A 57,671-nucleotide genomic window follows, 5' to 3' on the forward strand; every position below is an offset into this window, starting at 1 on the left:
GGAACTTTGATCGAAAATTCACCCCGGCCATCCGTAGCTGTCGACTGTCCTGTTTTATCAACAGTGACAGTAACTCCGGCCAGTACTTCGCCGGTAGCGGAAGCGATGACTTTCCCCTTAACCTCTTTGACCAGCTTGGGTTCCTGTTTGCTGGTAAAAACGATCAGGTCGTTATCGATCTTGCGGAAAGTGAAATCGGTTCCTGCCAGCATTCTGGTCAATATCTCAGAAACAGCTTTATTTTTTGCCTCTACGTCGACAAGCAGACCAGCCGGAAAAAAGTTACTGGAATAAACAAATTTGTAATCTGTTTTTTGTTCTATGACCTTCAGTACCCTGGCGATCGGCACCTGTTTCATATTGAGGGTCAGCATGGCATCCTGCGAATAGCCCGTTGCCGACACCTGCATACAGGTGATTAGGATAATCAGAAAAGCCAATTTCATAAGCAATGCAATTTTGGTTAGATAACGGACACAGGGAAGCATCCGGCTCTGTAGCCTTTTTTTCATACCTTTAAATAGTTTTAGTTTGATAAATGAGCCAGGCGATCTTAACCGGAACCCTGTCTCAGAAAAATTAGAACAGGGGAAATGTTCCACCATTTCCCCTTTCCTTTTGCCTTCTTTTTATTTTTTCATAATTGTTCTTTTATTTTTTTTATTTTATGATGATCTGATCTTTTCCGTCTGCCACATTTTCTGCATAATCAAAATGTCTTGATAATTGCAGGGCGTCCAATACCTGGTCAATGGTCTTCCTGTCGAAAATACCCGTGAACCTGTACTGCATGGCATCTTTATTTTCAAACCGGATACGCACATTATACCAACGTTCCAGACGGGTTGCCACTTCGTCGAAAGGAGTATTATCGAACACAAGCCTGTTTTCTGTCCAGGAAACTTCAACCACCGAACTATCCATTGGGGAATAGGTCAGTTTATCTATTTTATACTTTTCTTTTATTACCGTTGCTTTAACAGACCTGGCAGGCGGGGCCTGACCAGGGCTATCCTTTGTTCCACCTGGACTATCCTCCGCGGCCCCCGCAAGGACGATTTTTTCATTAGGATGCAGGATGATCGATCTGCCCGGATCGGCCTTTACGATCACCTCTACGGAACCTTTTAGCAGGGACGTCTCTGTCTGCTTGTCCGAGGGATAGGCTTTTATATTGAACACCGTACCTAATACTCTTACATCCATAGATAGGGTATGGATGATAAAAGGTTTTTGCGGAGCGTGGGTGACATCGAAAAAGGCTTCTCCCGACAAGATGATCTCCCGGGTGGAAATATTGAAATTTTTAGCCACCTGGATCGTACTTCCGGCATTCAGCATTACTTTGGTTCCATCCGGCAATTGGAAAGATTTACGCTCGCCGGCCTTACTATCCTGGGCATAAGAATAGGTTGCTGCTGAAATTTCGGAGGATCGTTTTTCGTTAAAAAAGGGCATTAAAAGGAATACAATAAGCGAGGCCGCAGCCATGAAGGAAGCCACCCATCCGATCCGGCCCATGCTGCGGAAAATCGGCCTCTTTTGATGGATTTGACCGCCCGTTGCGGGTTTGGCCGTATAATCCTGACTGCTATCGTTCTGAACGGTATCCAAAAACAGATGTTCCTTCATCTTATCGATAAAAGATTGCCTGTCTTCCATAAAATGGGAGAGATTATGGTTGCCGTTCAGCATTCCGTAAAGGTTCCTGGCCTCCTGCAGAACCGCAGTTCTTCCGGGGTTCTTATGAATCCAATCTTCCCAGAAATTATTGGCCTGCTCGTTATTACCCAGGCAATAATCCCTGAAAGAAGGGTCTTGTAAAAAATCTTCGACTTCGTAATTTTGAGGGTCCATCCTGGAGGCGTTTAAGGATAGAGTGGCGGGAGCCTGTTTTTTACTATGAAATCGGGAGATTTAAAGCAAAAAAAAGAACAAACAGGGCAATTCTGACCGCATCATAGACCAGGCTTACATTCTGGCTGGTGATTAATTCTGCCTTCAGTGCTTTTATTGCGGTATGAACGATATTATAGGCAGTCCTTTTGGTGATTCCGCATTGTTTGGCGATTTCGTCATAATCCAGGTCTTCGAAGAACCTGAGCCGGAGCAATTCCCTTTCCCTTTCAGTGAGGTTTTTAAAAGCGAGGGTAAGTTTGTCCTTGATCACCTTACCAGATTGTAACTGAATGAGATACTCCTCATAGCCCGGGTCAGCATCAGGAGCGTTCTGTTGAAGGTTTTTTGTTTTTGAAGCCCGAAGTATTACGGCCTTTCCTTCGGCAAAAAGTTCGTTCCGTAAACAGGTGAGTAAATAGGATCGGAAGTTCTCCACTGGTGGCAAGTCTTTACGCCTGTCCCATAAATGAAGCAATACCTGACTGATGCAATCATTCGTCAGACTACGGTCTCCTGTCAACCGGAGGCCATAGTTCATCAGGCTTAGATAGTATTTGTCATATATAATAAGCAGCGCATCCTGTCGGCCGTTTTGTAGTCGGGCCCAGATTTCATTATGGCTGGCATCGTCGAACATCAGAGAATTGAATATACTATAATTTCCGGAGTATACTATACTGGACTATGCTGCCCCGGTAAAAAAAACGTCAGGCTTTTAATCAATCGGCCCGTAGGCTTTTTACCGGATTGGACATGGCTGCCCTGATCCCCTGATAACCGATGGTCAATAAAGTGATACCCAATGTTCCCAATCCTGCGACAACAAAGATCCACCAGGACAAGCCTGTACGATAGGCGTAATTCTGCAGCCAGTTATGCATAAAATACCAGGCGATTGGGGAGGCAATGAGCAAAGACAAGATGATCAATTGAAGAAAATCGACGGTCAGCAGTCCCCAAAGATTAAAGACAGATGCCCCTAATACTTTTCGAATGCCAATTTCCTTCCTTCGTTGTTCGGCCAGGAAAGAAGCCATCCCGAATACGCCGAGGCAACTTATAAAGATGGCCAATACAGCGAAACATCCGGCCAGTTTACCTATCCGTTCTTCATTCGAAAATTTTGCCCCGTAGGCTTCATTGGCAAATTGAAAATTGACAAGTCCATCCGGAACAAGGGTTTTAATCGTTTTACCAATGGAGGACAACGCTTCAGTGGCACTTGTTGCCGGGTTAATTCTAATAAACATATTTCCACCACCACCCTGCAGAAAAAAAACGGCAGGGTTTACGGGTGTATAAGGCGATTCCATCACCATATCTTTCACTATTCCTACGATGTGGTAGCTTTTTTCTTTGCGCCATTCGGTTGCCCATTTAACAGTTTGACCAACCGGATTTTTAAACCCCATTAATTTTGCAGCCGCTTCATTGATTACGAACCCGGAGGAATCATTTGAAAATTCAGGAGAAAAATCCCTGCCGTCGATAAATTTCCAGCCGATGGTTTTACCATAGCCGGAGCTGATGGTGATCGTATTAAAGGTTGGATCGCTGGCGGATGCGTCTTTGCCAATCCAGTCAAATCCTTTATTCATCGACCATACCCCGGTCAAAGGGCTTCCCGACTCTGCCATTTCCTGTACTACACCCGTTTTCTTAAGTTCGTTCCGTAAAAGCGCAAAATTACCCTTGTATTCATTGGAAATAAGTTGAAGGGTCAGCAAGCTGTTCTGGTTATATCCGACAGGGCGATCCTTGGTAAACTGAAGCTGACGATATACGATCAGCGTGCCGATGATCAGGGCAATGGAAACCGTAAATTGAACGACTACCAGCCCTTTACGGGGCAGGGCGGCCAGTGAGCCGATCCGGAAATTACCTTTTAATACTTTTACGGGTTTGAATCCTGATAAATAAAGAGCCGGATAAGAACCTGCCAATAGTCCGGTAAGCAGAATGAAGGTCAACCCGGCCAACCAGAATAAAGGATTTGGGTAAGGAAGAGCGATGTTTTTACAGGCTACGGTATTGAACCAGGGTAGGGCCCTGTTTACCAGGGCTATCGAGATTATAAAGGCAAACACAGCCACTAATAGTGATTCACCGAAAAACTGGAAGATAAGTTGTTTTCGGCCTGACCCCATGGACTTCCGGATACCCACCTCCTTGGCCCGTTTTTGAGATCGGGCCGTACTAAGATTCATAAAGTTTATACAAGCCATTAACAATACCATTGCCCCGATGATGCCATAAAACCAAACAAATTTCAGTTCATCACTGGTCACATTTACTCCATTTTCAAATTTGGAGTAAAGATGCCATTTGGCCATAGGTTGGAGAAAAACGGATGGTTTTCTTTTTGCGGCTTTTACAGGGTCAATATGGGACAGATAAATATTTCTTATCCTTCCGGACTCTTTTTCAAAATCAGACCCCGGTGCAAGTTGTGCATAGACCTTCACAAATTGATTTCCCCAGTCATTTCCAGAAGCCTTTATCCAGTCGGCGGAAGAAACGTAAAGATCGAATGGAGCAAAAAAGGCGGCATCTTTGAAATCCGAGTTATCCGGCAGATCCGCATATATCCCGGTAACTTTAGCCTCCATATTCCGGTCGATTTTCACCACCTGCCCCATCGCGTTACCCCTGCCAAATAATTTGCCGGCAAGAGAGACAGAAAGCAGGATCGAATGAGGCTCTTTGAGCCCTGAACGGCTACCTGCCAGCATAGTTAGCGTTAAAAGATCCGGTCCGTCTTCCTGGATAAAACTGCCTTGCTGGTTAAATTTATGATTATCATACGTGAGCAGATGATCCTCGGTCTGTCTGGCCATTACAAGGTATTTAAAATCACGGCCGTACAGGGAACGGATCGCAGAAACCAGCGGCATGGGATGATAAATGCTCGTAATTTCCTCTCCATCCCTGATTTCCTGTCTGAATACCTGGGCGATCTTTTTGTAATTATTATGAACCTGGTTAAAAGTCAGTTCATCCACTATCCATAACCCAATCAGTATGGCTACGGTCATTCCTACGGCAAGACCTCCAATATTGATCACAGAAGCTATCCTGTTATGAATAAGATAACGCCAGGCAATTTTGATATAATTTTTTAGCATGAGGATCGTCTGTTAGTATGGGAAAAGGAACTTTCAGGTATTGGTAATCATGTCAACCTGACGAAATAACATGCCAACCCGTTAAAAATATGATTATCAATAAACTACCCCTAACAAGTCTTATCAGTTGTAACAAAACCGAACAGCAGCCGTCCGGTTACAGTCCGCCCGGAGAAACGATCATATGGCCACCCTGGCATGGTTTTTTGACCAGTTGAAGTATTGAATCAAAAATTTACCGATTATGCATGACCACGATGAATATTCTACGCCAGCCACTGTCAATGTTGGCCATAAAGAGCGAACCCTTTCTGCTGTCGCTGGATCTCTGTTATTATATTTTGTAATGAAAAAAAATAAAAAGGAAACCCTTCTGGCGCTGGCAGGCGGATACCTCGTCTATCGGGGGATATCCGGTCATTGCCCTGTCTACTCGTTAAGAGAACACAGGCTTTCAGCAAAGGGGCCTGATGGCAGTACAGGACATAATATCAATGTACGTGCACAAGTGGTTGTAAACAGACCGCGTAAGGAGGTCTATGCCTTTTGGCGAAAACTGGAGAATCTTAATTTGTTCATGGAACACGTCGAGAATATCCGTGAGATCGATGACAAAAAATCGACGTGGATGGTGAAAATACCCGGAGGCCTGGGTACCATCAATTGGGAAGCAGAGATTGTTAAAGAAGAGGAAGACAGAGAGTTATCCTGGATTTCCCAACCAGGAGCCTCTATTGAAAATGCCGGAAAGATCAATTTCTCCGATACGCCAGGTAATGCTACCCGTATCGACGCACTCATTTCCTACCGTGCTCCTATGGGGTCCTTTGGAGAAGGATTATCAAGGCTATTGACTCCTCTGTTCAGGCGAAGGATCGAAGCGGATATAACCAATTTCAAATATTATATGGAAAATGCCAGATGAGGAATGGGACGGGGATTAATTTCTACACATCTATTCTTTAAACCAGGACATAATTCTTTTTAAAAATTAATAGTATGTCATACGAAAAATATAAATCCGCCATTGACGCCTGCAACTATTGTGCGGCAATGTGCAATCAATGCGCTGTTGCCTGTTTGGAAGAACCGGGAGTTTTGGAACTAAAGGACTGCATCCGGCTTGATATGGAATGCGCAGCGATCTGCCGTTCTGCAGCGGAGGTCATGGCCTTAAACGGAGCCTATGCAGAAGACATTAGTGAGTTATGTTCCGATATTTGTAATGCTTGTGCCGAAGAGTGCGGGAAACATGCAAAGATGGGAATGGAACATTGCCGGGTTTGCGAAGAAGCCTGCCGGAAATGTGCAGAAGAATGTATGCCTTTGGAACAGGCAGTATAAGATTAATCGTGTTTTAAATTATGGCTTTACAGGAGTATAAAAAGAAAAGGTCATTTGCTGCAACGCCTGAACCTCAGGGAGGTAAGCCCTCGGCGCAAAGTTTGCAATTTGTGGTACAGAAACATGCTGCATCCCGCTTGCATTATGATTTTCGCCTGGAAATGGAAGGGGTCTTAAAAAGCTGGGCTGTACCAAAAGGGCCTTCCTTAAATCCTGGCGACAAACGGCTGGCGATGCAGGTAGAAGACCATCCGTTCGGATATAAGGATTTTGAGGGGATCATTCCTCCGGGAAATTACGGAGCGGGAACCGTTATGGTCTGGGATACGGGAACCTATGAACCCTTGGCTGCAACAAAGGGCACCAAAGCAGATCAGGACAGGGAATTACGTAAAGAGTTAAAGGCCGGCTCTCTCAAATTCCGGTTGAATGGGAAAAAACTGAAAGGTGAATTTGCCTTGGTGAAGATGAAGGGCCGGGGAGAAAACTCCTGGCTCCTTATCAAACACCGTGACAAATATTCCATGGAAGATCCTGTTATAGAAAAAGACAAATCGGTAATCTCGCGAAAGACCCTGGAAAAGATAGCTTCGGATCCATCCTCCAAACAATGGAAAAGCAACCGGGCTCAAAAACAGGATAAAACTTCAACGGCCGGAGTATCCAAAAAAAAAACTAAATCCCCTTCAATAAAATCCGGTCGAAAATCAAAATCAGTGCCCGCATCTGAAGCCGGCCGTAAATCCCCCATCCCAAAGAATCTCATTCCCATGCTCGCAACCCTGGTCGACAAACCCTTTGAGGAAGAGGGTTGGTTATATGAGATCAAATGGGATGGTTATCGGGCACTCTCCTACCTGAATAAAGGAGAGGTAGAGATCAGGTCACGGAATAATAAATCATTTAATGAAAAGTTCTATCCGGTATATAATGCCCTGAAACAATGGAAAGTCAACGCAGTCGTGGATGGAGAGATCGTAGTAATCGATGAAAAAGGGAAATCGCGTTTCGGAGATCTTCAAAATTGGAGAAGCGAAGCAGATGGCGAGCTCATTTGTTATCTCTTTGATATTCTCTGGTTGGAGGGTCGCGATTTAACAGCGCTCCCTCTTTCCGAACGGCGGGAAATACTTCGTCCTTTGGTTCCTGAAGAAGGCATTCTCCGTCTTAGCCAGAATTTTAAGGTCAGCGGGCCGGAATTTTTTGCAGCGGCAAAAAAAATGGGATTGGAAGGGATCATGGCCAAAAAGGAAGAAAGTTTATACACGCCGGGCATCCGAACCAGGGAATGGCTAAAAATAAAAACGGCTAACCGGCAGGAAGTCGTCATTGGCGGTTATACCTTGAATGAAGGAAGCAGTAAATTATTCAGTTCGTTATTGGTGGGTGTCTTTAATAAAGGAAGGCTGCAATATACGGGTAAGATCGGAACCGGTTTTAATGATAAAATGCAAAAAGAGATGATGCGGCAATTCAAGCCCCTGATCCAGAAAAAATACCCCTTTTCCTTTTTACCGGATGTCAACAAACCCTCCAGGTTCCGCCCTGATCCGCCCAAAGCGGAAGTCGTATGGTTAAAACCAAAATTACTTTGTGAAGTGTCGTTTCTTGAAATGACGGCTGATGGTGTTATGCGGCATCCTTCCTTTGAAGGGATGAGGGAAGACAAAACAGCCAGGGAAGTAGGGAGGGAAAAAGCACTTCCCGTTCAGGATGCGGTTAAATCACAAAAAGGTAAAAAAACGGACCTTATAAAAATTAAGGGTAGAAAAAACATCGTAAACATGGAAAAGATCCTTGTTCCTGCAGGCGCTAAAGAACGCAAAACCTTATTGAATCCCACTGACGAGTCGCAAGTCAGAACGGTCAATGGTCATGAACTGAGCTTCTCACACCTCAGCAAGATCTATTGGCCCAAAGAGAAATATACCAAACGGGATATGCTTAATTATTATTACCAGGTTGCGCCATATATGTTGCCTTATTTAAAAGACAGACCGCAATCATTGAACAGGTATCCGAACGGTATAAATGGGGAGAGTTTTTATCAGAAGGATGTCAAGGGTAAAGTACCGGACTGGATAAAAACTTTTCCATACCATTCCGAACAGGACAAACGGGATAAAGAATTCCTGGTCTGCACGGATGAGTCCAGCCTGCTTTATATCGCCTCCTTAGGGTGCATAGAAATAAACCCCTGGAGCAGCCGGATCCAGGCGCCGGACCAGCCGGACTGGTGCATCATCGATCTGGATCCAGATAAAAAAACGCCGTTTGACAAAGTGATCGAAGCAGCACAGGTTACCAGGAAAGTCCTGGATGCTGCTGGAATTCCGGCCTTTTGCAAAACCTCAGGATCGACTGGTCTGCATGTTTATTTTCCGTTGGGAGCCAAATATACCTATGAACAGTCAAAGGAATTTGCCAGGGTGGTCGTTAAGATCGTTCAGCAGGAAATACCATCGTTTACAACCATAGAGCGCACCATTTCCAAAAGGAAAGGGAAAATGTATCTTGATTTCCTGCAGAACCGCCCCCAGGCCACTATAGCTGCCCCCTATTCCATAAGACCCAAACCGGGAGCTACGGTATCTACACCACTGCATTGGGAAGAAGTAAAAAAAGGGCTGAAAATGATCGACTTCACGATAAAAAATATTCCTGCCCGTTTAAAATCAGAAGGTGATCTTTTTAAACCCGTGTCTGGGAAAGGTATCGATATGGCAAAGGCATTGAAGAAACTGGAAGCCATGATGCCTAAGGATAATACCTTATAACTTGTTGTGGCACCGTTCGCACAATTCGTTAGAACTATTATCGACAGAACTTATCTTTTCATTAGCATCATTCATTATACAGTGGGCATTGGGGCAATGGGTCAGCCCCATATTATGCCCTATTTCATGAAGGACAACAGTCCTTATCCTATGCTCAAATTTTATTCTGTCTTCTGTCCTTAATCTGTAATCACTCACTACAGCAGCCTTAATCAGTAATGATTATGCTTCCAGGTGTCCATTTTTTTAAAAGAAGGCAATTATCAATAAGAATATTTTGATGGGGGGTTCTTTCCATAACGAGTTGCGAACCCTTTTGTTTTTTCCATCTTAGGCTGCTGAAGATTTATACTATCTAATATTATGCGAGCATCAATATTAAATTTATTATAAAGATTGATAACAACGTCGATATTTGGTTGCTTATTTCCATTAATAATTTCAGATATTAATGATTTAGAAACGCTTAAGTTAGCAGACAAGTCTGATTGAGAGATGTGCTTCTGCTGCATAATATATAATAGTATATCTACAAACGATGGGTTCATAGGCATGGGATATTCTTTCATTTCCCACACCTCGACTGCGTTTGATAACTCAGCAAGATGATTATCTTCTGTTACGCTTAAGTTTGCAAAACCTTTTTGCAAATAGCTTTCAATCTCTGCCATTGCGGAGTAATACTGTTGCTTATTTTCAATTTTAATCATATCCTTAAAATTAAACGGTGTCTAATCGTCCTCTCCGATTCAATTCTGAATATTCATCATGGGTAAGAATCTTTCGAATATACAACGTCCTTCTGTTGAAGTGAATCATTGCCACTAACCTATAATTGTTACCTGCAATATCAAATACATACCGATCATTTCCGATAAAATCGCAAGTGTTCCATGTCTTTTTAAGCTCAGCGAAGCTTTTCCAATCACTATTTTTTGTTTTATCATACCATTGATTAAGTGCAGTTGCACTTAATGGATAACGATTTATAAACTCTCGCAAAATCGGCCTCGAAATAACCACCATACTTTACGGTTTTAAATTTTTGATGAATTGCCTTCATCGTCGCTCGTTTTTCAAGTGTTTATTTCCTACAACAAATATAAACAAAGTTTTCAAATGAAAAAATAATATTAAATCAAAAACAATGTTTTAAATATGAGTCGAATAAAAAAAGCGACAAGCAGGCTATATAAATTATTTATTATGAACAATTTATGTTTAATAAATATAACAAATATAATAAATTCACCGAACTGCTCAGATAGTTTTCCGCGGTCTATTTATTGGTATGGCCTAAACATTCCTGGATAAACTCTATCCTTATTCCGCACCGTTCAATACCGTGGAGGAGGTATGTCCGGAAACAATATTTGTCACCTTTTTGGGATACCCAGGCTGGCGGCAATATCTGCCATTTATTTCCTTAATAAGGTTCTTAATGAGAGTAAAGCGGCGCATTGGGTCGCCATCTTCTTCAATGATCGAGAATATGAAGTTATCGTGGCGTTTATCCTTGCTACCCATACTTCAATTATCCGGGCCATATTTTCGTCTATAAGGCTGTAATTATCTTGGGATCGCTCCTTCCGGTCCGCTTAGTCTTGGCCGGGTAATACTCTACCTTCCGCTCAAAGGTGACCCTTAATTCATCTGGGCTCAACATTTGAACAGGAATGAAATAACCAGGCTGATAAAATAATTTCAAACATCCTTGAACCATCCCTGAAACATCCCTGAGCGGGTAAAACTCATTTACAACCTGAACAGCAGCGCCAGGATGACCCGGTCTTCGTTCTTTACAAGGTCGGGTCTCCAATCCGGAGGAAGCGGTGTGGTAGTATAACCATTCGGGGAAGTTACTCCCCCCGCCCCTGCGAAATAAGGCACATTGGCATGGCGGTGAACATATTCCAAGCGTACCAGGAAGCTTTGGTTCGGTATCCAGTCCAGGTTGGTGGAACAGTCCCATGCTTTGAACGGATCACCCGGGTTTGCACTGAAAGGGAATTTGCCTTCTGTCTGGGTTGGGTTATTCGGATGGGGCAACGGACTGGCCTGGCCCGTAGGATACAAGACAAGATAACGACCGGGATTATTCATCAATCCTCCCCCGATAGTCCAGGCGAATTTGTTTTGTGCGAACCATGTTCGGTTATAGAACATGGCGCTCAAAAAATATTGTGCAGGCCCTTTCACCGGATCGCTCTTGAATCCGTTCACGCCACCGCCTGTCTCTAAACCAAGATCACCGGTGAGGGAAAAAGCCATCCGGCTGATACCTTTGGACTTCGGATTATTATAATAACGAACTAACATACTATTGTCCGAATGAAACCGCTTTCTTTGCGGCAGACCAGCTGCGTCGGATCCGTAGTAATTATTGGTGAGTATCTTGAAACTGCTGGTTGGGTTCCAGGTGACATTTGCTCCGACACCCGGCATCTTATTGAACCGGCCATAACTTTGCCATCCGTTTATGATCCAGGGTTCAATCTTAAGATATTTGGAGGGAAAGATCTGAATACGGACCCCGTTAAAGAACCAGGGAGTATTATCCGAAGTGAACGAAGCCTGGTATTCCCAGTTCTCCACCTGGTAATAGGAGTTCAGCCCGATATAAGACATAAACAAACCGGCGTCGACATTGATGCCGTACCATTTATTAAAATGATAACCGACATAGGCTTCACTCAGATATCGGTACACATTGGCTAACTGGTACTGCCCCCGGTATGGGCTCAGGTCATTTCTGGGCACGACAATGGACCTTGTTCCCATTTGCATCATAACCCTTGCCCTTGCATTCTCATACATAAAATCCCCGCCGAGGCTTATCTGGGAGACCTGTATCTCGTTATTCCGCGCGAGTGCTGTTGAGCCTACGACCGTATTATCATTAGGGTTATTAAAGGAATGCGTATAGTTCACATCCGCCATAATGGAGGGTATGAAATATTTACCATGAAAGATGGAGGAGTCCCTGCGATCGCTTCCATTTTGCCAGTTCGTTTCAATCCCATCGAAGGGTATTTTGGCGGTAGTAGAATCCTGTGCCCTGACCTGTGTTGCCATACCCAACAGACTAACGCCCGCGATCAGAAATTTTTTGATTTGCATAAAGAGTGATGTTGTGTGACTTAAAATAAGTGTGTGACTTTTAAAAGTTATTCGCCTTTACGGCTGCCACCGGAAATGCCAAAAGAATGCCGGTAAAAAATGGTTTGAAGGGGTTGAGTTGGGAACCAGAGCCAGCAGCTATTTCAGCAATACGGTCTTCTTCTTATCCCGTTTTTACTTCAGGACGAATCCTGCCGAAATGAAAATAGCCCATCCAAAATGGTAGCCTCCTTCCATTTTGACAGTTTTCTGCCAGCCGGATCAATGCTTCCGGGAAAAAATAAAAAAATACTTCAGAAAAATATTAAGGGCTTCTTTATGAACAATTGGAACTTATACGCTATAAAATCAGGCCGTACACAATTTTCCAAAGGAGGCTTTCTCCCGTTCCTCCCTATCAGGAATTGACAAATCCCGGCAATTATACATATATTATTTTTAATAATTTATTGTAAACCTTACCCCTGTTGAGTTCCCGCAAAATATGGCTTAATACTTGAGCGTTTACTCCTGATCAACCATTAGATCATATAAAAATAAAAAACGCTCTTAAAGTCCTCCGGATTCTGTTCGCCGCTCTCTTGATCACTATAGGTTCTCAGGTTACGGTATTTGTAGAAAGAAATGAAATCACCAACACTCCCTCGGGTCTTGCCTCGGGTCAGATTATAGGTGGATTTGCCATTTTGCTGGCTGTCATACTGATTCCCCTGGTTCATAAAAGAACTCGTTCGGTCGCGCATAAATAAGTGTCCATAAATAAGACAGCGCAAACGGTATAACAACCCATTTTAAAGGCAGCATTTCAGATTGTTGCCTTTTTTCTATTTTTGGAAGGTCAGCGATCAATTTTCAATGGAAAAAATAGTTACACTATAAAGCATGTACGAGACTTTAGTCAGAAGCTTAAGCAAATATGTAGACCTGAGTGAAAAAGAAACGGCGATCATTCAATCCTTATTTCTGCCAAGGAAGTATAGGAAACGGCAATATATCTTACAAGAAGGTGAAATAGCCCGTTATGAAACATTTATGGTAAAAGGCCTGGCCAGGGTATACGAAGTGGATGATAAGGGCCAGGAACATGTCGTACAATTTGGTTTAGAGGATTGGTGGATCGGCGATATGTATAGTTTTCTAACGGAAACACCTTCAAAATATACGATTGACTGTTTGGAGGATACGGAAGTGTTACAAATTACCAAACCCAACCTGGATATACTCTATGCCAATGTACCAAAGATGGAACGGCATTTCCGGATCATGATCCAGAAGGCCTTCATCTCTTCTGTGAACCGGGTTGGTTCAACCCTGGCTAAAAAAGCCGGTGAACGTTACCAGGAATTTATCCTGAAATATCCCGAGATCGAACAAAGAGTCGCCGATCACCAGATCGCTTCTTATCTGGGCATCACTCCTCAAAGCCTGAGCCGGATACGGTCTAAATAGTCCAGGTTACATTACCCTGGGGTAATGAAATTACTTATCCTACATTATTGGAGGACAGATCATCAGATTAGAAATTTGCAGTAATAAACTCAAATTTCAAACGCATCAGGATGAAAAAAATAATCTTTCAGACGAACGACCAATATGCTCCTTTAGTTTTGCGCTTATTGCTGGGACTGGTATTGTTTCCGCATGGGGCACAGAAACTCCTGGGTTGGTTTGGCGGTTTTGGCTTCAGCGGGACCATGGACTATTTCACGCAAACAAGGCATATGCCCTGGATTGTAGGCTTTTTAGTGATCCTCATTGAATTTTTCGGTCCATTGGCCCTGATCCTGGGATGGGCTACCCGGATCTGGAGTGCTGCCATAGCCATTGTAATGGCGGGTATCATCCTCTCCACCTTCCATGAATACTTTTTTATGGACTGGTTCGGCAATCATAAAATTGAAGGTGCTGAATTCTTTCTGCTAACGATCGGAATGGCCGGCTCCCTCATCATTTCCGGCTCCGGCCGGTATTCACTTGATGCAATACTATTTTCAACACGGACTAGCGTTTGAAGGTTTCAGGCAGAGGTATACAAAAAAATGACAGAGCTTCGTAGAAGCATCGTTCCTTGCTTCTCCTCGCCCGCAACTTTCGCTTCGCTCAGTTGTGTTCGAGCTATTCCAAATGCCGATAATGGCTCGGTTGAGAACCCTAACTAATGCCCGGCTTTTCATTGGATAATGAGAAAAATCAGTCATTTTTTTTTATATTCCTCTGCCAAACATTCAAATCCCGCATTTATAAACCGGCAATCCCTTCACCCCCGGATTCGCGATAAACAAACCACCGCTGTGCGGGTATCTTTCCAGTTCTTCCTCGGACAGATTCTCCCTGGCCGTGGTAATAACGAGTTGATCCAGGTCTTTACCAACAAAGGCACAGGAAGTAATATTGGGTGCAGGCAGTTTGATAATTCCCAGCAGTTCACCGGTTAGCGGATTCCAGCGATAAACACCAGAGCCCATAGAATTTCCGGTCCAGATCATCCCTTCCGCATCCATAGCCATCCCATCCGGCTTTCCATATTCTGCCGGAACCCTGATGGCTTCTTTTTCAAACCGGATATTACCTGTTTGTTCATCGAAATGAAACACCTCCACACTGCATCTGGCTGTATCGATAAAATACATTCTTTTATTATCAGGCGACCACGCGATACCGTTCGAAATACGGACATTATCCAGTTTCTTTTGCAAAACGGGGAGCGAATCCGGCTTTGGAATTTGCCCCTTCTCCCCTGCCGATACACAATAAAGGGAGCCATATTGGCGGTCTTCATTCATATCCATAGTGCCGATCCACAGGCGCCCCTTGCTGTCACAGGCTCCGTCATTACAACGATGACGAATAAGATCCTTGTCGATATCCATCAACCAATCCAGGTGTCCTGACTCCAGGTCGAACCTGGCCAGACCGCCTTTCATGCCTAATATCAATCCATTTCCCTCACCCTGCAGGACAGCCGAAACATGGACATCGAAGGTCCAGCTTTGGACATTTTTCCGATCGAACGAGTATTCGTACAAATAATAACTTTCGATATCCACCCAAAAAATGCTGTTCCTTTCTGCATGCCAGAGCGGGCCTTCTCCGAGAATATTTTTACAAGGGACTAATAATGATGCTGTCATTCTTTTAGTTTAAATTATTATCAGGCCAGTAGATGGCAATTTTCTTTTGTAAAAAGGCTACACTTCGGGCAAGCTGCTCCATTCCATCGACGCCATCCTCGATGCTGATCCATCCGTCAAAACCGACGCGTTTCAATTCGGTGAAAATTGCATCATAATCGTTTAGCCCTTTTCCGATCTCGCCATGACTTAAACGTTTGGCATAACCGGCAGCTCCGCCTTCCTCTTTACGCAGATCTTCGATCGTTCCTTCTTTCAGATACCGGTCGCTGGCATGCATGGTGACAACGCGGTGAGATACGCGGTACAATAATTCAAGTGGATCTTCTCCAGCGAGATAAGTATTGCTTGGATCGTAGTTTACGCCAAAATTTGGATGATTCACCTTATCCAGCAGCATACAAAATACATCCATCTTCTGTGCGAATTCGGGATACTCCCAGAAATCATCTTTATAATGATTTTCCAGGATAAGGGTAATATTCCTTTCCTGGGCATAAGGCAGACAGGCATAGATACATTCGGCCGCCAGGTCGGTACCCTGCTCTATAGACAGTTCCGGACGCCTTTGACCGGAAAGTACCCGGCAATAAGAACCTCCCAGGATATGGGTCATCTCGATCCAGCGCTTTTGTTTCTCAATTTCTTTTGCACGGAAACCGGGATCGGGGTGGGTAAAATCCGGAGAACAGCACATCATGGGGATTACCTTCCCATGTGCTTCCACTTCGCGTCGAAAACGGGGCCAGTTGTTTTCATCGGACATTTCGAGAAAACCGGCATACCATTCGAGACCTTCGATTTCCAGTTTGGAGGCGAGTTCGATCCATTCGGAGACCTTCATGGTCCCTTCTTTGCAAAGGGCGTGCATAAATGCTTTGGGGAAAGCGGCTAATCGGGGCATGAAATTATTTTTTTGTTTAGTAAGGATTAAAAATTGTACTGGAAATTAATACGACTGGCTATGGCTTTGCCGGAACCGGGATCGTAGAGGCATCCTTCGGCGGATTCCTCCCGATGAACGGATGCTGTTCCAGTTCCACTACCTGTCCGCTGATGGGCCCGCATTCGTCAGCAAGCCAATAAATAGCGGCAGCGGCGATTTCTTCAGGCTTAAGGATACGCCCGGCAGGAGCATAAACGGAAGGGATTTGTTTGTACCAATCATCAGCAAGGCCATGTTCCCGTTTGCGCAGCGTCTCCGTTTCCGTCAACACCCAGCCCGGGTTGATCTGGTTGACGCGTACACCTTCTTCCCGGTGAAGGGTATCTCCCAAATTACGGGTGAGGGTCATGAGCGCGCCTTTCGACACGCTGTAGGCCATGAGGTTCGGTTCGCCGCTATAGGCATTGACCGAACCGATATTCAGTACACATCCGCCGGCTTCGCGGAGATGAGGCAGTGCAGCCTTGATCAGCGAAAAGGGAGCGAGGGTGTTTACTTCCAGTACCTTGCGGAAAAAAGCAAGATCTGTTGTATGTAAATTAGAGGAGACCACCAGGGCCGCATTATTTACAACGGCATCCAGTTTGCCGAAGGTTTTTACAGCCAGATCGACCAGTCTCTGAGGTGCGCCTTCGTTCAGGATATCTTCGATATGCAATACGGCATTCTCAGTCCCGAGCGAGGCTACGACCTCTGCGCCCCAGCCCGGTTCCAACCCGTGAACGACGACCCGGGCCCCTTCTGCGACACAGCGGATGGCAATTGCCTTGCCGATACCGGTACAACTACCGGTAACGATGATGACCTTATTTTGTAAACGCATAAATTAATTATACAGGTTTAAGAATGCTTTTTACCACTTCGCCTTTATGCATTTTTTCAAAAGCCTCATGCCATTCAGTTACCGGCCAGACCCCGCCGATAATAGGCTTTACATCAAGCTGACCACTTGCCAGCAAAGCGATCACCCTCTCCCAAACTGGCCAGTTATGGCTGAAACTTCCCTGAAGGGTTACGTTTTTCTGAACGAGGGGATCCAGCGAGAAACCAAGTGGCTGAGGGCCCCATCCTACCTTGGTGATATGACCATTAGGTCGCACCAGTTGCATGGCGATCTTTAGCGTTGCGCTGGCTCCGGCCGCATCAATGATACAATCCGCGCCTAACCCGTCCCGTTCTTTGGACCAGGCCTCCGCATTGCCGATTATAGATTCACAGCCATAATGTTCTGCAATAGCCAGACGGTGTTTGTCTGCCTCCAATCCTACAACGGCCACTTCGGCTCCGCATAGCCTCGCCACTGCAGCACAAAGGATACCGATTGTACCGGGTCCCAGGACAATAACCCGGTCACCTGGCTTTAAGCGGCTGTTCTCTACCACTGCGTTAAAAGCCACGCAGGAAGGTTCGGTCAGGCATGCCTGTTCGAAGGGAAGCTGATCGGGTACCAGGTGCAGACAACGTGCCGGCACGCGGACAAAGCGGGTCATAGCGCCATTAACGCCATATCCGAATCCCTTGCGGGTGGGATCCAGGTTATAAAATCCCCTGCGGGACATAGGATTGTTTGGATCGATAACAGCGGCGGTTTCACTTACAACCCGGTCGCCTTCTTTCCAGCCGGAGACCCGGCTGCCGACTTCTACGATATGTCCGCCGAACTCATGGCCCAGCACGACGGGATAATTCACCGGCCAGGAATGATCGGCTGTCCACTGGTGGAGATCGCTCCCGCAAACGCCGACATTGACGACTTCCAGCAATACATCCTCTTCGCCAATCTCAGGTTTGGCTAATTCACGGATCTCTACGGATCCTTTCTCAGGGGCATAATTAACTACGGCTGCTGACTTCATAATGGGTATCTGTTATTAATTAATGTAATGAGTTTCTAAATTCTGCCTATCTGCCAATGACTATCTTCCAATATCTACCTTCCAATAACTACATCTCCGTAAGCATGGACTTTTTCACAGATCAGGCGCAGCGAACTTTCCAGGTCGCCGCCCGCGGTCTGAAAAGAATCCGCATCGATAGTAAGGGGGGCGCCCAGAACGACCAGGGGTGCTCCGAATTCGGGGCAGCGGATCGCTTGCTCGAGGCTCAGACCACCTACGGCCTGCACGGGGATCTTAACGGCCTGGACTACTTCGCGAAGCTGATCCAGTGGGCTTGGCATCCGTTTGCCCTGAGCGGCAATGCCACGGCGTTCGTCAAAACCGATATGATGGATCACATAGTCGCAGCCCAGGTCTTCCATCCATTTTGCTGCGGCTACCATATCCGGGCATCCCAGGTTATCACCCATCACTTTTACCCCGAAATCGTGGCCTGCCTTTACCACACAGCGGAGGGTTTCTTCGTGGGCGCGAGCCATAACCACCACATGGGTTGCGCCGGCCTTGGCCATCATTTCTGCTTCCAGGTAACCGCCATCCATAGTTTTGAGATCGGCTACGATGGGGACTCCGGGAAAGGCTTTACGGAGTGCCCGAACGCCGTGCAAACCCTCAGCCAGGATCAGGGGAGTTCCTGCCTCCAGCCAGTCAACTCCGGCACGCATAGCCATGGCGGCTGTTTCTAAAGCTTCATCGATATTGGTAAGGTCAAGTGAAATCTGTACAATGGGTCTCATAAAAATAAACTTAGATTAAAAACGGTTCTGGGTTATCGTTACTTTTTTACCTGTTTTTGGCATCCGAAGACACAATATTACATTATTACATGACTTTATTGCACCCTGCCAATCCTAAAAATTCAGGGATTGTATGATATTATCTTGTCATGATATTATCTTATCAAAATCCTTAAAAATGACTAAAATTCATATCAAAGTTATGAATTTATTAAAGATTGCGCCCGATTGCAACCCATACTCCGCCTAGGATATAAGGAAAATAGGCACTTATTTTTTTATTAGAAGGGAAATGGTATATTTACTTACGGAGCGAAACCAAAATCGTACAAACTGTACCGGAATTAACAATATGAGAAGGCTATTTCTGTTAGTACCTGTTGCCATTTCGATTGCTTTTGGCAGTTCTGCCCAAACCCAGCACATAAAGGTCAAAAACCTTTTTTGCGAAGCCGGCGCAGCACCTGAAGCAATAGACATTGCTCAGCCCCGGCTAAGCTGGCAATTGCAGTCTCCGGATAGAAGTATTCTCCAAACCGCCTACCGGGTAATCGTTTCCTCCACTCCTGAAAATGCAGCAAAAAATATCGGAGATCTCTGGGACAGCCGGATACAAAAAACACAACAATCCATATTAGTCCCTTTTGAAGGTCCGCTCTTACCAAGCAGACAGGAATGTTATTGGAAAGTAAAAGTATGGACGAATACCGGCGATAGCAGCGACTGGAGCCAGATTGGACACTGGCGGATGGGGCTGCTTCGGTCTTCCGACTGGAAAGCCAGGTGGATAGGGTATGACGGGGTGTTTTCCTCTCTTGAAAAGCCGGACGACAGGTTCACACGGGTGGCGGCGCGATACCTTCGAAAAGAGTTTACCGCTCAAAAGACGGTTAAAAATGCAACAGTTTATATTTCCGGTGTTGGCCTGTATGAATTTTACCTGAATGGGAAAAGAATAGGCGATCAGGTCCTGGCACCTGGCCCGACGGATTACGCCAAACGGGTCTTTTATAATACATTCGATGTTACCGGTCAGGTAAAAAAAGATAAAAATGCTATTGGTGTTATCCTGGGCAATGGTCGTTTTGTTCCGATCCGCCAACACCTGGAAGACACGACCAATAATTGTGTCAATTATGGTTTTCCCAAATTATTATTCCAACTGGAACTTCTGTATGTCGATGGCACTACATCCACTGTAAATAGTGATAATTCCTGGATGATCAGCGGCGATGGTCCCATTATCTCCAACAACGAATATGACGGAGAAGAATATAATGCTACCAAAGAATTCCGGAACTGGTCACTTGCCGGTTTCCGAACGGACGGACGTTGGAGAAAAGTACAGGAAGTAGGTCCTGCCGCCCCGATAGTACAGGCACAGCTAAATCCTCCCATCAGGATCATGCAGACCCTTAAACCGGGATCGATAACCAATCCCAGACCCGGCGTTTATATTTTCGACATGAAACAAAACATGGTCGGATGGGTGAAATTACATACAAGCGGCGCCCGCGGAACCAGGGTGAAATTACGTTTTGCCGAACGTTTGCAGGAAAATGGGATGATCTATACCGAGAACCTTGGGGATGCAAAGGTTACCGACATCTATACTTTAAAAGGCCAGGGAAAGGAAGCCTGGGAACCTTCCTTCACCTATCACGGGTTTCGCTTTGTGGAAGTGACCGGCCTCCCGGTTAAACCAAATCTGGCAGATATAGAAGGGAAAGTAATCCATGACGCATTGGAAGAAAATGGCGCATTTGAATCCTCCAATGAGGTATTGGATCAGACCTATCATAATATGTATTGGGGTATCAGAGGCAACTATCGCGGTATTCCAACCGATTGCCCCCAACGGGATGAAAGGATGGGTTGGTTGGGTGACCGGGCAGCTGTGGGCACCGGAGAAAGTTTTATGTTCAATACTCATTTATTCTATTCCAAATGGATGCAGGATATCGAAGATGCACAGAACGAGGCGGGAAGTATTCCAGACGTGGCGCCCGCTTATTGGCGAATGTACACGGATAATACAACCTGGCCTGCTGCCTATGTATATAATATCCGGATGTTATACCAGCAATATGGCGATGATGCACCTATCCGGAAACATTATGCCTCCATCAAAAAATGGTTGGGTTTCCTGAAGGAGCGGTTCATGAAAGATTACATCATTACCGAGAATACCTACGGTGACTGGTGTGTGCCCCCGGAAACCCTGACCCTGATCTTTTCCAATGATTCCACCCGAAAGACCCCGGGAGATTATCTCAGCACGGCTTTTTACTATGACATGATCATGATCATGGAAAGCTTTGCGCGGATCACCGGGAACCAGGAAGATGAGACAACTTTCCGGGAAGAAGGGAAAAAACTAAAGGATAAGTTCAATGAAAAATTTTTAAACCGGGAAAAAAATTATTACGCGAATAATACCACCACGGCAAATGTCCTGGCGCTGGCCTTCGATCTCGTTCCCCCGGAACGCAGACCAGCAGTTTTTGAACAGGTGGTGGACAAAACCATGAACGAAGCAAAAGGCCATATTACTACAGGGTTGGTGGGTATTCAACAACTAATGCGTACCCTGACCAATAATGGACGGCCCGATATCGCCTATACTCTGGCAACAACGACCACTTATCCCAGCTGGGGATATATGCTTACCCAGGGAGCGACGACCATCTGGGAATTATGGAATGGAAATACGGCTAATCCGGCCATGAATTCTGCCAACCATGTCATGATGATCGGAGACCTGCTGACCTGGTATTACGAAAATCTGGGAGGCATTAAAGCCGGCAAGCCAGGATTTTCTCAGGTTGTCATGCGGCCGTTGATGGCAGATGGTTTGAAAAATGTATTTGCCTATCACAAATCTCCCTATGGAGTAATCGGCAGCCATTGGCAAAGAAAAGGGGCAAACTTCAGATGGACAGTTGTCATACCTGCCAATTCCCGGGCCCTGGTTTACTTACCGGCAAATGCGGGTGAAAAGATAACCGAAGGTGAAAAAGAACTAGCCGCAATAAAGGATATCCGGATCATTGACAGGGAAGGAGAATATCTGGTCATGGAGATCGGTTCCGGGGAATATTATTTCAAGGTAAGCGATCCGGATAATATAATTGAAGAAAAAGAGTGGAACAAACGGGAATCTCAGACGGGCTTGGAAAGTTTACAATAAGAGAGGTTAGTATTATGTTTTGGTTAAAGCTGATGCAATAAAATTTTAAGGACTACCATTTATTAATTTGCATTCTTAATGCCTGATCAAGTAGCAAACAACGATTCTATGTATTGGTCCCGCTTAAAAAAAGGTGACCATGCAGCACTGGGTCATTTGTACGATATCTATGTCGACAAATTGTTCCGGGCAGCCCTCCGCATAACCGATAACCGGGAATTGGCCAAAGATGCCCTGCAGGAGGTTTTTATCGAATTATGGAATTATCGGGAGACCCTGGGAGACATTCACCATTCACAGAGTTATCTTGTACGGGTTCTTCGGAATATCCTGTTCAAAAAATTAAAAAAAGAGAACCGGACGGCCTATTATCTTCCGGATGAGACCCTTGTTAGTGGTGAAGAGAACAGGGAGGAACTGATCATATCCTTCGATATCGACAGGGAAAAGAAGACCCGCCTCAACCATGCCTTATCCAATCTCACCACCCGCCAGAAACTTATCCTTAAATTGCACTATTATGAAGGGCTCAGTTATGAACAGATTGCCGACAAACTGAGCATGAACTATCAGTCGGTCAACAATCTTGCCTTCAGAACCATCATGCGCCTGAGAAGCCAGATGCATATTTTGATCATCCTTATCCTGCTTTTCCCTTAGCCTGACTTCTGCAATCAAGCGTTCTGACCCTTATCCTGAACCGCCAGCCCCTTATCCCCATCTTTCCGGAATCTTATCCTTAACTGTCCTGCACCATCCTGCCTGTCTTACTAAAATATTTGTTAAAAATATTTTTTTCAAATTGAGTATTCAAATAAGAGAAGCTTCTCTTAGATATGGAGAAGTAAGTATGTATAGAGTAGTAAGTTAACCAAACCTGATGCAACCAAATCACAGCTATTATAGGGATTTCACGGTGGAGCAGTTGGCTGCCGATGAATATTTTCAGGAGTGGGTCTTACAGCCGGACAGCAGTAAAGACCGCTTTTGGAGCGATTATTTACAAAGAACTCCGCATCAGCAGGAACCCGTAATAAAAGCCCGCCAATTGGTTATCGTATTGGCGGCCGGTGAATACAGCATCCAACCCTTAAGTTTTGCAGAAAAAAGATCCATCAAAGAAAATATATACCAACAGCTTGATCTCCCCTTATCGGGAAATTTCATGATTACCGAACAGGCGAATGCTGCAGGAGGTTCCACTTTTTTTGATATTCCACCCGTTTATCCTGGTCTTTTTGGGCAGCCCCGCAAAAAAAGCTGGCTGAAATGGAGTGCAGCCGCTGCTGCGTTGACAGCCCTTGTCATACCTGCTTACCTGCTCATCAAACCAGGAAAAAAAGACACCCTGCTGATCGTTCGCACCGGATACCAGGAAATGAAGAGGATAATTTTACCTGATAGTACGGTTATCCTGCTCAATCCCAATTCATCGTTACAATACAGCAGTAATTTCCCGGACGCGGCCAGCAGAGAAGTCAGTTTGGAAGGGAATGCCTTTTTCAAAGTTCGCAAAGATCCGGGCGTTAAGAAATTTGTGGTACACGCCCATGATCTTTCCATCACGGTACTCGGTACCGAATTTAATGTGAACGCCCGTACTCCGGCTACGGAAATTGAACTGACCAGCGGAAAGATCAAATTGGCCCTGGATGATAAGAAAGGGGAAGAGGCCTATATGGTACCGGGAGATAAAATCAAACTCGACCCGGTCAAAAGAGACTTTATCAAGACCAGCACGGATACGGAATTATATTCGGCCTGGACCCAAGGCAAATGGAATTTCCGCAAAACACGCCTGGAAGAAATCACAGCCCTGATCCATGAATATTATGGAGTGGATGTTGTCTTTAAGAACGATAAAAGCAAACGTTTGCGGATCAATGCGGAAATTCAGGTCAGTTCCTTGCAGAAACTGATCCCGGTTCTGGCCGAAACACTAAAATTAAAAATGACCCTTCAGAATAATCAACTAATAATTTATTAAAAATTAATTATTCACTTAAACATGCATTATTCACAAACTGCCATAAATAAAACACATGAATAAGAAAGTAACCCTTCACCCATTTTGTAAAACTCCGTTACTGCTGATGTGTATACTAATATGTACACAAACTGGTGTGATGGCCCAGGATTTCGCCTCCGCTTCGCCGGTGAGCCGAAAAAGCGTTTCGGTACTGATCGATGAGCCTGCACAGCGGACAATGTCCCTGGAGGCTTTTATGCAGCAATTCCAAAAGGACTATGGTGTTTACTATAGTTACCAGACCGATGCGCTGAAGGAAACAAAGGTCGTTTACCCTCCTGCCAAAGAGGGGAAGGGACCGGTCGATCCGGTAACGGAACTCAAGAAAGTTTTGGCTTCCGCAGGTCTTACCTATGAAAAAGTGAATAACGTTTACGTTATAAAACAAGGCATCCAAAAAAAAACAGCCCTTGCAAAACAACAGGATCCCATATTTGCGCCTATTGTAGTAAAAGGAAAAGTAACCGATAAGAACGGCCCTATGTCAGGAGTGACAGTTATGGAAAAGGGTAGAACAAAAGCAACTACAACAGACGCGGACGGTAGTTTCACACTAACCGTTTCCGGGCCAAAGGCCATCCTGCTCTTCTCTTCCATTGGCTATAAAACTACCGAAGTATCTATCAACGGACGTACAGAGTTCAGTATTACCCTCGAAGCCGGTAGCAGCGACGAACTGTCCAGCGTGGTGGTAACAGCCCTTGGTATTACCCGGGCCAAAAGATCCCTGGGTTATTCCGTTGGAGAAATAAAAGGGGAGGATATGAACCGTGTTGCTCAGACCAATGTACTGAACGCCATGGCAGGAAAAGTATCCGGAGTTTCGATCAGTTCGACCGGAAGTTCTCCTACCGCATCTGTAAGTGTAGTAATTCGCGGTATCCGCTCGCTGAACAGCGACAACCAACCTTTATTTGTAGTAGATGGAGTTCCGGTTAAAAACTCTCTCAGTAATATCGGTACTAATAAAGGCGGAGATAATGATGTGGATTATGGAAATGCCATGTCCGACATCAATCCCAATGATATCGAGAGCGTATCCATCCTGAAAGGGCCAAGCGCAGCGGCGCTTTATGGCTCCCGCGCCGGTAACGGAGTGGTGCTCATCACCACCAAATCAGGGAAAAAAGCAAAAGGATTGGGAATTACCGTCAGCTCCAATACGGAAGTAGCCATACCTTATAAGTATCTGCCTACCAACCAGGAGTATACGGTCGGTACGGACCCTTATACGACAGCCAACGGTTTTAACAGCTGGAACGGGCAGATCGTGGATCTGGCCGGTACCAATACCTACCGTTTCGGTACTCCGCTGAACCAGGGGATCAAGGCTATTCAGTGGAACAGCAAATTAAATACGGATGGAACCTATACCGAACAGGATCTGGTCAGTCACAATAACTTAAAGAACTTTGTGCAGACGGGTCTTACTTCAGCCAATAGTTTCTCCATTGAAAATGCTTCCGAAAAGGATAATTATCGTCTGGCTTACACCAATACCCAGAATAAAGGCATCATTCCTACGACCGGTTTGAATCGTCACAACTTCGCCCTGAATGTGGAGCATAAGATGAATAAGGATTTCAGGATCACTGCTTCTATCAATTATACCAGGACCAATTCGGATAATGTGGTTGCCGGTAACGACGGAGGTGTTTTAAAAAATGTCGCTTATCTTTCTCCCAGCGTGGATATCCGACTGCTGAAGAACTATTGGCTGACGCCCGGGATCCAGCAAAGAAAAGCCCTACCGCCGGTAGGAGTCGATGAGGCACCAGATGTTCCCGATCCCGCATCCGGGGATTTTGATAACAATCCCTGGTTCACCCTCAATCAGGTCAAGAATAGTTTTTTACGCAACCGTCTTTTTGGCAACGTAAAGATGGATTACCAGTTCAGCCCCCATGTCAGTGCTTTTGTCCGTTATTCCCAGGACATGCTGAACGAATCCCGGGAAACGAAGATCTCCAAGAGTTACAATGGAGAACTGAATGGTTATTACGGTATTCAGAAAATATTCAACACCGAAAGCAATACCGACTTCCTGGTAACCTACAAGAATACTGTTTCTGATTTTAATTTCTCGGTGTCCGGCGGTGGAAATCTCCAATATGTATATGGATCCAATCTCCAGACCTTTTCCCAATCCGGAGCAGGGATCATCGCTCCTGAATTCTTTAATGTATCGAATATCGCACAGACCGATCTGAGGGCGGCATCCGATTATAACCAAAAAGCCATTTACAGCCTTTATGCCACCACTTCATTAGGCTATAAAGACTTGGCTTATCTGGATCTGACCGCCAGGAACGACTGGTCCAGTACATTACCCACGGCCAATTATTCATATCTCTACCCATCCGCATCGCTCAGTTTGTTATTGAACAAAATGATCAATTTCGGGGCGGCTGTGGATATGGTCAAATTACGCGGAGGTTATGCCAGCGTGGGTAAGGATACCGACCCCTATAATCTTTACGGAACGGTAGGTATCGGAAGTTTCGGCGGCATCACTACCGAAGGAACCAATCAGGTCCTCAAGAACCCGGGCCTGAAACCGGAAAGAGCCATTTCTTCAGAAATAGGACTGGAATTGGCCTTTTTGCATAACCGTTTACGTTTTGAAGGAACCGTATACCGTTCGGATAACAAGAATCAGATCCTCGGGATAAACACTCCTTCTTCATCTGGTTATACCAACAGACAGATCAATGCCGGGCTGGTGCGTAGCCAGGGCCTGGAATTAACGATAGGAGGAACTATCCTTCAAACTAAAGACTGGACCTGGAATATGAGTGTTAATTACACGAAGAATAATTCTTATGTCATGTCATTGGCTCCCGGGGTTCCTTATTATGAATTCTGGGATGATGGCCGCAGCGGAACCTGGACTTATGCTAAGGGACAAGCTATTCCCAACCAGTTTCATGCCGACGGATCACCGGTTATCAGCGATGGAAAGATCGGTCAGTTATGGGACAACATGGTGGCTACCGTAACTGATAAAGCATCTCCTTATTATGGTTATCCTCTGCTGGACAACGGGGGTCAATACCAGAAAGTAGGGAACGGAGACTTTAACCACAAAGAAGTGGTAGGGAATTTTAACCCTAAATTGTTGATGGGCATGCAGACCTCCGTAACCTGGAAGATGCTGACCCTTACGGCAAGTTTTGACATGCGGTTGGGTGGAACCTTCTTCTCCCAGACTTACCGGTACATGCAATCCGATGCGGCTATGGCCAGACAAACCAATATGGGAATTCCGATCCCTGCAGGTAATAAGAACGATATACCGGGTTTCTTAAAATCCAACCCGGGTAAGTATATCAAATTCCAGGGCTTACAACAATTCAAGCTGGTCGGAGGACCGACCACCGAAAAAGGCGGATTCCCTTACACCGCCAATGGAAATATAACTATCAATGACGGAGCCTTCTTCCCCGGCGTATATGATGATGGCAGTGGCGGATATGTAGAGAATCTCGGTGATATGAACTTAACCAAACTGGATAGTTATGAAGATGCAGTCACTGCAGGATGGAATTTTGCACGTATGAGCATGTTCGATGCTTCCTATATTAAATTGAGAGAACTCACGATCAATTGCGAATTGCCCAGGAGCTGGTCGACCGCACTGAGATTACAGGGTATGTCCCTGGGACTTTATACCAGGAATATCATCCTCTGGACAAAATCTAAAGCAGGGATCGATCCGGAACAGGCCTTCCAGATGAGGGGCGATACGCAAGGAAATGGTTCCCAGTTCAGACAAGGGATTGAACGTTATAATATAACACCATGGACAATTCCAATGGGTGTTAAACTGGCCGTTCGCCTCTAATTTTAATAACTAGGGTATTTTAAATAAAAAATATGAAACGATTATATAAAATAGCGGGTGCTTTTCTTGTAACGACGCTTTTTCTTGGTTCTTGCCAGAAATTCACGACACTGAATACGGACCCGAATAATATTACTCCTGCAGATGCAGCGCCGGATTACCTGATGGCGAATGTATTAACGCAAACGGCCAAGGAATATGGCAATTTGGGCTCAGGCAATATGTCGGGAGCGATGCAGCAAACCTACCAGGATGCTTTTGGAAACACCTATAGCGGTTATTATTGGGATCCTGTTGACTGGCAAAATAATTATGGAAGACTAAGAGACAATAAATTATTACTTTCCAAAGCCGTGTCCAATAAATGGGCATTCCACCAGGGAGTTGCGTTGATCATGCGGGCCTTCAATTTTGGAACCATTGCAGACTTCTGGGGCGATGCACCAGCTTCTAAAGCATTAAATGGCGACCAGGATGGAGCAGTGAATCAAACTCCCGTTTTTGACAAACAGGAGCAGATCTATGACAGCGTTATTGCCGATCTGAAAGCATCCCTGCCTTTACTTTCCGGAACTACCGGAGATCATCCGGAAATTACTTCGGTAACGACAAGTTCGGATGTATTTTATGGCGGCGATCCGGAGAAATGGACAAAATTTGCCAATTCTCTCCTGCTCCGTTATTATATGCGTATATCCGCCAAAAGAAATGTACAGGCCGATGTAGAGGCGGTTGCGGCAAAAGTATTTACCAGCAACGATGACGATTGCGTTTTTGCTTTCCCGGGTGTTGACGCCAACAGCTCTTATCAGAAAGCCTCTACCTACCATGATGACGCCAATTTTTCCCATAATAAAATGTGCGCCACCCTGGTAAAATTCCTGGATAAATTAAAAGATCCCCGTATCGTGATCATGGCCGAACCCGTCGTCACACCTTCGATAGTCGATGCCAGCAAATTCGGTCCATTGGATGACTCCACACTCACGTTCAATTCGGGAGGTATCCGGTATATCAATCCCAAGGCTGCTTTAAAGGCCCATTTCAAGGAGTTTAATATCGATACCTACCAGGTAGACAGGCCTTTTGGAGTTCCCCTCGCCAATGTCTGGAATTTCTTCGATACCTCGCCTGTTTATGTCGGTATTCCCATCAGCTATTCTCCTAATGATTTTGCATATAATATCAACGGTGCCGGTACACAATCCACTTCAAAAAGCAATTTTGTTTCTTTTTTGAGAAGGGATATTTATGATAACCCCAGCGGACCCTTGCTGAAACAGCGCGTTGCTTCCTACAACGAGATCTGTTTTGATCTGGCCGAAGCGGCGCTCAACGGATGGAATGTCGGCGGATCGGCTTCAGACTGGTATAATAAAGGTATCCAGGCCTCCTTCGATCTCTGGCAGGTATTTTCTACTTATCAGGGGGATGTGAACGGTTATGCCGGATGCGTAAAAGATTATGGAACCTATATCGCTCAGCCTTTAGTAGCATACAACGGGACCTTGCAGCAGATCATCGAACAAAAATGGATCGCCTCCTGGCAGGCTTCCAACGAATCCTTCATGGACTGGAGAAGGACAGGATTCCCTGTTTTACACGCAGGATGGGGATCGTCCCGTGCTGCTGTCCCATTACGCTTCGCCTATTTTAATTCGGAACTGCAAAATAATCCTGTGAACTCACAGGCAGCAATTGATCAGCTCGTACCTTCCGCCAGTTTTAATGGAACGGATGGTAACAACAGTTCCTGGTCAAAATTCTGGTTATTACAGGGAACGGGCAACCCCTGGTAGACGAAAAATAGATTAGTTTTACCCCTAAACACCCAGTTACATACCAGAAGCTGTCCCCAAAAAGGGCAGCTTCTATTTTTAACATCTGCTAAGATTACCAATAAATAAGATCGCCTTATGAAGTTTACCTTCCCCATCCGTCCGATTTTCTTCATCCTTTCCTGTTGGTTAACAGGATTGGTTCCGCTTGCCGTACAGGCCCAGCCACTGTTTTCGGATCATTCGCCTGCTCCCGGGCGGACCTTACACCAGGCAACGATCTTTACCGGAGGGTCCGGTTTGTCGAATGGTGAAAAAACGGCAGCCACCATACTTTCGGAAGAAGTAGAAAAAAGAACCGGCCTGAAATGGGAAGTATCCGGTACCTGGCCAGTCCAAGGCGATGTCATTATTCTAAGAAAATCTTCTGTAAAAGAAAGTTCCGGCAAAAAAAAATCCGCTAAAAATTCAGCCGGTTCCGGCCCGGCAATAGATCCTGCTTCTTTCGCAGGACTGCCCGCCTTGCCTTCCGTTCCTGAATCGTTCCGGATCGGTGCACAAACTAAAGAAGGAAGAACCATTATCCTGGTGGAAGGGATAGATGGCCGGGGTGTACTTTTCGGTGCAGGAAAACTGCTGCGGATCATGCAATACAACAAAGGCAGCATCAACCTGGCGGAAGGATTAGCGCTGGCTGAAAGCCCTGACAAACCCATAAGAGGACATCAACTGGGTTACCGCAATACGGCCAACTCTTATGATGGCTGGACCGCGGCCCAGTTCGAACAATATATCCGCGAGCTGGTCATTTTCGGAAGCAACAGCATTGAATCAATCCCCATCTTCGATGAAAAACCCAGCCCTCATTTCAAAATGCCCTTGGCCGAAATGAATATGCGTATGAGTGAGATCTGTCAGAAGTACGACATCGATTATTGGATGTGGATCCCGGCGCAGTTCGATCTGAAAGATCCGGCCAAACGCAAACGGTATATCGACACCTTCGAAAACATTTGTAAATATTCGGTCCGCATCAACGGGGTTTTCTTTCCGGGAGGAGATCCCGGAGATAACCCGCCGGAACAGGTCCTTCCTTTATTAAAAGACCTGGGTGGGATATTAAAGAAATATCATCCGGAGGGCTCTACCTGGCTGTCCCTGCAAGGCTATACTCCCGCACAGAACAAAATAGTCTATGCGTACATTCAAAAAGAAAAACCGACATGGCTGGGAGGATTGATTTCAGGTCCCAGTAGTCCAAATGCGGAAGAGACCAGGGCCGCCTTACCGGCTAATTACCGGCTGCGTTATTATCCCGATCTTACCCATAATGTGCGTTGTGAATTCCCGATCCCCTGGTGGGACCCTGCCTTTAACCTCACCCTGGGCAGGGAGTCGGTCAATCCCCGCCCCTATCATTATTCGGCCATATACAAGGCGTTGCAGCCCTATATCGACGGTTTCATTTCCTATTCCGACGGAGTGCATGACGATGTCAATAAGATCACCTGGACCCGGCTGGCCTGGGATCCCAACGTATCAGAAAGGGAAACCCTGAAAGAATATGCAAATTTTTTCTTCGGCAGCCCTGTTACTGATCAAGGAGCTGACGGAATATTAGCCCTGGAGAAGAATTGGGAAGGTCCTATCGTCGCCAACGGAGGAATTGTCTCTACCCTGCAGACATGGAAGGACATGGAAGAAAAAAATCCGGAGCTATCCGGGAACTGGCGATGGCAGATGTATTTACTGCGGGCCTATTATGATGCCTATTCCCGTAGCAGGTTCATTTACGAGACCCAACTGGAAAAAGAGGCGAACGAGGTCATGTTGCAGGCAGTCCAAACAACTATCCAACCCGGAACCAAACCAATGCTTTCACCGGATCAGGCCATGGCGAAGGCCTTAAGTATATTGCAAAAAACCGAAACCGAGCCCGTACACCCGGAATGGCGGCAAAAGGTCATCGACCTCTGTGCCGCCTTATACCAATCCATCAGTCTGCAAACCAGCGTTAAAAAATACCAGGCCTCCGGGGAAGAAAGAGGAGCAGTGCTCGATTTCATCGACAGACCGCTTAATAACCGTTGGTGGATCGAAGATGAATTCAAAAAGATCGGATCATTACCGGAAACAGAAAAGAGCAAAGCCCTGGAAACGATCGCCCGGTGGGAGAACCCCGGTCCCGGAAGTTCTTATGATGATGTAGGAAATGTTTCCTTATCACCCCATGTACTGAGAGGGGAAAGCTGGATAACGGATCCCTTGCAGCGAAAAGGCGATTATACGCCCTGGTTCGAATGGTGGCAGGATGGATTCAGCCGCAAACGCCTTTCCTGGATGACGGATATGCGTTGGCCGCTGGGTATGGAATATCACGGTCTTGACTCAACGGGAAAATACGAATATACCATCCGGATCACCGGCAAGGGGGAATCGCTGTTAAAGGCCAATGGGAAAAGACTATCTCCTACGTTATATGGAAAAGAAATTGGAGAAATAAAAGAGTTCCCGGTTCCCGCAGCGCTGATACCTCATGGTAAATTGCTCCTAACCTGGGATGAGATCGATGAAGAAAAGCTTAACTGGCGGCAGCAATCCCGGGTAGCCGAAGTCTGGCTGATCAGGAATCAAAAAAAATAATATCGTGAAAAAATTTCTACTGATTACCGTTGTCCTCGTTAATTATCTGCATCCCTTTGCCCAGGGATTACCGGTAACCAACGGAGAGTCTGCCTCCGAATATTCTTCCGGGGTTAACCGTACCCATGATCTGATGCCGGTTCCGCAATCCTTACAGACCAACGGGCACCGGATGGCGATTACGGAAAAATTCAGGGTTGCCGTATCTGGTAATCCCGATCGCCGTCTCTTTGCGGAAGCCAGCCGTTTTATACGCAGGGTGGGAGAAAAAACAGGATTCTTCCTGGATAAACAGGGTTATCTCGGACCACAGGACAATGATCCTTCAGCCCCATTGCGTATCAACGTCAGGCGCCCGGGCAAACTGACCATAAAAGAGAATGAGCAATACGCGATCACCATAACAGCTGAACAGGCAGTGATCGATGCCGAAACGGACCTTGGAGCCATACACGGGCTGGAGACCTTGTTACAGCTGATAAGTGTGGATGAGGGTGGTTATTATTTTCCGGGGTTGATCATCCGGGATGCACCAAGATTTGCCTGGAGGGGTTTGCTCCTCGATGTAGCGCTCCATTTTATGCCGGTGGACGTCATAAAAAGAACGCTGGATGGAATGGCTGCGTCAAAAATGAATGTCCTGCATTTGCATTTGTCCAATGACCAGGGTTTCAGGGTCGAATCGAAAGTATTTCCGCAGTTGCAACGTACGGCTTCCGATGGAAAATATTATACCCAAAGTGATATTCATGCCATCGTCGCTTATGCGGGGCAGCGGGGTATCCGGATCGTTCCGGAATTCGTGGTCCCGGCACATACGACGGCGATCCTTGTCGCCTTCCCGGAATTAGCCAGCGTAAAAAAGAATTATACCCTGCAGCGTTATTTTGGTGTTTTCGATCCGGTCATGGACCCTACCAATGAAAAAGTACTTCCTTTTCTGGATCGGTTATTTGCCGAAATGACGGCCTTGTTCCCGGATGATTATTTCCATATCGGAGGTGATGAGAATACCGGGAAGGATTGGGAAAAGACACCGCATATCAAGGCCTATATGAAGGCAAAGGGAATGAAGAATTATATTGATCTTCAAACCGAATTCAACCGGCATTTGCTGCCCATCATAAAAAAACACGGAAAAAAGATGATGGGTTGGGACGAGATCCTGCAGCCCGGAGTGCCGAAAGATATTGTCATTCAATCCTGGCGGGGAAAGGAAGCATTTTATTCTTCCGTCAGACAAGGTTATCCGGCCATTCTTTCCAATGGTTATTATATTGACCTGGTCCAGCATACCGATACCCTGTACCTGAACGATCCGATTCCGGACGGGCTGTCCCTGACCAAAACCGAAACCGCGAATATCCTGGGCGGTGAAGCCACCATGTGGAGCGAACTGATCACACCCGAAACCGTCGATTCCCGGATATGGCCCCGTACCGCCGCCATTGCGGAACGGTTATGGTCTCCCAGGGAAGTAACCAACCTGGACGATATGTACCGGCGGCTGGATATTATGAGCCTTCACCTGGAAGCGGTGGGATTGACGCATGAATCCTATCAGCAGCCCATGTTGAGAAGACTGGCCAACTCGGAAGATATTCAGGCGGTAAAAGTTTTGGTCGACGTATTGGAACCGCTCAAGATCTATGAACGCAACCAGGGGGATACGATGTATACTGTCTTCTCCCCGTACACCAAACTGGCGGATGTCGCCCTGCCCGATCAGCCTGTTCCAAGGATGTTCAACCGGGACGTGAAGGCGTATATTTCAAATCTCTTACCCGGTCCAAAAAATATCCTGGAAAAAAGTATCCGCGAACAATTGACCCTTTGGAAGGAGAACCATGCACATTTCCTGTTAACCGTACGGAATTCGCCCATACTCCGGGAAGGACTTGCTTTATCCCAGCATCTTTCCCTGATCGCTTCGCGCGGACTCGAAGCTTTGGATAAGATCGCGCAGGGAAAAAGGGGGAATGAGGCCTGGCTAAAAGAATCCCTTGAACAGGTGGGACAGGCAAAGGAACAGGGCGGACGTTGTGAATTACAAGTGGTTAGTGGAATAGAAGGACTTATCAGACAAGCAGCAAAATAAAAACTACTACATGCAAGAGATTCAACAAGAAAGATCCCAACAGGCAACCGTACATAATTTGCCGCAGGAGAAGGGCTCGCGTTTACTGGCCCTGGATATATTCAGGGGGCTGACTATTGCTACGATGATCACGGTAAACGATCCCGGGATTGAAGAAAGGTCCTATGCTCCCCTGCTTCATGCCAAATGGAACGGCATCACTCCTACCGATTTTGTATTTCCATCGTTTATATTCATGGTGGGTGCTTCCGTTGCCTTGTCTTATTCCAGGCAATTGGCAAAGAATGTTCCGAAGACGCAAATGATCCGGAAGATTCTCAGAAGGGCGTTGACTCTTTTTGTACTGGGAGTATTCCTCAGTATCCTGCCAAGTTTTGATTTTTCCATATACCGTATTCCGGGTGTATTACAACGAATATCTATTGTCTATTGCGCCTGTTCATTTCTGTTCCTGTACACCGGTTGGAAAACCCAGGTTAAACTGGCGGCCATCATCCTTATTGGCTATTGTATGGTCATGACATTGATACCGGTTCCCGGTTACGGATATCCGATCCTGGAGCCGGGTAAAAATCTGGCGGCCTGGCTGGATGCTATCGTTATTCCCGGAAGATTCTGGCAGGGCAGTTGGGATCCGGAGGGTGTGCTGAGTACATTTCCTGCTATCGTAACGGGGATCAACGGTATGCTGGTGGGCCACCTGTTCCTGAGCAATAAAAGTTCAGAACGGAAGGTCATCTGGTTGTTTTTTACCGGTTTTATCTCCTTTGCCTTGGCCAATGGCTGGAATTGGTTCTTTCCGATCAACAAAAATCTCTGGACCAGTTCTTTTGTTTTGTATACCACGGGGCTGGCCTGTATGATACTCGCCTCTTTGTATTTCCTGGTAGATATCCTGGGCTATAAACGCTGGTCAAAGTTTGCCGTGATCTATGGATCCAATGCGATCGCCGCCTACCTGGTAGCGGAAGTTTTCGACGATCTGCTGTCCTGGAAATGGGGAGGGAAAGAAGGAGTCAGTGCCAAAACTCATATCATCGATACCTTTCTCAAAACCGGTATTTCCCCGGAATTGTTATCCTTTTTCTATGCAATTTCCTTCTGCCTGCTTTGTTTTATACCAATCTGCATTCTTTATAAGAAAAAGATTTTTTTAAAGATCTAAGAATAGAAACTCCCAAGCTCTCCCATTATGAAGTATCCACAATTATGAAGTATCCACTCTTGAAATATTCGATTATGAAGTATCCGGTTTTTTTTATTTTCTTTTCCCTCCTGCTGCGGGCTGGCGTCGCCCAGACCCTCCCGGGGAAGATTGACAATAGTCTCCAGGCAGGCGCAATGGCCCGGGGCAGCAATATTACCCAGGTCAACGATGAACCCTTCTGGCAGGAATATCACGAAGCATACCCGGTTGGCAAAAGCCCCGAAGAGAACGAGGCGAGAAGTATTGCGGTAGACAAGTCGTCGAATGTATGGGTGGCTACGGCCGCAGGTATCTATATGAAAAAGAACGGTCAGGCGGAGTGGACCAGTTTTTTTCCCGAAGCGGAAAAAGGGCCGGCCTTTGCCGTAGCGGCGGACGGAGAAGATGTAGTTTGGATGGGGGTATGGAATGGCGTCTATACCTGGAAGAACGGGCAGCTAAAAGCTATTCCCGGAACTTCAGGGCCGATATCCACCCTTTGCGCGGCAAAAGAAGGCGTTTATGCCGTCGGTCCGGATGGTATATGGCTATATACCGGTGGTGCGTTCGTGAAAAAAGACTATCCCATTGCCCGTTCGGTCCGTAAAGTCATTACGGATGGCAAGGGAGGCATCTGGGTAGCTTCCGATGTCGGCTTATATCATTGTACGGCGAAAGGGACGGAATACTTTCAGAAAACCGATGTTTTATTAAGCGCATATATAAAGGGGGTGGCCCTTGATAATGACGGAAAGATTTGGGCGGGAGGATTAGGTGGTGTTACCATCTTAAAGGATAACCTGAAGGTAAGAGTGATCCGTCCGCAGGAAGGTTGTCCATCCATCCATGTCACCAGCGTGGAGCAGGCTACGGACGGGACCATGTGGATCGGAACCGAAGTGGGCGTAGTCCGGTATCTCCGGAATGGTTCTCATTCACTCCGTTTCAGTCGCCGCTGGCTGCTGGACGATCATGTCAACGCGATCACCTTTGATGGGGAAGGTAATGCCTGGATAGCTACAGCCAAAGGTGTGAGCGCCATCAAAAAAAGAAAAATGACCCTGGATGCCAAACAGGAATACTTCTATGATGTGCTGATGAAAAGACATATACGCAAACCCTGGAGCGCCGGAGCCTGCCGTTTGCCCAATCCCGGCGATACCAGTACCTGGGAGGCAGAGGATGACGATAACGATGGAGAATTCGGAGGTAATTACCTGGCGATGGAAAGTTTCCGGTATGCGGTGACCAAATCTGCCGATGCACGCGAAAAAGCAAAAAAAGGGTTTCACTTTCTAAAAATGCTGCAGGAAGTAACTAACGGAGATGGTTATTTTGCCCGCTCCATCGTACCCCTTGCTTGGGAGAATAAAGTCCATGACGGCAACCGTACCTACACCGAAAAAGAAAAGGCAGATGAACTGGTAAAAGAACCCCGTTTCAAACCGGTGGAAGTACGGTGGCGAAAATCCCAGGACGGACAATGGCTATGGAAGGGTGATGCCAGCAGTGATGAATGGTGCGGTCATATGCTGGGCTATTTTTATTATTATCAGCTGGCAGCGGACGAAGAAGAGAAAAAGGTCGTGCGGGAACACGTGTCCCTTTTATTGGATCATGTTATTGCCAACAATTTTGCCATGATGGACATCGACGGTACGCATACCCGCTGGTCGGTTTGGTCCCCCAATTCCCTGAACCGTGACCCGGAATGGGCCCCGGACCGCTATGGCAATTCGATGGAAATTCTTGCCTTTCTGAAACTGGCCTTCTATATGACCGGCAATAAGAAGTACCAGGAAAATTATCTGAAACTGATCAACCAGGAACATTACCTGGAGAATATGGCAAAGGTCACTCAACAAAATCCAGCCTGGTATATATATTACGATATGATCATGCAGGCCTATCTGTTCCCCATATTCCTTACCTGCGAAAAGGATCCCCAACTCCTTGCTTTTTATATGGAGCAATCGGGAATCTGGATGGCCCGGCGGAGAGGTGATAAAAATCCACTGGTCAATTTCCTGTATTCCTATGCTACCCATCAAAAAGAAGAACTTCCCGCATCCGTGGAATTTCTGCGGGATACGCCATTGGACCTGGTCTGCTGGATAGTAGACCATACCAACCGCGAAGATGTCAGAATAGTCCACGCACCGGTTTTGGACGGCAGGCAGGTCAGCGAATTGCCTCCGGCCAGTATCCGCGCGGTTGTCCGCTGGGACCGGAACCCGTGGGAAGCCATCGATGGGGGACCGGATATGGAAAAGGACCCGGTCTTCTGGCTCCTTCCCTACTGGATGGGCAGATATCTGAATATGATCAAATAAAAAATGGCCCGGCTTCCGCCGGGCCATTTTTTATTAACTCCATTTTATTTCTCTCCCATTTTATTCTTTTCGAATTCTCTTAAAATCTATAACAATTCCGTTAACGAGCAGCTTATTGCCTTCATAGGTCTGTTTCCCTGCAGAAGGAACACATACGATTACGGCCTCCTGGTAAGGAGCTAATTTAAGATTAGCCTTAGCGCCTACTTTCCTGGCAAGAAAAGTACCGGTTACCGTATTGTACAGATCGAAAGTCCCGCCTTTCTCAGGCTGGAAAGAGATCGTTTTCGTTTCTCCATAGGGATTATAGTACAGATAAGTAGGAAAGGCCTTATCATGATAAAAATCAGTAGCCAGCAGGTCCAGTTGCAGGATCCCGGTTATTGCCGTTGGACGGATGATACGTCCGAAAATTCCAGCGTGTGCGCTTCCATACACACTGAATTGGGATTCCTCCGGATTTTTGCCCGGTGCTGGTACCCAAAGCGGACCATCCCCCTGTGCAACAGGCCCGTTCAAATGTTCGTATGGCGGGTAAGAAGAACGGCGGATCATCCCTTCATACCCGATCACTCCTTTGGTAACGGAGGCAAGCTGAGGTATGGTCTGGTGATCTGCCGGCATATACTGAGGATAAAACAAACGGGCTGCATTGGCAGCGTGGAGCATCCATTTCCCGATAGCATTCGCAAAGGAAGGATCATAACGGACCAGTGGGATCAGCGGCAGGGCTGCATCATAGGTGTTCATTAAAAATCCGTATCCTCCATGATCGACGGTACTCCCGACAATACCGGAAATGTCAAATCCATTCCAGTTACCAACCAATACACCCCATCCTTCCCGGCAAACAGGCGTTCCGTCGAAAGAAAAACCCAGCATCTTCCGAACGTCAAAATTCATCCCCTGCTCGGCGTTGATCCGTGCCGCCAAATAGGCGCCAAAGGGCATCAGCACTTCATAAGTAGGATTTGTTTTCTGTGCTTCCAGAGCAGTCAGTGCACTGAGGGCCCCTTTTAAATAACGGGGATCCCCGAACTTTTTATAGGCGCAGTACAGCACCCATGCATGCCCGGCAGCAGCGTCGGGCTGTGCACAGATAGCCGTTTTCATGGGTTTCATTTTGCCGTAATCGAAATAGGAATAATCATAATTTCCGTTCAGGACGGAATCGGCCTGGTAAAATTTATCGGCGATGCTCCTGGCGATCTCCGTAAAACCCGGTTGATCAGGATATAAATCACAAATGGCATAGAACAGCACATTGGGATAAACATCATACCACCAGTCACGGCCATAACCTCCTCCAAGCAGGGCTACCTCCGGGCAGGTATTATTCATCATGATATCCCAACCGGTTTCCTTATTAAAATAATTCTTCAGCATCCCCACATAATTCAGTCCCTTTTGATTGCTTTTATCGATACCCACCAGGGTCGCTCCCAAAACGGCGCCCATCGATGCCAGGGCTTCATGAAAAATGCCTTTATTATTTGCCGGTCCCTGCCGCGTATCGCCGATGGCCGTATAGATCCCGGCAACCGGCTGTGGAAAATTCCTGTTGCTGCTGTCCATCCAGATAAGGGGCCAGAATTTTCCTTTTGCCTTAAAGTCATATACAGTGCTGTCAAAACGAAGGGCTAGTTTCCGGTAATCGATAATTTGTAAAGGCCTTGGTAAATCAGACATCTGATCCACCCGGGGCAGATCCTGCTGCCGGACCTGAGCCCTAACGGGTAGGGTCACAATTACGGATAAAAATGAGAACAACAGACAACCATAAGAACCAATCAACATTCGCTTCATCTGGAAAATATTTATGTTATTCACTTGCAATTTTAACTTATGCCTTCTTCTACACAGGATACGCCAAGCCAACAATCGTTTCAAATAATCAAATCTCCCCCCGAAGTACAACCTCATGCTCCACTTTTAATTCAGAAACCCCTGCTGAACCGGCGGTATCACCTTGTTCACCGGTAAGCGTTTTTCCCTGGCGGATGATCTTACCCGCAACGAATATAGAACTCAACTGGAAAACGGCAATAATAATGATCGCATACCGCAGGGCGATCTCCGTAGAGATCGTATAGGCCAGTACGAGGAAAGTGCCGGCGCCCAGGAACCGTCCAACATATAATCCCGCCTCGTGGTTCAGAATATAGGCGAACTCACCCCTGTTCTCAATTTTCGAAACGATATCGATCACCTGGAACTGGATGGGGAAATAAGCAAGATCCATCAGGGGTTTGGCAATCAGCAGAAAAAGCATGAACAGGATGACGCCTGTCTGGTTAAAAAGGATCCCGTTGGCAATGGCTGCCAGGGCAAACAGGATAAGACCTGCGGCAAAGATCTTTATGCGGTGTCCTGGTTTGGAAACCCGGCCGATTATATACATCAGGATAGCCGCTATAATAGCGCCGATGGATTGCGCCGTACCTAAAGCGCCTTCTTTACCTAACAATAACATAATAAGCATAGCGGGGGCAGTTACCAGAAATCCCTGGGCCAACCCTTTTAACAAAGCAAGAAAAAGCAGTTTATACCATAAGGGGTGAAACTTAAAAAAAATGAATTTCTTTTGTTCCGGGTTTTTAAATGTCCCTCTGAAACAAACTACCGAAGCCAGGATCGTTATAATAAAGACCGCCCCGGTGATCATCAGGTAAGCTCCATGCACCTGGCTGTCTCCACCACCTCCTCCGCCGCCTGTTTCGAGGAACCAGCCGATAGCTACCGGCACCACCACAGCAATGATAGTGTAGAAAAAAGTTTCCAGCCCGTAATAATAATTACGGTTCCCGTCATTGGTGATCGCCAGCGCCAGATAGTCGCGGTTTGCCCAGTAAAAACCGAAGGACATGCCCATAGTGATCCCTGCTATCCCGATTCCGGTGAGGTCAAGGGATTTCAGATTCATCATGATCATCATCGACACTCCGCTGAGCATCATCCCTGCAGAATATAGTTTTCGGATATTAAACCGTTTTAATAAAAAACCGTTTAAGAGAAAAGTCAGGGGAATTCCCGTATAGATCGTCAATTGATAGATAACGACCTTATTCGGATCGTTGGAGCTTCGCATGACATAAGCCGCTACGAAAATATCGATAACAGGTAATACCAGCGCATACACCAGGTTGGTCAAAATAAGGATACGAAAATTGTGGGGCTGGCTTTTAAAATGATCTACTTCCTTTTTCAGATTATTGAGCATGACCAGGTTTTAAGTATGAACAAATCTCTTTGATCGAAAAATGGGCCCCGCAGACAAATTCGTCGGAAGCCCCATAATAAACGGTGAGGGTGTCTCCATCCGGGCCGACGACATGACCGTTGGTAAAAACCACATTCCCGAAAAATCCGCTCAATTCATAGGGAGCAGAAGGGATCATAATGGGTTCTTCCGTGCGGGCTATAACAAGGGAAGGATCATCCAGGTCAAGCAGGAAGGCGCCCAAACAATACTGGTGTTCGGCGTTGGCGCCGTGATAGATCTCCAGCCAGCCTTTTTCTGTGCGGATCGGTGCAGCCCCGGCCCCCACCCGTGCGCTGTCCCAGCGACATTCCCGGGTCCTGACGATGCATTTATGATTACCCCAATGGATACCGTCCGGTGACTGGGCAAGCCATATATAATTGCCCCCTATATCAACGCTGCTTGGACGATGTAACGCATAATACAGACCGCCGATCCTATCTTCGAAAATGGCACAGTCTTTATTATGCGGAGGCAGTATCATTCCCTGAGACTCAAATTGTTTCCAGTTCGCAGTTGTCCGCAGACCTACGCCAACTCCCTTATCGGATACGGCCGTAAAGGTCAGGAAATACTTCCCCTCCAAAAAAGTGACCCGGCAGTCCTCCACGCCGAAGGATTGAAGAATGCCTTCTCCGTACAGGGCAGGATAACCTTCCGGCTCATAAAAATGAACCTGATCATCACTGCAGAGCAAACGCAGGTGCGACAGGGTCGTCAGGTAATCCGATCCTTTATAGTTGATGACCCTGGCATCGGTAGCGTCAAGCGCAGGATCGTCTTTTGCAATCTCCATGATCTGAATATGCCTGGGTGTCAGGATCGGGAAAGATATAAAACCGTCTTTTTGAAGGGGTCTTTCGGCCACCCGCACGATCAGCCAGGTTTTATTCTCAAACCGGAAAACCCCCGGGTTCAGCAGACAGGCAATATGAAGACCGTCACTGCTGGCTTTCAAATCGCCGGGAGACAATAGTGGATTTTCGGGAAAACGTTTGGCTATGTCTGTCATTCGGTTATTTTATTAAATACAATAAGGCATACTGTTACTTATCATTACTTTTATTTATACTTATTCAAGGCTGTCCTTACCGCCGGATTGGCTTCCACGAGCTGCATCGTCAACAAGGCTTCGACACAGGATTCGGCTCCAGCATTGCGGTTGACCAAATTTCCGGCACTGATTGCATCGAAACAACGGCCTGTAGTGGAATCATACATGACGGTCTGTGCCGGGTTCTTATGAAAGAACCACGCGCTGAGCTGACCGGCGAGATCGGCATACTTAAGATCCTTTGTCAGGGCAAGAGCATCGACTGCGGCAGAAACGAAGGGTCTTACCCCATAGGCGATCTGTTCATAATTTTGAATATTCTGCGCAGAAATGGATCCATTGGAATTCTCAATTTCAAAGGAATATTTGAATCCGTTCTGCAGCAGCCAGGGATAAAAATGATCCACTTCCGCCAGCGCCCGGTTGGAATAGGATGTATCATTCAGAAATTTACTCACCAGGAAAAGAGCATGTGCCTGATCGCTTCCATAGGCATGCCAGAGTGTCCCGGAACTAAGAAAACAACTATAGGGGAAATGGCCTGCATCTCCCTGCTGCGAAAGGACGATCCCATCCGCAAGTTTTTTGATGTATTGTTTTATAAGGGCATCCCCGCTGGTCTGTGCATAAGGAATCAGGCCCAGCAACAACGTAGCGCCGGCATCCGCTCCTTCAGGAAGCCATTGCGGAACGATTATCCCGTTCTGCATTACCGTCGTTTGTGGTAAATTGACCAGGTCGGTCTGAATACGGCCGATCAGTTTCCCGATCGCCTCGTCCATCTGAGCTGCCAGGATTGCATTTTTGGGCCGTATGAGCGGTCCGGCTTCCGTAAGTGCCTGCAAAGCCCGCCAGGACCACCATTTGGGCAAATTGACACTGGTACTTCCGGTGGTATTGATGGTGTTTCCTGTCTGGAAAAAATTATAAAAATACCCGTTGGGCGATTGCATATTGACGACGAAACGGATCAGGTTATATGCCCTCGACTGAACAGCCGTATCCGTGGCAAAACCGGGTTTCCTCAGATAGAACAGGGCAGCACGGGCGACATCGTCAATACAGGTAAAACCCTCCCCGGCCGCATCGGCAAGGAGGTAGGATGGCGCATTGGCATAGATATAAATACCCGAAGCCGTATTCCCGTTTGGGAAGATAACAGGTACGGTAAGGTGCTCCAAATGAGCTTCGTTCACCAGGGTCAAGGTGCCCCTTACGGGGTTGATCACCGGAGGTACAACCGGAGGCGCAGTAGTACTATCTTTTGTTTTACTGCAGGAACTACTGCAGGAGCAGATCATGAAAAGGAACAAACACAAGACCGGGAAGGAACTGTTCCATAGTTTGGAACAGTTCCCTGAATAATTATTCTTTGGCATACGACGATAAAAGTTACAGGGTCTTTTCTATGGTGTAAATAGACAGTACTTCCTTATCCGATAACGCAACATTATAAAAACGGATATCGTCCAGCGAACCGGTAAAACCATCCGGACCCCAGAAATAATCGGGATGATTGGAATCATTCAGATTATATTTCGACTTAGGCAATTCGTTCCCGATCGTAATGTTATAGGACGGATCGACAGATGCCGGAGGGCCGGTCTTGTTCAGCCAGGTCCGCACCAGGAGACCGTTCAGATAGAACTTGGCCATGCTGTTCGCATTGTCGAAAGTCACGGCGGCATGAACCCAGGTACTGAGCGGAACGGTGCTGAGCGAGCCACCGTCATCGTCAAGCGCCCAATTACTGTTTCCTTTGTAAACGGTGAAATAAAGGAAATTGCTTCCCTGAAGATTCAGTTTGTATCCCCACCACCTGTTGAGGGCAAACATATAATCGCCGCCTGTACTGGGTACATCGGTCTTCAGCCAGAGACTGATCGTCATGCTCTTGGGATTCAAATTTATTTTATATGGGACTTCGATGGTTGCACCATTGGCAAAATAAAAGGCTGAATTTGGTCTTCCGAAACGATCGTTCACCAACTGAGGCAGGGTCGCTCCATCCACGGCATGCGTGGCATCGGAACCCATCCAGTTTGTTTTATACATGCCGTCGTTTTGGTTGCCGGAGGAATCATTCGGATTACCATTGCATTTCCAATACCCCATTAAATTTTCCGGTGAGACATCCTGCAATTGCAGGGAACTGAAACTACCTCCTGCCCGCAACAGATTGCTAACTGCATTATTAACCTGTTCCTGGGTAAACGTAGTTCCCGTATTCACCTGGGCAGCCAGGTTGATCACGCTGTCCAGGAATGTCCTGGCCCCCGGGACATATTGACCGGGTTTGTTCCCTTCGATGGAATTGGTATACACCGTGGTTAAAGAATCGATAACGGCTTTCAGCCTTGTTTTGTCCGCATTGTAATTCGGTGCGGGGTTGTCATTCTTCTTACAGGAGACAATAGATCCTGTTACCAGGCAGGCTGCCAGCAGGTAAAGGAAAATATGTTTATTATACGTACGCATGAATTAAAAATTTATCGGTTACTCAAATAATGGGTTGCTTTTAAATTAAAGACCCTGTTAAAGACCCAGTTTTTTGTTCGTGTCCCTTTCGGATTGAGGGATAGGGAACCATTTGTTGCGGGAATAATCAAAGTTCGGCGAAACCGCTTTCAACACCGTATTGGCATAGGTCTGTCCATAACGGATGATATCGTAGAACCGGTGGAACTCGAGAGCGAGTTCATTCCTCCGTTCGTTGCGGATCACATCGCGTAGCTGTCCCTGGTCCGTAGTGGCAATATCAGGCAACAAACCTGCAGGAACGCTGCCGGATCCTGTCAGGGACGCATCATATTTATAAGATTCGCGTGCTCTTTTGCGGACCTTATTCAACGGGATAAGGGCATCGCCGCTCTGTCCGTTCTCGTTCAGCGCTTCGGCCTCGATCAGCAGCAATTCCGACAAACGGATAACTTCATAATTCAGGTTTCCCTGCCCCCGGTTATTCTGTGGAATGACGGACAAAGGCTGGATCCATTTTTTACAGAGATACCCGGTGGTCGTCCAGCTTGGATCCCATCCCAGGTCATAATAGGGCACCCCTGCCCTTCCGACGGTATAGTCCAGTCTCGGATCGACTTCACCGGTTGGCGCCTTTTCAAAATTATCCACCAGGCCCTGGGTAGGATAGAAAAATCCCCATCCCCCCCGGTCACGCGGAGTAAAGAAGGTATTCAGGTCATTCTGCTGACCGCCGGACAAATGATTCACGGTAAAGATCGCCTCGGTATTCAATTTAGTATCGGCATTAAAATTGTCCGTGTATAAATTGGTCAGTTTATAATATCCAAGACTCTCCACATTCTGCGCGGCTTGCGCGGACAACTGATAATGATTGGCCAGATTCGCATGGAATAAATAAACCTTGGCCAGCAAGGCATAGGCCGATCCTTTTGTCACCATTCCCAAGGGTACGGAAGAAGAGGGAGCCGGCAGGTCGGCAAGAGCTTCGGCGGCATCTTTTTCAATTTGAAGATAAATAGAATCCTGGGCGATAGCAGGTTTTTGCAATTCGTCAGGAGTTTCCACCTTCAGACGAAGCGGAATATTTCCGTAGGTAGTGGCAAGGATAAAATAATAATAGGCCCGCAGGAATTTGGCCTGGGCGATGGAGGAGCGTTTAACGGCATCCGAAACGACGGTATTATTCGTCAGCCCGTCCAGGACCACGTTGGATTTAAACACACCGTCGTAATACCGTTGCCAGATCGCTTCGACAGCGGAGTTGGTTGGCAGGATATTAAATTGGTTGATCGACTGGAAATCTGCCTGGTCACCATCATTTCCCCCTTTGATCGCATCGTCGGAGGCTACATCTCCCATTACCCATAACGGGTTATCGGTCCCGGAACTGAACATGAGCGGAGAATAAGCCGCATTCACCGCAAATTGTGCATTGGCATCGGTGGTAAAGAAATTATCCGTAGTATAATAACCGCGTAAAGGCTGGTCCAGTTGTTTTTTACATCCGGTTCCCGCAAGGGCAGCAACCGAAAGCAAGGCCAGGGCAATTTGTTTATAGGTATTCATATTGGTCTTTTTATAGAATGCATTAATCTTTGATTGCATAAAGTGATGTATTAAAGATTAAAAATTTAAATTAGCTCCAATCGTCATTGTCCTGGAGGAAGGATAGGTTCCCCAATCGATCCCTACGGCTCTTACACCATCTCCGGTCGAATTGGCGCTCACCCCCATTTCAGGATCGAGCCCGGTATATTTGGTTACGGTAAATACGTTCTGTACGCTGATAAAGAAACGGGCGGATGACATTTTCAAATGCGACAAAACCCCTCCGCCTACGGTATATCCGATCTGCAGATTCTTTAACCGTAAATAGGACCCATCTTCCAGGAATCGGGTGGATGGTTGTTTGTTATTCTGCGCCGAAGACCAGGACAAACGCGGAAAAACATTGCCGGTTCCTTCACCATGCCAGCTCTGGGTGGCGATCCTTTCGGTGATATTGAAGGACCGGTAAAAACCTTCGATATCCGTATTGATCTGGTTATAGATCTTATTGCCCTGGACACCCTGGAAGAACAGACTCAGATCCACATTTTTATAGGTCAGGTTTCCTGTAAATCCATACGTGAATTTTGGAATAGGGCTTCCCACAAAAACACGGTCATTCTGATCGATCACGCCATCGTGATTCTGATCCTTGTATTTCACGTCTCCTGCCTGTACTCCGGGTCCTTGATAAGCGTGGGTGAAAACCTGGTTGGCATTTTGAAAGATACCATCCTGCTGCAGCATAAAAAATTCGCCGATAGGCTGTCCTTCTGTGGCAAGGGTAGCATAAATATTGTCATCGATCCGGCCTCCGGGAATGGGTTTTCCTCCGCCAAGGGAGATGATCTTGTTTTTGACCGTGGCGAGGTTACCGCTTATTTCAAAACTCCAGTCTTTATCGATATTTTTCCGGTAACGTGCTTCAAATTCGAAACCGCTGTTCACTACCTTACCCGCATTTTCGGTTGGGCTCGAGGCGCTGCCTCCACTGCTGGGAGCAGGTATATTCAGCAACATTCCATCTGTGGTCTTATGGTAATAATCCACGGTAACCGTCAGTGCGTTTTTAAAAAATCCCATATCCAGGCCAAGGTCTTGCTGGGTACTGGTTTCCCAACGGATAAAGGGATTTCCTTTGGACACGATCGTGCTTCCGGGGGCAAGGACCCCACCGAATGAATAACTGCCGGTCGGACCTACCGTAGTTACATATCCGTAATTCGATATTTCCTGGTTGCCTAACTGTCCAATACTCCCTCTGAGTTTCAACAGGGAAACATCCCTGAAATCCTGCATAAAGGCTTCTTTATCGATCCTCCAGCCCAGGGCCCCGGATACAAAATTCCCGTAGCGGTTATCAGCCTGGAGCCTGGAAGAGCCATCTCTGCGCATACTAATGGAAGCCAGATATTTGTCGTCATATTGATACCCGATCTTGCCGAAGAGCGAAAATAAGGCCGAACTTGTTTCATTACCTCCTACATATCCATAAGGCGCCAAAGAGGTACCGATCCCGTTATCGAGGTATTGAAAATTGGGAGTCTGGTTAGGATAATTCTGCTGCGAGCCGGAGAAGGCCTTGAGATCATTATAGATCAATTCCGTACCGCCTAAAAGATTCACGGCATGTTTGCCCAGTTCCCAGTTATACGTTGCCGTATTGGTCCAGTTATAATTGAAATTATTGGCATTCGATTGCCCAAGCGAACCGGTAGCATTGATGGCGCGGGTTCCCCAGGTTGGGTTGAATTGTTTGTAGTCCGTAAAAATGGTATTGGTTCCCAGATCGGATTTAAGGGTCAGGTGTTTTACCGGGGTAACTTCCAGGTAAATATCCCCCAATATGGAGTAATTCGTATAAGTGGTATGTGTATTGGCGGCCAATCCTACCGGGTTGTAACCATCACCGAAGAAAGAGGGAGGATTAGGCAGATCGACATAATTCCCGTTCTTATCTTTTACCGGGGTTGCAGGGGTCCTGAATAAGGCATACCGCATAATGCTGGCTCCCGGATTTCCTGCCCCATACCCATCTCCCGAACTTCCCACCTGCCCTCTCTTATTATAGGCCAGGTTGATATTCGTGCCCAGTTTAACGAACCGGCTAACATTGCTGATGATCGAGGTATGTACATTAGCCCGGTCGTTGGACGAGTTCATTATCATCCCTTTCTGCGTTATATAGGACGCCGATAAAGTATAGGTGGTATTCGGGCTTCCGCCGCTCACGGAAATTTGTGCATTGGTCATAGGTGCGGATTTTAACACCTCTTTTTGCCAGTTCACATCCGGCAGGGTATCCAGCATGCCCAACGGGATCTGCGGTCTGCCATCATTAAGAGCGGCCGTATTAAAAGCCGTCACATATTGTTTGGTATTCGCCATTTTTATCAGATGCCCGGGTGTTTGAACACCGGTATAAGCACTAACACCGAACCGGGGCGCTCCGTTCCTTCCTCTTTTGGTCGTGATGAGTACTACCCCGTTGGAAGACCTCGATCCATAAATGGAGGCGGAAGCGGCATCTTTTAAAATGGTAAAACTTTCTACATCATTGGGAGAGATCTGGTTGATCCCATCCTTGGTGGGAACCCCGTCGATCACATATAAAGGGTCATTATTTCCGGTGGTACCGATCCCCCTGATCCGTATGGAGATGGGGTCCCCGGGAGCGCCGGTTGACTGGGTAACCACAACCCCCGCAGCCTTTCCCTGAAGTATCTGGTCCACTCCGCCTACCGGAATGCCATTGATATTTTTGGCATCGACTACGGATAAGGCTCCGATCAGATCCTTCCTTTTTTGGGTGGTATAACCGATCACCACCACATCGTTCAGGCCTCCGGCCAGTTCGTTCATTACGATACTGATTTCGGTACGGTCTCCTGTTTTAATCGTTTGTTTCTGGTAACCGACATAAGAAATTTCGAGATTGACGGCACCTCCATCCGGAATGGACAAACGGAATTTTCCAAGATCATTTGTAACGGTGGCTTTTTTTGTACCGGTTACGGTGATCGTTACCCCGCTTAAGGGTTCCCCCTTTTGATTCGTTATGGTTCCGGTGATTTCCCTGTCCGGCAGATTATTCCTGTCTGAAGGGGGGATTTTGTTATCCAGGTAGTATACCCTTGCAAACAAGGGGGAGACAAGAAAAAGAAGAGTAGCCAGCAGCAGCAGTTTTACTTTCATAATGGCAAATTATTAATGTTTAAAAAATAAGTCGTTTTGTCAATCGCATTTATTGGTCAATCCTATTTACAGTTCTTCTATTTAATTATTTTTACTGTTATGATAATCCGGGTCCATATCCGGTGTACGCAAACCGGCGACTTCATCAGCCATTAGGATAAATACATTCCAGCATAATCCTTTTGTGGAAGGCCACCAGCTATCCGTCGTTGTCCATTTTGTAGGAATGAACTCTTTGCTGAACGGCCACTCCGGATGAAGATAGATCTCCGCCCAGATCCTGTTCTCCATGAGCGGCCTGGCTTTTTTCCATCCATGTCTTAGCCCCGTGACATAGGCGCAGTATTCCGCCCGCATCCAGCTGCCACCGTTATAATAGAACCCATCATTGCTCCCATCGCTATAATTTTCTTCACCGAATTTGGCGAAGGGTTGATAATCCCTGCTCAAATAAGCATATCCCTGCTGATCGCTGGTGACGCGGATACAGATCGGTGCAGTGGTTCCATATTCGGGATGCGGCGAACCGGCAACTTTATTCATCAAGGGGAAATGATCCAGCTGATTGGTCACCATCGAATCCGTCAGGATGGGTCGTTTAAATAACCAAAGCGAAAAAAATTCAGGTTCGAGATCGGTCAGGGAAATAATATCCGGGAAGTTCCGGTCGAAAAGCAGGTGTTTACTTTTGGGGTCGTAAAAAGCGCGATAGCCATTTTCCGCTTTTTGGATATGCGCTTCCGTTACCGGAAATCCTAATTCCCGGATCGTTCTTAAGGCAATGGCCAACATGCCCTGGTTGACGGCCAGCCGGTCCGTTTTCGGATCGTAGTCTATTATATCGATCTGGCTCATGGGAAAATGAGACCGGCAGATCCCGTCACCCAGCGAGTCGAATTTATTCAGTACATAATCTACCGCTTTTTTTATTTTTTCCTGCGGAAGGATGACACCAAAACGACGTTTGTTCAACAAAGCCCAGATCAGCCATTCTATCGTTGCCTCGTTATCTTTCGCCTCTACCGATCCCATATACGGTGTAATGATGGTGCCGATACCGCCGGCCGCTGTTTGTGTTTTACCCCACTGGTCCCATATGGCCAGGTTTAATTTCTTATTATAGGTAGAGACGGTAGAGAAATAGGAATCCCGGTTGTACATATCGGGTGCATAATTCATATTCGGTACGTTAAAAGGCGTAAAATCGTTTACTGTCGTGATCCAGGTGAGCATATTAAAATTGGCGTACAACATTTTTTCGATCTGCGATCCTTTGAACCCTTTGGCTTCAGCCAACCTGGATTGGGCGGAGATCATAAATTGTTGATGGCCGGTCCAGGGTTCGACAAAAATAAAATCCGTTTTTTCGGTCCATTCGCCCATGGCCAGCAAATTGTAGGGTTCCGATGCCGGGATATGTTCTTCGATTTTCAGGTCTTTGATTTGCAGATCGGGCGCCTTCTGGGGTGAAGCAATTTTCGACTGCGAAATTCCAGAAGTTGTTTCCGGCAATTTCCCCGATGATGAAGGACCGATGAACAGAGACACACTATCCTGTTCGATATAGGGAACGAAGATGCTTCCTTTGAAAAGGGTCCAGGTGGTATCCACCACAGGAAAATTATCGATGTATTTCAATCCGTTCTCCAGTTCGGCAGTTTTAAGGCCCTTGCTGATCCGGAAGAGTTTGAGCGCCAATGAGGGGTTTCCTTTACACAAAAAAGAGATCGTATATACATGCTGGTCCTTAAAGGGAGCTATTGCTTCCATTCCTGCCTGACCAATCTTATGCCATGGTGTAAGCGGTTGTAAGGGGATGGTGGTTCCTGCATCCAGGTTATACATTTCTCCATAGGTCAGTTGGACATAATCATTATCTTCCTTTCTTTCTGCAGGGGAAGCTACGGAGAAAAGAGCGGGATCGGGCAATTTCCGCATTCCGGTAAACCCGCCGCCCCTTCCGCTGAAACGACGACGGGTCGTCCGCGTATATTGATTCTTATAGCCGGCATCGGTTAAAAATCCCACGGCCTGGTTGTCCTGGGTGACCCAACCCGCAGCGGGATACATTTCATGGATCAAACCTCCGGGAAAACTATCCTGTTCGAAGGTTACATATTTAAGGGGTTTACCCGCAGGCCTGGCTTTTTCCTTCAGGATATAATACATATCCGGCATGGATGGCTGAAAAAGGGAAAGGGTCCTCTTAAGAGTATGTTGATTTACGATCTCGTAAATGACCTTAATGGAAAGATTGGCGTCAAATTCGGGTATATAGCTGTCTCCGGTTAAAACAATACGATTTTTGTCTCCTGTCCATTTCTTCCCTTTCCAACCGGTGAGGTTTGCCGTAGTAGTCAGATCCGTATTGAAGAGTTGCAGGGTAAAAGAAGAGGAATGAGTAACCAGCAATCGCCCGTCATTATAAATGTCGACCTCAAATCCTTTTTGAGCATCCCCTGAGACTTTCAGGTTTAAAGCAGCGGATCGGGAGGATGGGGATTGAACAAAAGGCTGGGATTGGGCAACCGTATAATTAAATATGGTCAGGATAAATAAAATAACCATGCAGACCTGTAAAACGGACATCCTCATTTTCCCTGGGGGCATATGCAGCAATTTAGAGCCCTAAAGCTAACTTTCATAACAGGTTAGATCCTACACTATAGTCACAAATTGCTGTACTATGATTGCATTCAGGCTTCCGGAAAAGGATTTTGGAGCCATAAACCCGTTTTAATCCGCTAAAAAGTCCTTTAGCCCTTGGTTGAGGTGGTGCCAGTTAAAGTATGCGCCTCCCTATATTCATTAGGCGCACTATTATATCTTTTTTTAAATTCGCGGAAAAAATAAGATTGATTATTGAATCCTGTCGAGAAAAAGATCTCCGATACCGTATGATGAGTGGTAATCAGTAAATGTGCGGCATGTTTTAACCGGATATGCTTAATAAATTCACCGGGTGGCATCCCCGTCATCGTCTTTAACTTTCTGAATAGCTGCATTTTACTCATATTCATATTTTTCTCAATACATGCAGCATTAAAATCAGGCTCATCCAGGTGTTCTTCGATCATCTGAACCAACCGGGTCAGGAACTCCTTATCATCACGGGTGATTCCACCTGATTCGCCCAATTGATCCGTAGCCTTATCGCTTTTAAACAGGTCATGAAGTCTTTGTCGGTATTCCAGCAATTTGCGGACCCGCAATTTAAGATGAGCAGTATGAAAAGGCTTTGCCATATAGGCATCCGCCCCCACTTCATATCCCTGCATCTGGTGATCTTCACTTCCCCTGGCTGACAAAACGATAAAAGGGATCTGGCAGGTTGCCGGGGTGTTTTTCATCTTATTGCATAATTCCAACCCATTCATATTTGGCATCATGACATCGCAGATAACGAGATCCGGAAGGACCTTTCCAATCAGATCCAGGGCTTTTAATCCGTCCTCCGCTTCATATAAGATATAATCATCTTTCAAAATATCTTTCAGAAGATAACGGATATCCGGTTCGTCCTCTACGATCAGAATGGTTTTCTTACCCTCTTCCTGCAAATTTTCAATAATGGCCCGTTTATTATTGTCCGTCGCGGATTGGTGATGACCGGATTGATCGTAAGCCGTGATGGTCTGGTATAAATAAGAAGGTTTGTCACTGATGACAACAGCAGGGGTACTGCCGGTTTCCGCAGCCCATTCGGCTGCCGGTTCCGGTAATCCGGCTGGGGGCAGGGGTAAAAAGACACGGAAAGTGACCCGTTCCTCTTCTTGCTGACTTTGCGCTTCGATCCTTCCATTCAATAAGATTACCATTTGTTTGGTAAAAGCCAGCCCGATCCCGGTCCCGAATTTCTCCATACCGGGTGTATATTGGCTCGCCACATAGAAAGTATCGAATAATTTATCGGTAAGCTCCACCGGGAGGCTCGACCCGGAATTAACGACTTCTATCTCCAATTCCCCGCTGCCCTTATTTCCGACGGCCGAAAAAAGGATCTCTTCATTTTTACCGGAATGTTTGAAGGCATTGGAGAGCAGGTTGAAAATGATCTTTTCCACCTTATCCTTATCGACCCATCCGATCAGATCAGGTTGGATCTGTATCACGTAACGCATCCCGTTTTGCTCGCTTAAGGGAATAAAGGGGCCGGTAAGATTGTGCAATAATTCGGAAATGTTCAGGTGACTGTATTGATTTTTGGAGAACCCGGCTTCTCCTTTCCGGAATTCCAGCAATTGTCTCACCAGATAAGTAAGCCGGGAAGCCTGTTGATGAATAACGGAAAGGAAATAGGGATTTTCCCTGTTTTCTTTTGCGGGTTGGGTAGATTTGGACCTGTCCAAAAAACGTTCCGCCGAGCCCATGATCAGGGTTAAGGGGGTTTGCAGCTCATGGGCGATATTTGTAAAAAAGGCGAGGCGGTTCTGGTGCATTTCCTCCTCTTTGGTTCGTAATACATGCTCGACAGCCAACTGATGTTTGATCTCCAGTTTATTCTTTCGATAGGTATATAAGAGGTATATGATCAGGGACACCAATAAAGCATATACCAAAAATGCATAAGGCGTAAGCCAGAAATACTGTTTTACATGCAGGACCAGTAAAGGAACCTGAGGGGTCCAGCTTCCTTCCCCATCAGACCACTTCATTTGCAGGGAGTATCGGCCGGGGGGAATATTACTGTAGGCAATCTTACCGCTGGTGCCGGAGAAATGCCAGGATTTATCATACCCTTCCAGGTAGTAGGCATATTCGCATTTATCGGCATTTAAAAAACTGATAGCCTTTGTATCCAATTCAAAAAAGTTATCTTTCCGGCTGATGGAAAAATCAAGCGGTTTGTTTATCCCGGGTTCCATTTTTATAAACCCGTTTTCCGCGGTTGTTTTACCTCCCATCAGGATCCCGGAAAGGAGAAGATCGGGACGCCAGCTTGTCTCCCGTATGTTTTGCGGTAGGAATTGGTTAAATCCATAGGTGCCCCCAAAGAACAAATGGTCGTTGCTGTCCTTCCATACGGCACCATCACAAAACTCATTGCTTTGTAACCCGTCCGATTGCTGATAATAGGAAACCTTAAGATCGGACTCATTCACCTTCGCCAAACCGCGGTTGGTGCTTACCCAGATATGCCCGGTTCCATCCTCCTCGATCGCATGAATGGTGTTATTGGGTAACCCGTTGGAGATCGTCAATTTTTGGAATACAGGCTCTCTGGCACCGGCATCGGCATTCTCGATCCAGTTAAGGCCATAGCTCGTTCCGATCCATATCCTGCTGCGGCTATCCTTAAAGATAGACAGTACATCATTATTGGACAGACTGCCCTCATAAGTGAAAGCCTTGAAAGTCCTGAACTTATGGGTTCTTTTATCCAGCACGCTGAGACCTCCGTACCTGCATCCGATCCATAATTGCTGGTGGGTTTCGCCCCCATCTGCCAGCGCATAAATAATATCGTTTGCCGGGCCGGAATCGCTGTTCGTAAAGGTGAACCGTTCCAGAAAACCGAGAGAAAGACTCCCGGTTTTGTCACGGTTGATCTTAAGATGCAGGAGACCATAGCCGCTTGTTCCCAACCACAGGGAATTATCCCTGTCCTGCAAAATGGCATACACGGATCCGAATTCAGGATAGGCCCCCGTTCCTTTTATAGCTGCCCATTTATAAAATTTTTTGAGGCTCAGATCATATACACCAATCCCTTTCCCGTCGGTACCAATATAGATCAGGTTATCGTTTCCTTTTTTTAAGGAGTAAACCGAATTATTATCCAACTCACCCGGGAACAAAAAAAATTGTTTGCCGGCAGAGACAGACTGGGCTGACTGGGCTGAAAACTCCGACTGATTGCCCGATGACGATGGTGACTGGGGAGAAGTCCAAAAATTCGTATACCGGATTATCCCGCTCCCTTTTGTTCCGATCCATAAATTTCCATTCTCTTCACAAAAGGCCCTTACCGATTTATTATAAGGCATTCCGTTATCCGAAGTAGTAACGGTCCCAAAGAATTTTGTCTTTGGGGAAATTTTAATCATTCCGTTCCCATCCGTTCCGCACCATAAGATCTCTTCACTGCCAGTGGTCCAGGAGGTAATTTTTACATCCTGCATCTGCCTGGTCTCCGGTTTCAAAAAAGCGGATGGTTGAAAAGCAGTATCGAAGGCCTCAAACCCCTTTGTAGACCAGGCGATCAGGTAATGGTCCTTATAGTGAACCATGGAACCCATACTGCGGGGTAGCTGCATGACTTGTTTATAACGGAGTGTTTTATTATCAGTAAGAAACAAACGGTCGCCGGAAGTACTGAAAAAAACCTGGTTGTTAACTGGGAAAAAATTAACAATGGTTTCTTTGCCTCTGGCCCCGTTGCCCCCGGTCAGGTTTTCTCCAAGCTGTATCAAACGCTTAAAATGATTGGCATTTCCTTCATAACCAAATAATCCGCCATTTGCCGTCAGCAGCCATAAATGTCCGGTTGCATCGAAGGCAAGTTTATTAACAGAAAATTCGGGCAGCACCAGGGAACTATTACGGAAACTATCAGCACCAGCGTCATAAAAAAGGAGACCGGTCTTTCGGTTAAGACAATAGACCATTCCGGATGTGTCGACAGCCAGGGCATATTCCTGTTCACTGATCCTGCTCTTTTGATATTGGTTATAGAAATAATTATAGAACTTCCCGGTTCGTTTTTCATACCGGGATATTCCTTCGATCGTGCTGATCCAGATATTTCCCTTTTTGTCCTCTGTAATATGTTGAATAACGTTGCTTCCAATACTTTTGTAATCGTTTTCCTTGCTGTAATTAAATACATGAAAGGAAGTTCCGTTATACATATTCAATCCGTCCCAGGTGGCAATCCAGAGTACATTATCGGCATCTTTAAAAATGTGATTGATCGAACTGTTGGAGAGTCCGTTTCGATTGTCGAGATGTTGTAAAAAGAAGGGATCGGAAATAGTAAGCGAGTCACCGGCTACCTTAGCTGAGAGGGTCAGGCATACCTGCAGTAAAAAAAAAAGAACGATGGAAAAGTGAATAATTCTTTTCATTGGCATTATCGTTGATTTACAAAGCCCTGCGGATTCATCACCACTACGTTAATCAGAAAAATCAGCAGGTGGAAAGATACGCAAATTTTAGGCTCCTGCGTCTTTCCCTTCAGGCTTCTGTTCAGTTTCCCTTCAGGCCCCCGCTCTGTTTACCTTCAGGCTTCCTCTGTTTCTCCGCCCTGAGGGCCTTTCCATCCGCCTTTTAACAATAATTCCATGGCTTTGTCCCTGATGGCTTCTGCCTCCTTATATGTCAAAAAAACAGCATTCGAAAGGATCGTAAAATCCATCTGCCCCTTGAAGGAGCTTACCACGATGGTATTGGGATTTCTCCAGGGGAAAAGAACGGTTGGGCTATAAATCGTTTCCACGGCAAACCCCAGATAATGTGGTGGAATTTCCAGGCGTCCCATATTGGAAAGCGTAAAATCGTGAGAGCCTTCCGTGGAAAGCAAAAAATTCACCATTTTTTTTACCAGGGAATGAAATTGTTCGGAGATAAGCAACAATTCATACCCATTCAGCCTGGCTATCTTTTCAGCAAGAGCACGCTTAAACTTCCGCGCCTTTTCCCAAAAACCGGAGATCGGATCGTTGCCTGTTGACAATTCAACGATTGGAGCAAACGCAAAAAGATCGTCTGTTTTAATTTCCGGGATAAGTCTGCGGATATCTACGGGACAGATCACTTTGCCGCGGGCCTTTTTTCCCTTTACTTCCCGGAACGCAGCAAGGAAAGCAACACATAATGCAGCATGAACCGAAGCCCCTTCCGAACGGCACCGATCGATCAATATTTCAGAATTTTCCCTGGTCAGTTTCCACCGGATCATATATCCATCGCCTGACGGATCATCTATTCCGGCAGTATACCTTTTTCTAAAGGCCAGCGCAACGGCAGCCAACAGCGAAAAAACCCTGGCTTTGAAAAATCTTTTTTTAGCTGAACCCAAATGAGCGGAAAGGAGCATTTCTAAGGAATGGAA

38 protein-coding genes (1 of these 38 running past the window's edge) are annotated in these 57,671 nt (G+C 46.3%); 14 read left to right on the forward strand and 24 right to left on the reverse strand.

Features of this window, described 5'->3' with window-relative positions:
- The 4 genes from ACX0G9_RS14890 to ACX0G9_RS14905 all read right to left on the reverse strand — a co-directional run.
- Positions 1-446 (reverse strand): STN and carboxypeptidase regulatory-like domain-containing protein (locus ACX0G9_RS14890; protein WP_459065718.1); only part of this gene is annotated, 446 nt, incomplete at its 3' end.
- Between the two features lie 214 nt (positions 447-660).
- Positions 661-1,857: a FecR family protein gene (locus ACX0G9_RS14895; RefSeq protein ID WP_459065719.1), complete on the reverse strand. Its 1,197-nt coding sequence runs from the start codon at positions 1,855-1,857 to the stop codon at positions 661-663.
- A gap of 43 nt (positions 1,858-1,900) precedes the next feature.
- Entirely contained in the window at positions 1,901-2,536 is a 636-nt protein-coding gene (locus ACX0G9_RS14900) for an RNA polymerase sigma factor (protein ID WP_459065720.1), read from the reverse strand.
- A gap of 82 nt (positions 2,537-2,618) precedes the next feature.
- Complete coding sequence (locus tag ACX0G9_RS14905; protein WP_459065721.1) at positions 2,619-5,024, reverse strand: FtsX-like permease family protein; 2,406 nt, start codon at positions 5,022-5,024, stop codon at positions 2,619-2,621.
- Between the two features lie 244 nt (positions 5,025-5,268).
- Between ACX0G9_RS14905 and ACX0G9_RS14910 the strand changes: the two genes are divergently transcribed.
- From ACX0G9_RS14910 to ligD, 3 genes are all read left to right on the forward strand, one after another.
- Positions 5,269-5,949: a YgaP-like transmembrane domain gene (locus tag ACX0G9_RS14910; protein WP_459065722.1), complete on the forward strand. Its 681-nt coding sequence runs from the start codon at positions 5,269-5,271 to the stop codon at positions 5,947-5,949.
- A gap of 74 nt (positions 5,950-6,023) precedes the next feature.
- Positions 6,024-6,368, forward strand: coding sequence for a four-helix bundle copper-binding protein (locus tag ACX0G9_RS14915; RefSeq protein WP_459065723.1), 345 nt, complete (start codon positions 6,024-6,026; stop codon positions 6,366-6,368).
- Between the two features lie 20 nt (positions 6,369-6,388).
- A complete protein-coding gene (gene ligD, locus ACX0G9_RS14920; RefSeq protein ID WP_459065724.1) occupies positions 6,389-9,145 on the forward strand; it encodes a DNA ligase D in 2,757 nt (918 codons plus the stop codon).
- On the opposite strand, the gene ACX0G9_RS14925 is transcribed toward ligD, so the two are convergent.
- From ACX0G9_RS14925 to ACX0G9_RS14945, 5 genes are all read right to left on the reverse strand, one after another.
- Entirely contained in the window at positions 9,140-9,343 is a 204-nt protein-coding gene (locus ACX0G9_RS14925) for a matrixin family metalloprotease (RefSeq protein ID WP_459065725.1), read from the reverse strand. The genes ligD and ACX0G9_RS14925 overlap by 6 nt on opposite strands.
- Positions 9,344-9,408: 65 nt before the next feature.
- Positions 9,409-9,855, reverse strand: coding sequence for a helix-turn-helix domain-containing protein (locus tag ACX0G9_RS14930; RefSeq protein ID WP_459065726.1), 447 nt, complete (start codon positions 9,853-9,855; stop codon positions 9,409-9,411).
- Between the two features lie 10 nt (positions 9,856-9,865).
- On the reverse strand, positions 9,866-10,171 hold the full coding sequence (locus ACX0G9_RS14935) for a type II toxin-antitoxin system HigB family toxin (protein ID WP_459065727.1): 306 nt from the start codon (positions 10,169-10,171) through the stop codon (positions 9,866-9,868).
- 729 nt (positions 10,172-10,900) lie between these two features.
- Positions 10,901-12,265 carry an outer membrane beta-barrel protein gene (locus tag ACX0G9_RS14940; protein WP_459065728.1) on the reverse strand — a complete coding sequence of 455 codons (1,365 nt, stop codon included), beginning with the start codon at positions 12,263-12,265 and terminating at the stop codon, positions 10,901-10,903.
- 521 nt (positions 12,266-12,786) lie between these two features.
- Positions 12,787-13,008, reverse strand: a complete 222-nt coding sequence (locus ACX0G9_RS14945; protein WP_459065729.1) for a hypothetical protein — start codon at positions 13,006-13,008, stop codon at positions 12,787-12,789.
- Positions 13,009-13,147: 139 nt separating this feature from the next.
- Here ACX0G9_RS14945 and ACX0G9_RS14950 point away from each other — a divergent pair, with 139 nt between their 5' ends.
- Both ACX0G9_RS14950 and ACX0G9_RS14955 read left to right on the forward strand, forming a co-directional pair.
- Positions 13,148-13,714 (forward strand): Crp/Fnr family transcriptional regulator, encoded by a 567-nt coding sequence (locus tag ACX0G9_RS14950; RefSeq protein WP_459065730.1) that lies wholly within the window; start codon positions 13,148-13,150, stop codon positions 13,712-13,714.
- Positions 13,715-13,824: 110 nt separating this feature from the next.
- On the forward strand, positions 13,825-14,277 hold the full coding sequence (locus ACX0G9_RS14955; RefSeq protein WP_459065731.1) for a DoxX family protein: 453 nt from the start codon (positions 13,825-13,827) through the stop codon (positions 14,275-14,277).
- A 213-nt stretch (positions 14,278-14,490) separates the two neighbouring features.
- Here the strand turns inward: ACX0G9_RS14955 and ACX0G9_RS14960 are convergent, their stop codons facing one another.
- The 5 genes from ACX0G9_RS14960 to ACX0G9_RS14980 form a co-directional block, all read right to left on the reverse strand.
- Positions 14,491-15,396, reverse strand: a complete 906-nt coding sequence (locus ACX0G9_RS14960) for an SMP-30/gluconolactonase/LRE family protein (RefSeq protein ID WP_459065732.1) — start codon at positions 15,394-15,396, stop codon at positions 14,491-14,493.
- Positions 15,397-15,400: 4 nt separating this feature from the next.
- Positions 15,401-16,300, reverse strand: a complete 900-nt coding sequence (locus ACX0G9_RS14965; protein ID WP_459065733.1) for a sugar phosphate isomerase/epimerase family protein — start codon at positions 16,298-16,300, stop codon at positions 15,401-15,403.
- A gap of 58 nt (positions 16,301-16,358) precedes the next feature.
- Entirely contained in the window at positions 16,359-17,165 is an 807-nt protein-coding gene (locus ACX0G9_RS14970) for an SDR family NAD(P)-dependent oxidoreductase (RefSeq protein WP_459065734.1), read from the reverse strand.
- Positions 17,166-17,172: 7 nt separating this feature from the next.
- Complete coding sequence (locus tag ACX0G9_RS14975) at positions 17,173-18,198, reverse strand: zinc-binding dehydrogenase (protein ID WP_459065735.1); 1,026 nt, start codon at positions 18,196-18,198, stop codon at positions 17,173-17,175.
- Between the two features lie 74 nt (positions 18,199-18,272).
- Complete coding sequence (locus ACX0G9_RS14980; protein WP_459065736.1) at positions 18,273-18,977, reverse strand: orotidine 5'-phosphate decarboxylase / HUMPS family protein; 705 nt, start codon at positions 18,975-18,977, stop codon at positions 18,273-18,275.
- A gap of 352 nt (positions 18,978-19,329) precedes the next feature.
- Here ACX0G9_RS14980 and ACX0G9_RS14985 point away from each other — a divergent pair, with 352 nt between their 5' ends.
- From ACX0G9_RS14985 to ACX0G9_RS15025, 9 genes are all read left to right on the forward strand, one after another.
- Positions 19,330-22,167 carry a glycoside hydrolase family 78 protein gene (locus tag ACX0G9_RS14985; protein WP_459065737.1) on the forward strand — a complete coding sequence of 946 codons (2,838 nt, stop codon included), beginning with the start codon at positions 19,330-19,332 and terminating at the stop codon, positions 22,165-22,167.
- A 78-nt stretch (positions 22,168-22,245) separates the two neighbouring features.
- Entirely contained in the window at positions 22,246-22,827 is a 582-nt protein-coding gene (locus ACX0G9_RS14990) for an RNA polymerase sigma factor (RefSeq protein ID WP_459065738.1), read from the forward strand.
- Between the two features lie 220 nt (positions 22,828-23,047).
- Complete coding sequence (locus ACX0G9_RS14995; protein ID WP_459065739.1) at positions 23,048-24,154, forward strand: FecR family protein; 1,107 nt, start codon at positions 23,048-23,050, stop codon at positions 24,152-24,154.
- 55 nt (positions 24,155-24,209) lie between these two features.
- Entirely contained in the window at positions 24,210-28,040 is a 3,831-nt protein-coding gene (locus ACX0G9_RS15000) for a SusC/RagA family TonB-linked outer membrane protein (protein ID WP_459065740.1), read from the forward strand.
- Between the two features lie 32 nt (positions 28,041-28,072).
- The gene (locus tag ACX0G9_RS15005) at positions 28,073-29,839 is read left to right on the forward strand and encodes a SusD/RagB family nutrient-binding outer membrane lipoprotein (protein WP_459065741.1); all 1,767 of its coding nucleotides are present in this window, start codon (positions 28,073-28,075) and stop codon (positions 29,837-29,839) included.
- A 117-nt stretch (positions 29,840-29,956) separates the two neighbouring features.
- A complete protein-coding gene (locus tag ACX0G9_RS15010; protein WP_459065742.1) occupies positions 29,957-32,461 on the forward strand; it encodes a hypothetical protein in 2,505 nt (834 codons plus the stop codon).
- Positions 32,462-32,465: 4 nt separating this feature from the next.
- The gene (locus ACX0G9_RS15015) at positions 32,466-34,559 is read left to right on the forward strand and encodes a beta-N-acetylhexosaminidase (protein WP_459065743.1); all 2,094 of its coding nucleotides are present in this window, start codon (positions 32,466-32,468) and stop codon (positions 34,557-34,559) included.
- 10 nt (positions 34,560-34,569) lie between these two features.
- Positions 34,570-35,724, forward strand: coding sequence for an acyltransferase family protein (locus ACX0G9_RS15020; RefSeq protein WP_459065744.1), 1,155 nt, complete (start codon positions 34,570-34,572; stop codon positions 35,722-35,724).
- Positions 35,725-35,798: 74 nt separating this feature from the next.
- Positions 35,799-38,078, forward strand: coding sequence for a ligand-binding sensor domain-containing protein (locus ACX0G9_RS15025; protein ID WP_459065745.1), 2,280 nt, complete (start codon positions 35,799-35,801; stop codon positions 38,076-38,078).
- Positions 38,079-38,138: 60 nt separating this feature from the next.
- Here ACX0G9_RS15025 and ACX0G9_RS15030 read toward each other — a convergent pair whose 3' ends face one another.
- The 10 genes from ACX0G9_RS15030 to ACX0G9_RS15075 all read right to left on the reverse strand — a co-directional run.
- A complete protein-coding gene (locus ACX0G9_RS15030; protein ID WP_459065746.1) occupies positions 38,139-39,884 on the reverse strand; it encodes a hypothetical protein in 1,746 nt (581 codons plus the stop codon).
- Positions 39,885-39,972: 88 nt separating this feature from the next.
- Positions 39,973-41,298, reverse strand: coding sequence for an MFS transporter (locus ACX0G9_RS15035; RefSeq protein WP_459065747.1), 1,326 nt, complete (start codon positions 41,296-41,298; stop codon positions 39,973-39,975).
- Positions 41,288-42,352 carry a glycoside hydrolase family 130 protein gene (locus tag ACX0G9_RS15040; protein ID WP_459065748.1) on the reverse strand — a complete coding sequence of 355 codons (1,065 nt, stop codon included), beginning with the start codon at positions 42,350-42,352 and terminating at the stop codon, positions 41,288-41,290. The genes ACX0G9_RS15035 and ACX0G9_RS15040 overlap by 11 nt, the downstream gene beginning before the upstream one ends.
- Positions 42,353-42,402: 50 nt before the next feature.
- Positions 42,403-43,773, reverse strand: a complete 1,371-nt coding sequence (locus tag ACX0G9_RS15045) for a hypothetical protein (protein WP_459065749.1) — start codon at positions 43,771-43,773, stop codon at positions 42,403-42,405.
- Positions 43,774-43,786: 13 nt separating this feature from the next.
- Entirely contained in the window at positions 43,787-44,872 is a 1,086-nt protein-coding gene (locus ACX0G9_RS15050; protein WP_459065750.1) for a LamG domain-containing protein, read from the reverse strand.
- 57 nt (positions 44,873-44,929) lie between these two features.
- The gene (locus ACX0G9_RS15055; protein WP_459065751.1) at positions 44,930-46,480 is read right to left on the reverse strand and encodes a RagB/SusD family nutrient uptake outer membrane protein; all 1,551 of its coding nucleotides are present in this window, start codon (positions 46,478-46,480) and stop codon (positions 44,930-44,932) included.
- An 18-nt stretch (positions 46,481-46,498) separates the two neighbouring features.
- Positions 46,499-49,618, reverse strand: coding sequence for a SusC/RagA family TonB-linked outer membrane protein (locus tag ACX0G9_RS15060; RefSeq protein WP_459065752.1), 3,120 nt, complete (start codon positions 49,616-49,618; stop codon positions 46,499-46,501).
- A gap of 81 nt (positions 49,619-49,699) precedes the next feature.
- Positions 49,700-52,228: a hypothetical protein gene (locus tag ACX0G9_RS15065; protein WP_459065753.1), complete on the reverse strand. Its 2,529-nt coding sequence runs from the start codon at positions 52,226-52,228 to the stop codon at positions 49,700-49,702.
- A gap of 146 nt (positions 52,229-52,374) precedes the next feature.
- On the reverse strand, positions 52,375-56,685 hold the full coding sequence (locus ACX0G9_RS15070) for a two-component regulator propeller domain-containing protein (protein ID WP_459065754.1): 4,311 nt from the start codon (positions 56,683-56,685) through the stop codon (positions 52,375-52,377).
- 155 nt (positions 56,686-56,840) lie between these two features.
- Positions 56,841-57,671, reverse strand: partial view of a condensation domain-containing protein gene (locus ACX0G9_RS15075; RefSeq protein ID WP_459065755.1) — the 3' portion only. 480 nt of this gene lie beyond the right edge of the window; only the last 831 of its 1,311 coding nucleotides appear in the window; its start codon lies off the right edge, out of view; the stop codon is at positions 56,841-56,843.

Source organism: Flavitalea flava, from assembly GCF_054461575.1.

Coding starts and splice junctions, on each gene's coding strand:
- ACX0G9_RS14960 (WP_459065732.1), bottom strand. CDS start 15,396: ATGACAGCATCATTATTAGTCCCTTGTAAAAATATTCTCGGAGAAGGC.
- ligD (WP_459065724.1), top strand. CDS start 6,389: ATGGCTTTACAGGAGTATAAAAAGAAAAGGTCATTTGCTGCAACGCCT.
- ACX0G9_RS15050 (WP_459065750.1), bottom strand. CDS start 44,872: ATGCGTACGTATAATAAACATATTTTCCTTTACCTGCTGGCAGCCTGC.
- ACX0G9_RS15000 (WP_459065740.1), top strand. CDS start 24,210: ATGAATAAGAAAGTAACCCTTCACCCATTTTGTAAAACTCCGTTACTG.
- ACX0G9_RS14915 (WP_459065723.1), top strand. CDS start 6,024: ATGTCATACGAAAAATATAAATCCGCCATTGACGCCTGCAACTATTGT.
- ACX0G9_RS15040 (WP_459065748.1), bottom strand. CDS start 42,352: ATGACAGACATAGCCAAACGTTTTCCCGAAAATCCACTATTGTCTCCC.
- ACX0G9_RS15060 (WP_459065752.1), bottom strand. CDS start 49,618: ATGAAAGTAAAACTGCTGCTGCTGGCTACTCTTCTTTTTCTTGTCTCC.
- ACX0G9_RS15020 (WP_459065744.1), top strand. CDS start 34,570: ATGCAAGAGATTCAACAAGAAAGATCCCAACAGGCAACCGTACATAAT.
- ACX0G9_RS14945 (WP_459065729.1), bottom strand. CDS start 13,008: ATGCGCGACCGAACGAGTTCTTTTATGAACCAGGGGAATCAGTATGAC.
- ACX0G9_RS14950 (WP_459065730.1), top strand. CDS start 13,148: ATGTACGAGACTTTAGTCAGAAGCTTAAGCAAATATGTAGACCTGAGT.
- ACX0G9_RS14985 (WP_459065737.1), top strand. CDS start 19,330: ATGAGAAGGCTATTTCTGTTAGTACCTGTTGCCATTTCGATTGCTTTT.
- ACX0G9_RS14970 (WP_459065734.1), bottom strand. CDS start 17,165: ATGCGTTTACAAAATAAGGTCATCATCGTTACCGGTAGTTGTACCGGT.
- ACX0G9_RS14895 (WP_459065719.1), bottom strand. CDS start 1,857: ATGGACCCTCAAAATTACGAAGTCGAAGATTTTTTACAAGACCCTTCT.
- ACX0G9_RS14900 (WP_459065720.1), bottom strand. CDS start 2,536: ATGTTCGACGATGCCAGCCATAATGAAATCTGGGCCCGACTACAAAAC.
- ACX0G9_RS14995 (WP_459065739.1), top strand. CDS start 23,048: ATGCAACCAAATCACAGCTATTATAGGGATTTCACGGTGGAGCAGTTG.
- ACX0G9_RS14910 (WP_459065722.1), top strand. CDS start 5,269: ATGCATGACCACGATGAATATTCTACGCCAGCCACTGTCAATGTTGGC.
- ACX0G9_RS14955 (WP_459065731.1), top strand. CDS start 13,825: ATGAAAAAAATAATCTTTCAGACGAACGACCAATATGCTCCTTTAGTT.
- ACX0G9_RS15070 (WP_459065754.1), bottom strand. CDS start 56,685: ATGAAAAGAATTATTCACTTTTCCATCGTTCTTTTTTTTTTACTGCAG.
- ACX0G9_RS15035 (WP_459065747.1), bottom strand. CDS start 41,298: ATGCTCAATAATCTGAAAAAGGAAGTAGATCATTTTAAAAGCCAGCCC.
- ACX0G9_RS14930 (WP_459065726.1), bottom strand. CDS start 9,855: ATGATTAAAATTGAAAATAAGCAACAGTATTACTCCGCAATGGCAGAG.
- ACX0G9_RS14975 (WP_459065735.1), bottom strand. CDS start 18,198: ATGAAGTCAGCAGCCGTAGTTAATTATGCCCCTGAGAAAGGATCCGTA.
- ACX0G9_RS15065 (WP_459065753.1), bottom strand. CDS start 52,228: ATGCCCCCAGGGAAAATGAGGATGTCCGTTTTACAGGTCTGCATGGTT.
- ACX0G9_RS15045 (WP_459065749.1), bottom strand. CDS start 43,773: ATGCCAAAGAATAATTATTCAGGGAACTGTTCCAAACTATGGAACAGT.
- ACX0G9_RS15055 (WP_459065751.1), bottom strand. CDS start 46,480: ATGCAATCAAAGATTAATGCATTCTATAAAAAGACCAATATGAATACC.
- ACX0G9_RS15025 (WP_459065745.1), top strand. CDS start 35,799: ATGAAGTATCCGGTTTTTTTTATTTTCTTTTCCCTCCTGCTGCGGGCT.
- ACX0G9_RS15030 (WP_459065746.1), bottom strand. CDS start 39,884: ATGAAGCGAATGTTGATTGGTTCTTATGGTTGTCTGTTGTTCTCATTT.
- ACX0G9_RS14980 (WP_459065736.1), bottom strand. CDS start 18,977: ATGAGACCCATTGTACAGATTTCACTTGACCTTACCAATATCGATGAA.
- ACX0G9_RS14940 (WP_459065728.1), bottom strand. CDS start 12,265: ATGCAAATCAAAAAATTTCTGATCGCGGGCGTTAGTCTGTTGGGTATG.
- ACX0G9_RS15010 (WP_459065742.1), top strand. CDS start 29,957: ATGAAGTTTACCTTCCCCATCCGTCCGATTTTCTTCATCCTTTCCTGT.
- ACX0G9_RS14935 (WP_459065727.1), bottom strand. CDS start 10,171: ATGGTGGTTATTTCGAGGCCGATTTTGCGAGAGTTTATAAATCGTTAT.
- ACX0G9_RS14905 (WP_459065721.1), bottom strand. CDS start 5,024: ATGCTAAAAAATTATATCAAAATTGCCTGGCGTTATCTTATTCATAAC.
- ACX0G9_RS15005 (WP_459065741.1), top strand. CDS start 28,073: ATGAAACGATTATATAAAATAGCGGGTGCTTTTCTTGTAACGACGCTT.
- ACX0G9_RS14990 (WP_459065738.1), top strand. CDS start 22,246: ATGCCTGATCAAGTAGCAAACAACGATTCTATGTATTGGTCCCGCTTA.
- ACX0G9_RS14965 (WP_459065733.1), bottom strand. CDS start 16,300: ATGCCCCGATTAGCCGCTTTCCCCAAAGCATTTATGCACGCCCTTTGC.